This is a genomic window from Caldicellulosiruptoraceae bacterium PP1, assembly GCA_041320695.1.
Lineage (GTDB): Bacteria > Bacillota > Thermoanaerobacteria > Caldicellulosiruptorales > Caldicellulosiruptoraceae > JBGGOQ01.
Genome location: JBGGOQ010000008.1, coordinates 1 through 57,671, shown reverse-complemented (window position 1 = coordinate 57,671; position 57,671 = coordinate 1). Strand labels below are relative to the sequence as shown.

General features: G+C 28.5%; 55 protein-coding genes and 1 riboswitch (1 of these 56 running past the window's edge). Of the genes, 43 read left to right on the top strand and 12 right to left on the bottom strand.

All coding sequences use genetic code 11. The annotated features are described in order from the left end of the window. The 3 genes from ACAG39_09960 to ACAG39_09950 all read right to left on the bottom strand — a co-directional run. On the bottom strand, positions 1-274 hold the beginning of the coding sequence (locus ACAG39_09960) for an LL-diaminopimelate aminotransferase (GenBank protein ID MEZ0537555.1). Its footprint begins 962 nt before the window's first position; only the first 274 of its 1,236 coding nucleotides appear in the window; it begins with the start codon at positions 272-274; its stop codon lies beyond the left edge, outside the window. Positions 275-351: 77 nt separating this feature from the next. Continuing rightward, the gene (locus ACAG39_09955; GenBank protein MEZ0537554.1) at positions 352-1,146 is read right to left on the bottom strand and encodes an alpha/beta hydrolase; all 795 of its coding nucleotides are present in this window, start codon (positions 1,144-1,146) and stop codon (positions 352-354) included. Positions 1,147-1,172: 26 nt separating this feature from the next. Then, complete coding sequence (locus ACAG39_09950; protein ID MEZ0537553.1) at positions 1,173-1,805, bottom strand: TetR/AcrR family transcriptional regulator; 633 nt, start codon at positions 1,803-1,805, stop codon at positions 1,173-1,175. A gap of 130 nt (positions 1,806-1,935) precedes the next feature. Here ACAG39_09950 and ACAG39_09945 point away from each other — a divergent pair, with 130 nt between their 5' ends. The 12 genes from ACAG39_09945 to ACAG39_09890 all read left to right on the top strand — a co-directional run bounded on the left by ACAG39_09945 (position 1,936) and on the right by ACAG39_09890 (position 13,135). Continuing rightward, the gene (locus tag ACAG39_09945; GenBank protein ID MEZ0537552.1) at positions 1,936-2,229 is read left to right on the top strand and encodes an ArsR/SmtB family transcription factor; all 294 of its coding nucleotides are present in this window, start codon (positions 1,936-1,938) and stop codon (positions 2,227-2,229) included. A gap of 13 nt (positions 2,230-2,242) precedes the next feature. Then, positions 2,243-3,214 (top strand): permease, encoded by a 972-nt coding sequence (locus tag ACAG39_09940; GenBank protein ID MEZ0537551.1) that lies wholly within the window; start codon positions 2,243-2,245, stop codon positions 3,212-3,214. 17 nt (positions 3,215-3,231) lie between these two features. Beyond that, the gene (locus tag ACAG39_09935) at positions 3,232-4,266 is read left to right on the top strand and encodes a C4-dicarboxylate ABC transporter (GenBank protein MEZ0537550.1); all 1,035 of its coding nucleotides are present in this window, start codon (positions 3,232-3,234) and stop codon (positions 4,264-4,266) included. Between the two features lie 25 nt (positions 4,267-4,291). After that, positions 4,292-4,522, top strand: coding sequence for a thioredoxin family protein (locus tag ACAG39_09930; GenBank protein MEZ0537549.1), 231 nt, complete (start codon positions 4,292-4,294; stop codon positions 4,520-4,522). A 122-nt stretch (positions 4,523-4,644) separates the two neighbouring features. After that, positions 4,645-5,547: a UDP-N-acetylmuramate dehydrogenase gene (murB, locus tag ACAG39_09925; GenBank protein MEZ0537548.1), complete on the top strand. Its 903-nt coding sequence runs from the start codon at positions 4,645-4,647 to the stop codon at positions 5,545-5,547. Positions 5,548-5,570: 23 nt separating this feature from the next. Continuing rightward, the gene (gene rapZ / locus ACAG39_09920; GenBank protein ID MEZ0537547.1) at positions 5,571-6,437 is read left to right on the top strand and encodes an RNase adapter RapZ; all 867 of its coding nucleotides are present in this window, start codon (positions 5,571-5,573) and stop codon (positions 6,435-6,437) included. A gap of 18 nt (positions 6,438-6,455) precedes the next feature. Next, positions 6,456-7,763 carry a uridine diphosphate-N-acetylglucosamine-binding protein YvcK gene (yvcK, locus tag ACAG39_09915; GenBank protein ID MEZ0537546.1) on the top strand — a complete coding sequence of 436 codons (1,308 nt, stop codon included), beginning with the start codon at positions 6,456-6,458 and terminating at the stop codon, positions 7,761-7,763. 25 nt (positions 7,764-7,788) lie between these two features. Further along, positions 7,789-8,751, top strand: a complete 963-nt coding sequence (whiA, locus tag ACAG39_09910) for a DNA-binding protein WhiA (protein ID MEZ0537545.1) — start codon at positions 7,789-7,791, stop codon at positions 8,749-8,751. Further along, on the top strand, positions 8,741-9,028 hold the full coding sequence (locus ACAG39_09905; protein MEZ0537544.1) for an HPr family phosphocarrier protein: 288 nt from the start codon (positions 8,741-8,743) through the stop codon (positions 9,026-9,028). Before whiA ends, ACAG39_09905 begins: the two co-directional genes overlap by 11 nt. Positions 9,029-9,082: 54 nt before the next feature. Beyond that, positions 9,083-10,300, top strand: a complete 1,218-nt coding sequence (locus ACAG39_09900; GenBank protein MEZ0537543.1) for a homocysteine S-methyltransferase family protein — start codon at positions 9,083-9,085, stop codon at positions 10,298-10,300. 11 nt (positions 10,301-10,311) lie between these two features. Then, positions 10,312-12,123: a bifunctional homocysteine S-methyltransferase/methylenetetrahydrofolate reductase gene (locus tag ACAG39_09895; GenBank protein ID MEZ0537542.1), complete on the top strand. Its 1,812-nt coding sequence runs from the start codon at positions 10,312-10,314 to the stop codon at positions 12,121-12,123. Positions 12,124-12,184: 61 nt separating this feature from the next. Further along, the gene (locus ACAG39_09890) at positions 12,185-13,135 is read left to right on the top strand and encodes an ROK family protein (GenBank protein ID MEZ0537541.1); all 951 of its coding nucleotides are present in this window, start codon (positions 12,185-12,187) and stop codon (positions 13,133-13,135) included. A 178-nt stretch (positions 13,136-13,313) separates the two neighbouring features. Here the strand turns inward: ACAG39_09890 and ACAG39_09885 are convergent, their stop codons facing one another. Genes ACAG39_09885 through glgB form a run of 5 tightly spaced genes read right to left on the bottom strand, consistent with a single transcriptional unit; the run spans position 13,314 to position 21,462 of the window. Then, entirely contained in the window at positions 13,314-15,773 is a 2,460-nt protein-coding gene (locus tag ACAG39_09885) for a glycogen/starch/alpha-glucan phosphorylase (GenBank protein ID MEZ0537540.1), read from the bottom strand. 20 nt (positions 15,774-15,793) lie between these two features. Further along, entirely contained in the window at positions 15,794-17,227 is a 1,434-nt protein-coding gene (glgA, locus tag ACAG39_09880; protein ID MEZ0537539.1) for a glycogen synthase GlgA, read from the bottom strand. A gap of 11 nt (positions 17,228-17,238) precedes the next feature. Further along, the gene (glgD, locus tag ACAG39_09875; protein MEZ0537538.1) at positions 17,239-18,354 is read right to left on the bottom strand and encodes a glucose-1-phosphate adenylyltransferase subunit GlgD; all 1,116 of its coding nucleotides are present in this window, start codon (positions 18,352-18,354) and stop codon (positions 17,239-17,241) included. A gap of 17 nt (positions 18,355-18,371) precedes the next feature. Then, positions 18,372-19,541: a glucose-1-phosphate adenylyltransferase gene (locus tag ACAG39_09870; GenBank protein ID MEZ0537537.1), complete on the bottom strand. Its 1,170-nt coding sequence runs from the start codon at positions 19,539-19,541 to the stop codon at positions 18,372-18,374. Positions 19,542-19,551: 10 nt separating this feature from the next. Further along, positions 19,552-21,462, bottom strand: a complete 1,911-nt coding sequence (gene glgB, locus ACAG39_09865; protein MEZ0537536.1) for a 1,4-alpha-glucan branching protein GlgB — start codon at positions 21,460-21,462, stop codon at positions 19,552-19,554. A gap of 301 nt (positions 21,463-21,763) precedes the next feature. On the opposite strand from glgB, the gene ACAG39_09860 reads away from it, so the two are divergent. Both ACAG39_09860 and radC read left to right on the top strand, forming a co-directional pair. After that, complete coding sequence (locus ACAG39_09860; GenBank protein MEZ0537535.1) at positions 21,764-22,858, top strand: DUF362 domain-containing protein; 1,095 nt, start codon at positions 21,764-21,766, stop codon at positions 22,856-22,858. Between the two features lie 36 nt (positions 22,859-22,894). Then, entirely contained in the window at positions 22,895-23,584 is a 690-nt protein-coding gene (gene radC / locus ACAG39_09855) for a DNA repair protein RadC (protein ID MEZ0537534.1), read from the top strand. Between the two features lie 97 nt (positions 23,585-23,681). Here the strand turns inward: radC and ACAG39_09850 are convergent, their stop codons facing one another. Together ACAG39_09850 and ACAG39_09845 are read right to left on the bottom strand one after the other, a co-directional pair. Next, positions 23,682-25,208 (bottom strand): LysM peptidoglycan-binding domain-containing protein, encoded by a 1,527-nt coding sequence (locus tag ACAG39_09850; GenBank protein ID MEZ0537533.1) that lies wholly within the window; start codon positions 25,206-25,208, stop codon positions 23,682-23,684. 97 nt (positions 25,209-25,305) lie between these two features. Then, the gene (locus ACAG39_09845) at positions 25,306-25,734 is read right to left on the bottom strand and encodes a DMT family transporter (protein ID MEZ0537532.1); all 429 of its coding nucleotides are present in this window, start codon (positions 25,732-25,734) and stop codon (positions 25,306-25,308) included. Between the two features lie 182 nt (positions 25,735-25,916). On the opposite strand from ACAG39_09845, the gene ACAG39_09840 reads away from it, so the two are divergent. From ACAG39_09840 to ACAG39_09755, 18 genes are all read left to right on the top strand, one after another. Further along, on the top strand, positions 25,917-26,102 hold the full coding sequence (locus ACAG39_09840; protein MEZ0537531.1) for a hypothetical protein: 186 nt from the start codon (positions 25,917-25,919) through the stop codon (positions 26,100-26,102). A gap of 150 nt (positions 26,103-26,252) precedes the next feature. Next, positions 26,253-27,761 (top strand): xylulokinase, encoded by a 1,509-nt coding sequence (xylB, locus tag ACAG39_09835; protein MEZ0537530.1) that lies wholly within the window; start codon positions 26,253-26,255, stop codon positions 27,759-27,761. A gap of 81 nt (positions 27,762-27,842) precedes the next feature. Next, positions 27,843-29,336 carry an HD-GYP domain-containing protein gene (locus ACAG39_09830; GenBank protein MEZ0537529.1) on the top strand — a complete coding sequence of 498 codons (1,494 nt, stop codon included), beginning with the start codon at positions 27,843-27,845 and terminating at the stop codon, positions 29,334-29,336. A gap of 53 nt (positions 29,337-29,389) precedes the next feature. Continuing rightward, entirely contained in the window at positions 29,390-29,968 is a 579-nt protein-coding gene (locus tag ACAG39_09825; GenBank protein MEZ0537528.1) for an ANTAR domain-containing response regulator, read from the top strand. Between the two features lie 11 nt (positions 29,969-29,979). After that, positions 29,980-30,675 carry a gamma-glutamyl-gamma-aminobutyrate hydrolase family protein gene (locus ACAG39_09820; GenBank protein MEZ0537527.1) on the top strand — a complete coding sequence of 232 codons (696 nt, stop codon included), beginning with the start codon at positions 29,980-29,982 and terminating at the stop codon, positions 30,673-30,675. Beyond that, positions 30,668-31,447, top strand: coding sequence for a mechanosensitive ion channel family protein (locus ACAG39_09815; protein MEZ0537526.1), 780 nt, complete (start codon positions 30,668-30,670; stop codon positions 31,445-31,447). Before ACAG39_09820 ends, ACAG39_09815 begins: the two co-directional genes overlap by 8 nt. An 18-nt stretch (positions 31,448-31,465) precedes the next feature. Further along, positions 31,466-33,184, top strand: a complete 1,719-nt coding sequence (locus ACAG39_09810; GenBank protein ID MEZ0537525.1) for a proline--tRNA ligase — start codon at positions 31,466-31,468, stop codon at positions 33,182-33,184. Between the two features lie 89 nt (positions 33,185-33,273). After that, positions 33,274-33,900 (top strand): cyclase family protein, encoded by a 627-nt coding sequence (locus tag ACAG39_09805; GenBank protein ID MEZ0537524.1) that lies wholly within the window; start codon positions 33,274-33,276, stop codon positions 33,898-33,900. A gap of 80 nt (positions 33,901-33,980) precedes the next feature. After that, positions 33,981-34,505 carry a helix-turn-helix domain-containing protein gene (locus tag ACAG39_09800; GenBank protein MEZ0537523.1) on the top strand — a complete coding sequence of 175 codons (525 nt, stop codon included), beginning with the start codon at positions 33,981-33,983 and terminating at the stop codon, positions 34,503-34,505. A 14-nt stretch (positions 34,506-34,519) separates the two neighbouring features. Continuing rightward, positions 34,520-35,431, top strand: a complete 912-nt coding sequence (locus tag ACAG39_09795; protein ID MEZ0537522.1) for a quinate 5-dehydrogenase — start codon at positions 34,520-34,522, stop codon at positions 35,429-35,431. A 515-nt stretch (positions 35,432-35,946) separates the two neighbouring features. Then, positions 35,947-36,315, top strand: coding sequence for a hypothetical protein (locus tag ACAG39_09790; GenBank protein ID MEZ0537521.1), 369 nt, complete (start codon positions 35,947-35,949; stop codon positions 36,313-36,315). Positions 36,316-36,451: 136 nt separating this feature from the next. Beyond that, positions 36,452-37,318, top strand: coding sequence for a cation diffusion facilitator family transporter (locus ACAG39_09785; protein ID MEZ0537520.1), 867 nt, complete (start codon positions 36,452-36,454; stop codon positions 37,316-37,318). A gap of 141 nt (positions 37,319-37,459) precedes the next feature. Then, positions 37,460-37,951, top strand: coding sequence for a transcription elongation factor GreA (gene greA, locus ACAG39_09780; GenBank protein ID MEZ0537519.1), 492 nt, complete (start codon positions 37,460-37,462; stop codon positions 37,949-37,951). Between the two features lie 14 nt (positions 37,952-37,965). Continuing rightward, positions 37,966-39,450: a lysine--tRNA ligase gene (gene lysS, locus ACAG39_09775; GenBank protein MEZ0537518.1), complete on the top strand. Its 1,485-nt coding sequence runs from the start codon at positions 37,966-37,968 to the stop codon at positions 39,448-39,450. 88 nt (positions 39,451-39,538) lie between these two features. Next, complete coding sequence (locus tag ACAG39_09770; protein ID MEZ0537517.1) at positions 39,539-40,537, top strand: acyl-CoA dehydratase activase-related protein; 999 nt, start codon at positions 39,539-39,541, stop codon at positions 40,535-40,537. Beyond that, entirely contained in the window at positions 40,534-41,661 is a 1,128-nt protein-coding gene (locus tag ACAG39_09765) for a 2-hydroxyacyl-CoA dehydratase (GenBank protein MEZ0537516.1), read from the top strand. Before ACAG39_09770 ends, ACAG39_09765 begins: the two co-directional genes overlap by 4 nt. Then, positions 41,658-42,617, top strand: coding sequence for an acyl-CoA dehydratase activase (locus ACAG39_09760; GenBank protein MEZ0537515.1), 960 nt, complete (start codon positions 41,658-41,660; stop codon positions 42,615-42,617). The genes ACAG39_09765 and ACAG39_09760 overlap by 4 nt, the downstream gene beginning before the upstream one ends. A 153-nt stretch (positions 42,618-42,770) precedes the next feature. Beyond that, positions 42,771-43,484: a peptidase M42 gene (locus ACAG39_09755; protein MEZ0537514.1), complete on the top strand. Its 714-nt coding sequence runs from the start codon at positions 42,771-42,773 to the stop codon at positions 43,482-43,484. A gap of 165 nt (positions 43,485-43,649) precedes the next feature. Here ACAG39_09755 and ACAG39_09750 read toward each other — a convergent pair whose 3' ends face one another. Next, positions 43,650-44,144, bottom strand: a complete 495-nt coding sequence (locus tag ACAG39_09750) for a ferritin family protein (protein MEZ0537513.1) — start codon at positions 44,142-44,144, stop codon at positions 43,650-43,652. Between the two features lie 168 nt (positions 44,145-44,312). Between ACAG39_09750 and ilvE the strand changes: the two genes are divergently transcribed. From ilvE to ilvB, 3 genes are read left to right on the top strand one after another with little or no spacing between them, the layout of a single operon-like run. After that, positions 44,313-45,191, top strand: a complete 879-nt coding sequence (gene ilvE, locus ACAG39_09745) for a branched-chain-amino-acid transaminase (protein ID MEZ0537512.1) — start codon at positions 44,313-44,315, stop codon at positions 45,189-45,191. A 15-nt stretch (positions 45,192-45,206) separates the two neighbouring features. Next, positions 45,207-46,865: a dihydroxy-acid dehydratase gene (ilvD, locus tag ACAG39_09740; protein ID MEZ0537511.1), complete on the top strand. Its 1,659-nt coding sequence runs from the start codon at positions 45,207-45,209 to the stop codon at positions 46,863-46,865. Positions 46,866-46,888: 23 nt separating this feature from the next. Beyond that, positions 46,889-48,553: a biosynthetic-type acetolactate synthase large subunit gene (ilvB, locus tag ACAG39_09735; GenBank protein ID MEZ0537510.1), complete on the top strand. Its 1,665-nt coding sequence runs from the start codon at positions 46,889-46,891 to the stop codon at positions 48,551-48,553. 29 nt (positions 48,554-48,582) lie between these two features. Here ilvB and ACAG39_09730 read toward each other — a convergent pair whose 3' ends face one another. Next, a complete protein-coding gene (locus ACAG39_09730; protein MEZ0537509.1) occupies positions 48,583-49,527 on the bottom strand; it encodes a glycosidase in 945 nt (314 codons plus the stop codon). A 181-nt stretch (positions 49,528-49,708) separates the two neighbouring features. On the opposite strand from ACAG39_09730, the gene ACAG39_09725 reads away from it, so the two are divergent. The 8 genes from ACAG39_09725 (at position 49,709) to ACAG39_09690 (ending at position 57,661) form a co-directional block, all read left to right on the top strand. Further along, positions 49,709-50,125, top strand: coding sequence for a secondary thiamine-phosphate synthase enzyme YjbQ (locus ACAG39_09725; GenBank protein ID MEZ0537508.1), 417 nt, complete (start codon positions 49,709-49,711; stop codon positions 50,123-50,125). A 72-nt stretch (positions 50,126-50,197) separates the two neighbouring features. After that, complete coding sequence (locus tag ACAG39_09720) at positions 50,198-51,241, top strand: GntR family transcriptional regulator (protein ID MEZ0537507.1); 1,044 nt, start codon at positions 50,198-50,200, stop codon at positions 51,239-51,241. A 74-nt stretch (positions 51,242-51,315) separates the two neighbouring features. Further along, positions 51,316-51,424: riboswitch (SAM riboswitch) on the top strand. Between the two features lie 89 nt (positions 51,425-51,513). Continuing rightward, positions 51,514-52,710 (top strand): methionine adenosyltransferase, encoded by a 1,197-nt coding sequence (metK, locus tag ACAG39_09715; protein ID MEZ0537506.1) that lies wholly within the window; start codon positions 51,514-51,516, stop codon positions 52,708-52,710. A gap of 185 nt (positions 52,711-52,895) precedes the next feature. Beyond that, on the top strand, positions 52,896-53,186 hold the full coding sequence (locus ACAG39_09710; protein MEZ0537505.1) for a hypothetical protein: 291 nt from the start codon (positions 52,896-52,898) through the stop codon (positions 53,184-53,186). A gap of 92 nt (positions 53,187-53,278) precedes the next feature. After that, positions 53,279-53,866 (top strand): hypothetical protein, encoded by a 588-nt coding sequence (locus ACAG39_09705; protein MEZ0537504.1) that lies wholly within the window; start codon positions 53,279-53,281, stop codon positions 53,864-53,866. Between the two features lie 23 nt (positions 53,867-53,889). Beyond that, positions 53,890-56,310, top strand: a complete 2,421-nt coding sequence (gene recJ, locus ACAG39_09700; protein MEZ0537503.1) for a single-stranded-DNA-specific exonuclease RecJ — start codon at positions 53,890-53,892, stop codon at positions 56,308-56,310. Further along, on the top strand, positions 56,300-56,746 hold the full coding sequence (locus tag ACAG39_09695; GenBank protein ID MEZ0537502.1) for an NfeD family protein: 447 nt from the start codon (positions 56,300-56,302) through the stop codon (positions 56,744-56,746). The genes recJ and ACAG39_09695 overlap by 11 nt, the downstream gene beginning before the upstream one ends. After that, on the top strand, positions 56,747-57,661 hold the full coding sequence (locus ACAG39_09690) for an SPFH domain-containing protein (GenBank protein ID MEZ0537501.1): 915 nt from the start codon (positions 56,747-56,749) through the stop codon (positions 57,659-57,661). Positions 57,662-57,671 lie beyond the last annotated feature (10 nt).

The window sequence follows — 57,671 nt, the reverse complement described above, 5'->3', positions numbered from 1 at the left end:
TGGAAGCTGCCTCTTTAAATTCATATATTCCATTATCAGCATATCCTCTATTTTCGCTTTTTCCAGCTTCATATGCTAATGTACCAATAATACCCATATCTGCTTTTTCATCTGGTTCACCTACGCCCATATCAATAAGAGAAAGCTCTGGATGAAGCTGTTTTGCTTTAGCTTTTGCTCTTTTTATTTTTTCAAACTTATATAAAACAGTATCTTTTCCAAATTTGTTTCCACCAATTCTTTCAGCAAACATTTCTTGAATATAGCTTTCCATATAATTACCTCCTAATAAGATGATTATAATTATTATACAAGAATTATAAAAAATATGCTAAGATAAAATTGAAATTTTTATTCAATAAAATTAATTGCTTTTAACCAATTTGCACATAAAGAAGGCCAGTTTTCTACCTGTGGAACCCCTTTTGCAAGACCCAAACCATGATTACCATGTGGGAAAATATGCATTTCAAAAGTTACATTATTTTTTTTCAATGCCTCGGCAAACAAAAAACAATTCTCAACTGCAACGACGTTATCATCTAATGTATGCCATAAAAAAGTTGTTGGAGTTTTATCTGTTACCATGTTTTCATTAGATAATGTATAAGCGAGAATTGGATCAGGTTCACTTCCTAATAATGCATTTTTTGATCCACTATGTGTTGATTCATTCATTGTTATAACAGGATAACAAAGTACCATAGCATCTGGTCGGCAATGTATTTTTTCAACAGGATCAATTGATTTTTTGTTTCCTTCATCAAAATGAGTTCCTAAAGTTGATGCTAAATGACCGCCAGCAGAAAACCCTATCACACCAATTTTATTTGGGTTAATATTCCACTTTTTTGAATTAAATCTTACTAATCTAATTGCTCTTTTAGCATCTAATAAAGGATATGGATGCTTATAAGGATAAATTCTGTAATAAACTACAAAAGCAGAAATTCCTAATGAATTTAACCATAATGCTATATCATTCCCTTCATGTTGATCGGCTAAATGAGTGTAACCACCACCAGGAAAAATTATAAAAGCAGCGTGTTCTTTATTAGTATCAACTATGTATGATTTTATATATGGCTTAAATAAACTTAAAGATGAATTATAACCTGGAATATTATCTTCCCATAAAAAAATCATAGTATCCTCCTTTTATTTGCATAAATTTAAGCTTTTAATCCTTCTTTTAGTAATAATATTATTTCTTTTTGCCATTTTTCAACTTCTTCATGAGAAATTTCATTTATTTTTTTACCATTTTTCGTAAATATCTCGATGAAATTTTGCTTAAACCTAATTGATACTCCTTCAATAAAAAGTAAAATGGAATTACTTGAGATATCATTTCTTATATATCCATTTTCTTGATTTTGTTTTATTATATTACTCAAAATTATTCTTGACTCATTAAGGTATAAATTAAATATTTCATCAAGAAAAGGAGAATCAATATGATAAAATGCTCTTTCAAGTAAAGTATACGAATAAGGGTATTCTTTAATAAAATCCCATAGATAACTAAGTGATAATTCAATCATATCAAAAAAACTTATATTTGTATTTTTGAACCTTTCAATAATAGATAATGAATGCTGAAATGCTTGATCAACTGCATAAAAATACATATCTTTTTTATTTTTAAAATATTGATACATACTTCCTTTTGCTATTTTACATTCTTTAGCTATATCTGCAATGTCTACTTTTATATAAGGTAATAAGGAAAAATATTTAATTAAGGTATCAGTAATAATATTCTTTTTAAAATCAGGAAGATTATAAAATGTAGGTTTTGGCAATATAATCACCTCATAATTATTATGGCTTATGATGAAATTTATGTCAAACAAAAAAAGTTTACAAGATTGAGTAATAATATTATAATATAATTAAATAATTAAATAATAATATAATTAAGTGGTGATATTTATGATATTAGACGAACAAGTAGTAAAAATATTTAAAGCACTTGGACACCCAATTAGATTAAAAATAATTAAATCTTTATTAAATGAAACAAAATGTGTTTGTGAACTTAATAATAACATTGAATTTTCGCAGTCAAATCTTTCACAGCATTTAAAGATTCTAAAAGAGGCAGGTATAGTAAAATCAACAAAAGTAGGAACAAATATTCATTATACTATTGCTTGTGAAGCTATTGCAGAATTGTTAGATGTTACTGAAAATATAGCAACAGATTATTTTAAAAATTTAAAGTGAAGGGATGATTTTGTTGTTTATTTGGTTAGAAAAATTAGCAAATTATATTGTTTATTCTTTATTTAATATAGATAAAGGTACAAAATGGGGAAGTGCATTAGAGTTTTTTATTTTTGATACAATCAAGATATTTATTTTATTATTTATTATTATTTTTGTTATAACATACATACGAAGCTTTTTTCCACCTGAAAAAACAAGGAAAATTTTATCACAAAAAAAAGGCAGAACTTTTATTGGGAATATATTAGCTGCAATGTTAGGTATTGTAACACCTTTTTGCTCATGTTCTGCTGTACCATTATTTATAGGATTTGTTGAAGCCGGTATACCTCTTGGTGTTACTTTTTCATACTTAGTAGCTGCACCAATGGTTAATGAAGTGGCACTCGGAATGCTTTATGGCATGTTTGGTCTTAAGATTGCATTGATATATATATTATCTGGTGAGGTTATTGCAATCTTATCCGGAATTTTAATAGGGAAAATGAATTTAGAAAGATATGTTGAAGAATACGTTTTTAAAATTAAAGTTGGCGAAAATGATTTAGAAGAGAGTAAAATAACAATAAAACAAAGGATAAATGATAGTTTGAATTTCACCTTAGATCTTATAAAAAAGATTTGGATATATGTTTTAATTGGTATTAGTATAGGTGGATTTATGCATGGTTGGATACCAAGTGGAATTTTAGCTAAATATGCCGGACCAAATAATCCTTTTGCCGTTTTTGTGGCAGTTTTATTAGGTGTACCTTTATATTCAAATGCAGCAGGGATTATCCCGCTTGTAAAAGAATTAACACGAGCTGGAGTAGCTATAGGTACAGCATTATCTTTTATGATGGCTACAACTGCTTTAAGTATACCTGAGATGATATTACTTAGAAGGGTATTAAAGCCCAAGTTGCTTGCTATTTTTATAGCAATTGTTACTATTGGTATATTATTTACAGGATATCTATTTAATTTGTTAATAAAATAAAGATGAGGTGTTTATTCATGAAGAATATTATAAAGAATTTTTGGCCATCATGGTTTGTTGTAAATATGGGAACTGGTATTGTTATTAATTTATTCTCTGCATTAAAATTTTCAAGTATTAGTTATATTTTAACTATATTAAATATTAGTCTGTTTTTTTCGATATTTGTGATATGGATAATTAGATGGTTTGTTTTTTTCCAAGATGTAAAAAATGAATTTAAAAATTTATCTCTTTCAAACTTTTTTGTAACTATGCCTATTTCTTTAATGATATTAGGCTTAAACGTTCAAGCTAACAGTAATTATTTTGGTTCAAAATTTACAGTATATTTTTCTCTTATTTCATTTGTTTTAGGAATTTGCTTAATGTTAATATTTTCAGTAGCTATTACTGCTAATCAATTTATATCTGAGAATGTGAGCCATGAAATGTCAAACTTCTCTTGGTTTATGGCACCAGTTGGTAACTTAATTGTTTCAGTTCTTGGATATGAAATTGGTAATAAAATTGAGAATAATTATTTACGCGATTATATAATTTCAACATCATCTTTATTTTTTGGAATTGGATTATTTTTATTTTTTGTATATTTACCTATTTTGAAAAATTATTATATAATGAATTCTAAAATATATAATAAAGCTTTTCCAACAACTTTTATCCTTTTAGCACCTATAGGAGCAATAATTGTTGCATTTATTTCATTACTAAACAACATAAAAACAATAATTATTATAAACTTGTTAGATATTTTTAAATTTATTATTATTGGTATATGGGGTTTCGGATTCTGGATCCTTTTGCTATTGATTGTTTTGACCTTTTTTGCTTATAAAAAGAGTGTTCCTTTTAGCTTAACTTATTGGGCATATGTTTTTCCATTAGGAATATTTGCTTTAGCTACATTAAGGTTAAATAAGTTTTTATCATATGGTATTTTTAAAGAAATAGGCATTTTATTGTCAATTGTAACAATCTTTTTATGGCTAATTATTTTCATCTTAACTATTGTAAATGTTTTTAATAAAAAATTATTATATAGAAAATAAATATATCTTGAAAGGAGTAATAATAATGATTATTAAAGTACTTGGCGGAGGATGCGCTAACTGTAAAAAATTAAAAGAAAACACAAAAAAAGCATTAGATGAGTTGAATTTAGATGCAACAATATTAGAAGTAACAGATTATCAAAAAATTCTTGAATATGGTGTAATGAGAACACCAGCATTAGTTGTTGATGAAAAGGTTGTTTTGAGTGGAAGAGTTGCTTCTTCTAATGAAATCAAAAGATTTTTGCAATAATAAAACTATTAAAAAATCAAAATGAGGTTGTATTTTACAGCCTCATTTTTTATTTTAAAGTGATTTTTATTAAGAAATATAATATAATATCCATGAAGAATAATAAAAGGTGAGAATTAATGGTGAATTGTAGTGCTTTTTTTGAACAAAATGGTATTGAATTTTACAAAGACTTTAATATGAAAAATATAACTACTTTTAAGATTGGTGGAAAAGCTAAATATTTAGTTTACCCTGATAACATTGATAAATTAGTAAGTATAGTTGAATTTGCAGATGAGTCTAATACAAAATACGTTGTTTTAGGTAACTGCTCAAATATATTAGTTTCGGATTATGGTTTTGATGGCATTGTAATAATTACCTCAAAAATTAACAAATTTTTTATTGAGAATGATTATGTATATGCTGAATGTGGGGTATTATTGTCACAGCTATCACGAAAGGTTTGCGAATTAGGATTAACAGGCCTTGAGTTTGGGATGGGGATACCCGGGACTATTGGTGGAGCTGTATATATGAATGCTGGTGCGTATGGATATGAAATAAAAGATATATTAACTCATGTTGAAGTGTTAGATAATAGAGAAATAAAAAAATTATCAAATGAGGAGTTAAATTTTTCTTATAGACATAGTATATTACAAGATAATAATTTAATTTTATTAAAAGCATACTTTAAACTTAAGTTTTCGGAAGATCCGAATCTTCCATTAAAATTAGCAGGCCAAATGAATTTTAAAAGAAAAGAAAAGCAACCCTTGAACTTACCAAATGCTGGTAGTATTTTCAAGAGACCATCTGGTTATTATGCAGGTAAGCTGATTGAAGATGCAAATCTGAAGGGATTTAGAATTGGAGATGCTATGGTTTCTGAAAAACATGCAGGATTTATAGTAAATTGCGGAAGTGCAACCTCTACAGATGTTCTAAAATTAATAAAACATATTCAAAAAGTAGTTTTTGAAAATTATGGTGTGATCTTAGAACCTGAAATAAAATTAATAGGTAATTTTAATAATTAATATAAATTTTAAGGGTGATTATATTGAAAATAGTTATAATTAGCGGTATGTCTGGCGCAGGCAAGAGTTTAGCAATAAGAGCATTTGAAGATATGGGTTTTTTCTGTATTGACAACCTTCCGCCACAATTTTTAACCAAAATAACTGAATTAGCTTTTGCCTCTATGAGTAATATTAAAAAAATTGCTGCTGTTGTTGATATAAGAGGAGGTGAATTATTTTCTGATTTAATTAACGTTATTTCTGAAATGACTAATAATGGAATTGACTATGATATAGTGTTTTTAGATGCATCAGATGATGTATTAATTAAAAGATATAAAGAGAGCAGAAGGAAACATCCATTAATGGAAGAAAACGAAGGAAGGATTGCAGAGGCAATAAAACAAGAAAGAGAGCTTCTTAAAGATATCAAACAGCAAGCTACTTATATTATTGATACTTCTAATCTAAATCCAAAGGATTTTAAAGAAAAGCTAATAGAACTTTTCACAAATGGAAAAGAGATAGAAGAAACACTTTATATAAATGTGGCTTCTTTTGGTTTTAAATATGGATTGCCATTAGATTCTGATTTGGTTTTCGATGTAAGATTTTTGCCAAATCCATTTTATGTTGAAACATTAAAGCATAAAACTGGTGAAACAGATGAAGTAAAGGAATATGTACTGAAATGGGATGTAACTTCTCAATTTATTAATAAATTAAAAGATTTAATAATTTTTTTAATACCCAATTATATTGAAGAAGGAAAAACTCAACTTGTAATTTCTATAGGTTGCACTGGAGGTAAACATAGGTCTGTTGTAATAGCTAAAGAGATATATAATTTTATTAAAGAAAATGGCTACAAAGTTTCTATTTATCATAGAGATATAGCAAAGGATTAGAGTGAGAGGGGATATAATTTGGGAATAATACGAATTTTAAATAAACTGAAAAATGAGATAACCCTCTTAATTTTAGCATTTATATTCACAAATATTGCATTTTGTGTACGAATTTACTTAATAACTTCAATTAGAGTAGAAAGTTATATAAGAATTATTTCTTTAATATGTGGATTTCTTTTATTTATATATTCAATTTATTCATTACTGTTAAAATTGATTCAGTTTGTATTAAATAATGTGGATTATAAGATTGATAAGAAAGCTTTATTAAATACAATTTATAGAAAAAAGGTTTTAGAAAAAGGACCACATATTGTTGCAATAGGTGGAGGAACTGGTTTATCAACTATGCTAAGAGGCTTAAAAAATATTACTTCAAACATTACTGCTGTTGTTACTGTTGCTGATGATGGCGGAGGATCTGGTATTATTAGAGAAGATTTAGGGTTATTACCACCAGGTGATATTAGAAACTGCATTTTAGCATTAGCAAATACCGAAGAAATAATGCAAAAACTATTAAATTATCGGTTTAAAGATGGAAGATTAAAAGGACAGAATTTTGGTAATTTATTTTTGGCAGCAATGACGGGCGTTGCAGGAAGTTTTGAAAAAGCTGTTAAGTTAATGAGTGACGTTTTGGCTGTAAGAGGGAAAGTTCTGCCTGTTACATTAGATAATGTAAAACTTTGTGCTAAATTAGATGATAATTCAATTATTATTGGGGAATCGAAAATACCTGAAGAAGCTAAGAACAAAGCATGTAGAATTCAAAAAGTGTTTTTGTTGCCTGAAAATGCCAAGGTATTTAACGAAGTAATTGAAGAAATCAATAAAGCTGATGTTATTATTATTGGACCTGGTAGCTTATATACTAGTATTTTACCCAATCTTTTATTTAATGAAGTAGTTGATTCAATAAAGAAAAGCAAGGCTAAAAAAATATATATTGCAAATATAATGACACAACCAGGTGAAACTGATAACTATTCTTTAAGTGATCATATTAAAGCTATAGAAGGACACTGTGGAAAAATTTTTGATATTATTATTGCTAATAATGGAGAAATTCCATTTGACTTAAAAGAAAAGTATGAAAATGATGGCGCGATACCAGTAATAATAGATGATGATTTACAAAATGAATATATTGTTATATCAGAAAACATAGTTAGTACAAAAAATGGACTTATTAGACACAGTCCTAATAAACTATCAAGTACAATTAGTAAAGTAATTTTTGGTGAAGACATTATTGCAAAAAAAAGACTATATAGTATTAATAATTATTTAATAAAGAAATTACCAAAAAAGATAAAATAATATACATTTACGGGGGATATTTTAAATGTCTTTTTCTTCCAACGTGAAAAATGAAATTGCAAAAAAAATATCTCAAAAAAGTTGTTGCCGTCAAGCAGCAATTATGGCATTTTTAAAGTTTTCTGGGGATATTCAGATAATTAATAACTTTTTTAACATAAAAATTTCAACTGAAAATGCACAAACAGCCAAAGCATTTTTTTTATTAATGAAATCACAATTTAATAAACACTGTGAAGTTATGATAAGAAAAAACAGTAAACTTAATAAAAATTATTTGTATACAGTTATAGCTCCTGATAAAGGTGAGAATTTAAATATACTAAAAAAAATACAATTGGTCAAAAAACAAAAAAACCAATATATAATTAATGATAAAATATCAGAAGATTTAGTAAATAAAAAATGTTGTAAAAAAGCATTTTTACAAGCATTGTTCCTTTCATGCGGGTCAATTACAAATCCAGAAAAAATGTATCATTTAGAATTTGATATTAAAAATCACAATGATGCTTTTTTGGTAAAAAACTTATTGGAAATGTTTATTGGTGAAGCGAAAATGGTTGAAAGGAAATCCCATTATGTAGTATACTTAAAAGAAGGTGAACAGATAATTGATTTATTAAATATCTTAGGGGCACATATTGCACTTCTTGAATTAGAAAATATTAGAATTGTGAAAGAACTTAGAAATAATGTGAATAGATTAGTCAATTGCGAAACTGCAAATCTTGAGAAAACTATTAATGCTTCTGTAAGACAGATTGAAAATATAGAGTTTATTGATAAAACAATTGGTATTGATAATTTGCCTGAAAATTTACAGGAAATTGCGAAGCTTAGGCTTAAATTTCGTGAGGCATCATTAAAAGAATTAGGTACTATGCTTCAGACTCCATTAGGTAAATCTGGCGTTAATCATAGACTTAGGAAAATTGATAAAATCGCAGAAGATCTTAAAAAAGGAGGAGTTTTTTATGATAAATAAACAAATAGTAATCGAACATCCCATTGGAGTATATTCTAGACCGGCAGCATTACTTGTTCAGGTTGCGAGCAAATTTTCATCATATATTTGGATAGAGAAGAATGAAAAAAGAGCAAATGCAAAAAGTATAATGGGTTTGATGTCACTTGTTTTATGCGAAGGAGATAAAATTAATTTAATTGCTGACGGGACTGATGAAAATATTGCAATTGAAGCTATCGAAAAGTTAATAAATTCTAATTTTGATGAGAAGATGGTTGAGGAACTAACCAAATAATCTTCTTAGCTGCCAAAGAGCAGCTTTTTTTATATACAAAAAGGGGTGGATTGTATGAATTATGATAAGATAATGATTTTTGATGGGGCTATGGGTACTCAGCTAATGAATAAAGGCTTAACTGCTGATCAATGTCCTGATTATTGGTCAATTATCAAACCAGATATAATAAAGGAGATACATCAAAGCTATATAAATGCAGGGTCTGATGTAATTGAAACAAATACATTTGGTGCAAATAGGGTCAAATTAAAAAAGTTTAATCTTGATGATAAAGTTGAACAAATAAATATTGCAGCTGTTACTTTAGCAAAAGAAACTGCTAGCAATAATACCTTAGTTGCTCAATCAGTAGGACCAACAGGCGAAATATTAAAGCCAATAGGCGATTTTGATTTTGATACTGCTGTCGATGTATTTTATGAACAGATATTAGCGGGGCTTAAAGCAGGTGCTGATATTATATCATTAGAAACAATGTCTGATATTAGAGAAATGAAAGCAGCATTTTTAGGATACCTTTATGCAAAGCAAAAGTTAAACTCTAACGCTTTAGTTATAACATCATTTACGTTTGAACAGAATGGTAAAACCTTAATGGGTAATTCTCCTGAGGTAGTGTCATATACATTAAGTTTTATGGGGGCAGATATTGTAGGAGCTAATTGTTCTGGCGGACCTGATTTATTATTAAATGTAATAGAAAAAATGTATCAATTTTCATTGAAGCCTTTGAGTGTTAAGCCAAATGCAGGAATACCAAAAAGTATTGATGGGCAAACAGTATATGAAAATTGTGTACCTGACTTTTTAAGACTTGCTAATTCATTTATTAACAATGGAGTTAGATTATATGGTGGATGTTGCGGAACAACACCAGAATATATTTATGAGTTATCTAAAAATCTAAAAGGGAAAGAAATGCCTATTGCTATAAATGCAAAACCAAATTATATTACTTCATTAACAAGAATAGTTGATATTAATAATATCAACAAAATCGAACATTTAGAAATTGACAACAATTATTCTGAAGACATAATTTACGATTTAATAGGCGTAGAAGCTGATGCAATTGAGATAATTATAAAAGAAAACATATCTAATGATATTATTAAAGAATTTCTGATAAACTCTCAAAATATACTAAAAATACCATATATATTTAATTTAAAAGATAATACACATATTGATATAATTGATAAATACTATTGTGGAATATATGGCATTAAAAATAATATAAATTCTAAATTTGGAGTTAAAATCAATTAAATGGAGGGAAAATATTGAAAGATTTTAGCAGATTGTTTGAAAAGGGATATGTGCTTTTTGATGGTGCTATGGGCACACAATTAATTAATTATGGTTTTTCAACAGATTTACCTTTAGAATCAGCTAATATAAAAAATCCTGAGATAGTTGAAAAAATTCATAAAGAATATTTAGATGCAGGCTCAGATTGTATTGAAACCAACACATTTGGTGCAAACCTTTATAAATTAAAGAAATATGGAATTGAAAAATCATTTGAAGAAATAAATTATAAAGCTGTCCAAATAGCAAAAAAATGTGTTAATGATGATAAATTCGTTTTTGGTAGTATTGGCCCATTGGGGAAACCAGTAGGGGAAGGTTTTGATATAAGTGAAGATATCGCTAAAAACTATATTAAAAGGCAACTTGAAGTAATTTTACAATCTGGTGTTGATGGTATTATTTTTGAAACAATGCATTCAACTAAGGAAGCATATATTGCAATTAATTCACTTAGAGAGATAGATAGTAATATTCCTTATATCGTTCAATTTTCTTTTTCTAAAGATTTTAATACAATATATGGTGAGGATATTTATAATGTTGTTGAATTTTTAAAAAGTATTGATAGCCCTTATGTAGGATTAAATTGTGGGAATGGACCAATGCAGACATTAGAAGCTCTAAAAATCTTTGCATCTATTCTTAATGATAAGATTATATCAGTTCAGCCAAATGCTGGTTATCCTCAAATAGTTCAAGGCAGAATAGCGTACTCAATTGATGTAAATTATTATGCATCATTTGCTCAAGATTATTTAAAATATGGAGCAAAAATAATTGGAGGATGTTGTGGTACAACTCCAAATCATATTAAAGAAATAAAAAAAAGATTATCAGAAATTAGTGTAACTACAGAGATTGAAACAATAATAAGTAAAGAAGAAGTATTAATTACTAAGGATGAACCATCTGATTTAAGTAATAAATTAGGGAAAAAGTTTGTTTTTTCTGTTGAGATTAGTCCACCAAAAGGAATTGAACTTGAAAAATTAAAAGAAGGTGTAAAACTACTTAAACAAGCTGGTGCAGATACAGTAAATATAGCTGATTCTCCCATGGCAAGAGTTAGGATTTCGCCTATTGCATTAGCTCATATATTACGAGAAGAAATAAATATTGAATCAATTCTTCATTTTACTTGTAGGGATAGGAACATTATAAGTTTACAATCTGAACTTCTTGGAGCAGCAGCATTAGGTGTCAAAAATGTTTTAGCTTTAACAGGAGATCCACCTTCAATTGGAGATCACCCAAATGCTAAGCCGGTTTTTGATGTTAATTCTGAAGGACTTGTGCTAATTATGAATAAGTTAAACAATGGAACTGATTTTATGGGAAATAAGATTGGAAAAGCTACTAATTTTACAATAGGTGTGGCATTAAATCTTAATGCAGAAGATATTAAAAGTGAAATTAAAAAATTAAAAAATAAGATACAAAATGGAGCTAATTTTATTGAAACTCAACCAATTTATGATGTAAATATTATAAAAAGATTTTTTCAATATGTTGATTTTGATATTCCACCAATATTAGGTGGAATTTTGCCATTACGAAGTTATAGACATGCAGAATTTCTGCACAATGAAGTACCTGGGATTACTATACCAGATGAAATAAGACAAAGGATGAAGGAGGCTTCTGATCCTATTAAAGAAGGCATTGAAATTGCATATGAAATTGCTTTGTCAATAAAAAGCTTTGTTCAGGGAATTTATATTATGCCACCCTTTGAAAAGTATGAAATGGCTGCTGAAATAATTAAAAGGCTTATTTAAATGAATTTATTGCTATGTTATAATTAATATTAATTTTTAAAATTTAGAGGAGGAAGATTAAATGTATTATATAGGTATTGATTTAGGTGGTACAAATATTGCTGCAGGAATTGTTGATGAGAGTGGTAAAATACTTAAAAAAGGTTCTGTTCCAACAGGAGCTCAAAGACATTATACAGAGATCATGAAGGATATGGCAGAGCTTTCTTTAAATTTGATAAGAGAAGTCGGATTATCTGTTGATGACGTTCACTCAATCGGTATAGGAAGTCCTGGTACACCAGATAATATCAATGGCAAAATTCTATACAGTAATAATATTGCCTTTCTTGATGTTCCTATGAGAGAAGAAATTCAAAAATATATAAATAAACCTGTTAATATTGAAAATGATGCAAATTGTGCAGCTTTTGGAGAATACATAGCTGGTGGTGCTAAAGACAGTAAGATATCAGTAACTGTTACATTAGGTACTGGTATTGGTGGTGGAATTATTATTGAGGGGAGAATATTTACAGGCACCAACCATGCAGGTGCAGAACTTGGGCATACAGTTATCTGTGTAGATGGTGAACAATGCACTTGTGGTAGAAAAGGTTGTTGGGAAGCGTATGCTTCAGCTACTGCATTAATTAGAATGACAAGAGAATCAGCTGCAAGAAATATTAATGGCACAATAATGAAGTTAGTGAATGGGGATATTTCAAAAATTGATGCTAAAACTGCATTTGATGCAAAACGCTTAGGAGATGCAGAGGGTGAAAGGATTGTTGATTTATATACTAAATATTTAGCAGAAGGATTAAGCAATATATATAACATATTTGAACCTGAAGTAATATGCATTGGTGGGGGAGTTAGTAAAGAGGGTGACTACTTATTAGATCCTGTAAGAAAGATTGTGTATGATAGAATATATTGCAAACAATTGCCAAAACCAAGAATTATTCCAGCTGTTCTCGGGAATGATGCAGGAATAATTGGAGCTGCACTATTAGCAAAGCAAATATAAATATGTTATAAGATTTGAGATAATATTAATTTTGTTTAAGAGCAGTGAACAAATAAAAAAAGTTATATGAAAAATAAAAAATCAAAGGCTACCTATTAAACATATTCCATTAAGGTTATAAGTATTATAAAAGATACTATTAAATGGAATATATCGGAAATGGTAGCCTTTACTTTTTTTAATTTGGGATAACTATTTTTTTAATCTTCCATATATCATTAGCATATTTATTTATTGTATTATCACTTGAAAAAACCCCTGATGCAGCTATGTTATTAATCATCATTTTTCTCCATTTCCTCTGATCTTTATAAAAATTATCAATTAATAAATGTGCTTGATGGTATGAATCAAAGTCTTTCAAAACAAAATATTCATCATTGTATGTGATTAAGTGATGATAAATTTCAATAAATTCATCTTTTGGTACATCAAAAAAGTTACCTATTAATTGATCAATAATTTTTTTCAATCTTTGGTCTTTTTGATAAAGTTCAAAAGAACTATAACCACCGTTTTTATAATAATCAATTACTTCTTCAGCTCTTAGACCAAAGATTACTATATTTTCTTGCCCTACTGCTTCAAGTATTTCAATGTTAGCTCCATCTAATGTTCCAATAGTTATTGCACCATTCATCATAAATTTCATATTTCCAGTTCCTGAAGCTTCTTTAGAAGCTGTGGAGATCTGTTCACTTACATCTGCACAAGGAATAATCTTTTCAGCTAAAGAAACGTTATAATTCTCTAAAAAAACTACTTTTAGTTTGTTGTTTACATCAGGATCTTTATTAACTTTATCAGCTATAGTATTTATAAGTTTTATAATTTTTTTTGCTAAAAAATATCCAGGTGCGGCCTTTGCTGCAAAAATAAATGTTCGTGGATAGAAATCAAAATTAGGGTTTTCTTTAAATACATTGTATAAATACATTATATGAAGTGCATTTAATAACTGCCTTTTATATGCATGTAACCTTTTAGCTTGAATATCAAAAATAGAATTTGGATCAACATCAATGTTATATTTTCTTTTTATATAATTAGATAACATTACCTTGTTGTTAAACTTAATATTTGCAACTCTATCTTGAATATATAAATCATCTTCAAAATCTTTAAATTTCCTCATTTTTATAGGATTTTTAACCCAATCATAACCATTTAAAACCTCAACAAGAAGATCAGCTAATGGTGTATTTGCTTCTATGAGCCATCTTCGGTGTGTTATCCCATTTGTTTTATTATTAAATTTATAAGGATATATATCATAAAAATCTTTAAATATTTGTGTTTGCAGTATTTCAGTATGAATCTTTGCAACCCCATTTACAGACTTACTACCTATTACAGATAAGTGTGCCATATTTACATATCCATCTTGAATTATAGCCATTTTACAAGCCTTATTCCAATCCCCATTATATTTTTCCAAGACCCATGAACAGAATCTTCTATTTATTTCTTCAATAATTGTATATATTCTTGGCAAAAGAGATTTCAACAAATCAATAGGCCATTTTTCTAAAGCTTCAACCATTATTGTGTGGTTTGTATATGCAATTGTATTTGTGGTTATTTCCCATGCTATTTCCCATGATAGTCCTTCGTCGTCAATTAATATTCTCATCATCTCAGGTATAACAAGGGAAGGATGCGTATCATTTATTTGAATAACTACAAATTTCGGCAAATCATATATTGGTTTACCCTTCTTTTTAAAGGTTCTTATAATACTTTGTACACCAGCACTTACAAAGAAATATTCTTGTTTTAACCTTAAAATTCTATTCTGTTCATTAGTATCATCAGGATATAAAACTTGCGAAATTGATTGAACTAAATATTTATATTCAACAGCTTTAATATAATCGCCTGAAGAAAACGATGTAAAATCAAAGTCTCGCTCGACAGGTTCAGCACTCCATAATCTTAAAGTATTTACAGTATTACAGTTAAAGCCAATAACTGGAATATCGTATGGCACAGCCAAAACTGACTCATAATTTTCGTGAATGGCTTTTAGTTTACCATCAATAACCTCAAATCTTACATTACCTCCGTATCGAACAGTTATAGCCCTATCACTTCTTTTTACTTCCCAAACATATTCTTTTGATAGCCAATTATCAGGTACTTCAACTTGATATCCATTAACCAATTTTTGCTCAAAAAGACCATAGCTATATCTAATACCATTACCATGACCTGGGTATCCTAAAGCAGCCATTGAATCTAAAAAACAAGCTGCAAGACGTCCAAGTCCACCATTACCAAGTCCAGGTTCTTTTTCTGCCTCTTCAATTTCTTCAAGAGATATATTAAGCTCTTGTAGTGCTTCTTTACATACATCTCTAATACCAAGGTTTATTAAATTATTAACTAATAGCCTTCCAAGTAAAAATTCAATAGAAAAATAATAAACTTGTTTAACCTCATCTTTAATATATTTTTTATTTGTTTTCATCCATCTTTCAAATGTATATTCTTTGATAAGTTCTCCTAAAGCTAAATATTTTTGATCAAGTGTAGCTTCATTTATATCAACAGCAAACATTCTAATAACTTTATTTTCAAAATCTTCCTTGATCTTTTGCTTTAATGTATTTCTATCTAAGTCTTTGATGCTTTTCATCAAAAAGCCTCCTAAAATAATTATTTTAATATACTGCTATATAATCTTTTGTATTCCTGAGCTGAATGTTTCCAACTGTTATCTTGTGACATTGCTTGTTTAATTATTTGGTTCCATAATTGAGGATTTTTAAAAATTGATATTGCATATTTTATTGTGTTCAACAATTCAAATTCATTATAATTTGAAAATGAAAATCCCCATCCTTCTCCTGTATATTGATTATATGGTTTTACAGTATCTCGAAGTCCACCAGTTTCTCTAACAATCGGAATACTACCATATCTTAAAGCAATTAATTGAGATATTCCACATGGTTCAGTATGTGAAGGCATTAGGAACATATCAGAAGCAGCATATATCTTTCGAGACAAATCTTCACTATAACAAATATTTGCTGATACTTTCGATGGATATGACATTGCATAATATTTAAACATTTGTTCGTATTCAAAATCACCTGCTCCAAGTATTACAAGTTGTATATCAAATCTAAGTATATCTTCCATTATCTTTTGTACTAAATCAAAACCTTTTTGAGAGGTTAATCTTGAAACAATACCAATTAAAGGTATATCAGGACTTATAGGAAGATTTAATTCTCTTTGAAGCAATAATTTATTTTCTTTTTTATCATTAATACTATTTACATCATAATTTTTATATATATAACTATCTGTTTTTGGATTATATATCTCATAATCAATGCCATTAATTATTCCAACAAGTTTATCTCCTATCCCAGACAGTAACCCATGAAGACCTTCTCCATATGATAATGTTTTTATCTCATTTGAATATGTCTTAGAAACTGTAGTGACTTTATCTGAGAATATAATACCACCTTTTAAAAATGAAATACCTTCATAAAATTTAAGATTATCTTCGCTATAATAGCCATCATTTAATGACAATAAATCGCTTAAAACTTCTTTACCAAATATTCCTTGAAATTTAAGATTATGAATTGTCAATACAGTTTTTATTATTTTATGTTTTTGAGAATTTCTATAGTGTTCATTTAAAAGAACAGGTATTATGGCAGTATGCCAATCATTTACATGAATAATATCAGGTTTTAAATCATCTATGTGATTTATTGTTTCAAGAACTGCTCTACTAAAGAAAGAAAACCTTTCACCATCATCATAGTAACCATAGTAACCTGGTCTTTTGAAGTAATACTCATTATCGATAAAATATACTGGAATTCCATCTATTACAAGATATTCAATTCCGCAATATTGGTTACGCCAGCCAACAGGAACATTGAAATGAGTAATATGTTTCATTTTACTTAAAAAATCATAATTTATATCACTGTATTTAGGCATTATAATCCTTACATCAACATTTTCATTTCTCAGAGCTTTTGGCAAAGCATATGCAACATCAGCCAAACCTCCACTTTTTGCAAAAGGAAAACATTCTGATACTGAGAATAAGACTTGCATTTTATGACCTCCTACTTAATATTTACAAGGCTAACCTTTTCCATTACAATTGGGAATTTTTTGTCACCAACTAATGTAACATGTTCGTCAATTACAACATTTTTATCTAAAATTACATTTTTTAATAGAGCTCCACTCTTAACAACACATTTTGGGAAAATAATTGAGTCCTCAACAAATGCATCTTCCTCAATAACTACCCCTCTTGATAAAATACTATTTTTAACCTTACCTTTAATAATGCATCCATTAGAAATTAAAGAATTTGTAACTTCACTTGAACTAAAATATCTGGTTGGAGGAGAATCATTTGATTTAGTATATATAAGTCCATTTTTAAAAAATAGTTCATTTCTTATCTCAAGATTTAAAATATCCATTGATGTTTTATAGTATGAGGAAATAGAGTTTATGCGACTAAGATATCCTTTAAACTCAAAAGCATTAACATTTAATGTTGATACATTTTGATAAATGTAATTTTTAAATGAAGTACAATTTCCAAATTCTAAGCAATTTAGTATGCTCTTAATCAAGAAATCTTTACTTAAAATAAATGTATCCAAGGAAACATATGCAGTATTGGTTATACCCATATTTTTTCCTACTGAAATAACTCTTTCATTTGAAATATTTAACAAATCGCATTCATCAAACATTTCAGAATTCTGCCTAACTTTTTTATAAATTATTGTTACATCAGCACCACTTTCTTCATGAAATTTAGCAGCTTCTTCGAAATTAATATTATAAATCATCTGAGAAGTGCTAAAAATGACCTTATTTTTTTTACTTCTACATAGATATTCCATATTATTTTTCATTTGTTTCATATCACTTATATTAGTGTTATCTAATGAATGATTAAATATAAATAATCCATCAATTTTTCGATTTAAGTCCCATGGTTTACCTGTTCCTAAATGGTCATATAAAGATCGTGAATTCGAATGTGCAAAAATGGCAACGTTTGTTATACCTGAATTAACCAAATTGGATAAAATAAAATCAATAATTCTATATCGACCAAATATAGGTATAGAAGCTAAAGGTCGATGAATTGTTAAACTTTTTATTTTTATATCATCTTCATTTAAGCTAATTATACCCATGTAATCATTAAGCATTTTTATCAGCTCCTTTTTTACTCATTTACTGGGAAAGATCCATCTATTACTTTACCTTCTCCCACAACAGCTATACCATTAATATTTTTTATTATAGATCGGCTTTTAATCTTAGCTTTAGAACAAATAATTGCATTTTCAATAACACAATTATCTTCGATAGTAACATCACTTAATACGACAGAATTAATTATTTTTGAATTATTACCTACATATACACCATAAGATAAAACAGAGTTAATTACTTCACCTAAAATAACACAACCTTCTACAATCATAGAGCTTTTCACTACAGCATTTTCTCCAATATGCTGTGCTGGGTATGCAAGCTGAGAAGAATATATTTTCCAACTATCATCATATAGATTTAGGTTACAATCAAGGCTGCCAGTTTGACACTCTTCTTTTAGTAAGTCCATATTGGCTTCCCAATATGATTCAATTGTTCCAACATCCTTCCAATATCCACTAAATGGATAAGCATAAAGGTTTAGTCCTTTATTTAACATTGTTGGAATAATGTTTTTTCCAAAATCATGACTTGAAGTAGGATCTTTATGATCTTCTTTAAGAATGGATTTTAATTTATTCCAATTAAAAACATAAATACCCATTGAAGCAAGTGTACTTTTAGGTTTTTTAGGTTTTTCATCAAACTGATATATTTTATTATCTTCAGTAGTATTCATAATTCCAAATCTACTTGCTTCTTCTATAGGAACAGATATAACAGCTATTGTTGCGTCTGCTTTTTTTTCCTTATGATATTTAATCATATCTTGATAATTCATTTTATATATATGGTCTCCTGATAAAACTAGCAAATAGTCTGGATTAAAATAATCAACAAAATTTATATTTTGATATATAGCATCAGCAGTTCCATTGTACCAGTTACCACCAACGTCATTTGTATGTGGTGGAAGAAGCGATACTCCACCATGGACTCTATCTAAATCCCATGGAGTACCAATTCCAATATGTGAATGAAGTTTAAATGGTTGATACTGTGTAAGAACCCCCACAATATCAATAGAGGAATTAGAACAATTACTTAATGTAAAATCAATTATTCTATATTTAGCTCCAAATTCAACTGCTGGTTTTGCATTATTTTTTGTAAGATCTTTTAGCCTGCTACCTTGACCACCTGCTAAAATCATTGCTACAACTTCTTTATTTGGCATAATATCCCTCCTATTCTTGGTTATGCAAAATATTTATAGGTTTGATTAAAACGCATGATAAAGATGGCAGATTAATTTCTATGCATTGATTATAACCATGCCATGGTATATCAATTGTATCTAAAGGTTTATTATTGACATGGTTGCTTCCACCAAAAGCTTCATTATCAGTATTAAGAACCTCTAAATAACTACCACTAAAAGGAACACCTATTTTATAATTAGAATATTTGATATTTTCAAAATTACAAATAACAATAACAAAATCATTTTTATTTTTGGCATACCTTATAAATGATATTATGGACTGATGCCAATTATTCACATCTATCCAAGAAAATCCTTCGATACTTTTATCCATTTCCCATAAAGCAGGTGTATCCTTATAAAAATTGTTAAGACTCTTAACATATGTTTTTAGTTTACTATGCATGGGGTAATCTAAAAGTAGCCAATCTAATTCTGAATAAAATCTCCATTCAATAAATTGACCAAATTCACCTCCCATAAATAATAGTTTTTTTCCTGGATGGCAAATCATATAAGCGTATAATAATCTTAAATTTGCAAATTTCTCTTCGTAACTTCCTGGCATTTTATCAAGTAATGATTTTTTCCCATGAACTACTTCATCGTGAGAAAAAGGTAGAATAAAATTTTCTGAAAAAGCATACATGATAGAAAAGGTTAGTAAGTTATGATGATATTTACGCTCAAAAGGAAGATATTGCATGTATTTTAATGTATCATTCATCCAACCCATATTCCATTTATAATTAAATCCTAAACCGCCGGCATAAGTCGGATAGGTTACCAATGGCCATGCGGTTGATTCTTCAGCAATTATTAATACATTTGGAAATTTTTCAAAAACTGCTTTGTTCATTTTTTTAATAAATTCAACACCTTCAATATTTTCATGACCACCATAAATATTTTTTTGATTATTATTCATATAAATAATATTAGCTACAGCATCAACACGAACACCATCTATATGGAAGACATTAAACCAATACATAATACTTGAAATTAAGAAACTATGAACCTGTGGCTTACTAAAATCAAATGTTGCTGTTCCCCATGTATAGTTTTCTCTTAGTATTTCATCATTGTATTCATAAAGAAAAGTTCCATCGAATTTATAAAGTCCATGAGAATCTTTACAAAAGTGAGCAGGAACCCAATCAAGAATAATACCTATATTATTTTGATGAAACTTATCTACAAAGTACATAAAATCTTCTATTGTTCCGTATCTACTTGTTAATGAAAAATATCCTGTAGGTTGGTATCCCCATGACATATCAAGAGGGTGTTCAATTAATGGTAATAATTCAACATGTGTATAACCCATTTCTAAAACATAAGGTAAAAGCATATCGGCTATTTCTCTATAAGTGTATAAAGATCCATCATTCTTCTGTTTCCAAGATCCGAGATGAACTTCATAAATATTTATTGGTATGTCATATGGAGGTGTATTATTTCTATTCTGCATCCATTCATAATCATTCCAAGGAAAATATGGTATATTTTTAATTATTGAAGCTGTATTAGGTCTTACTTCTGAGTATATAGCATAAGGATCTGATTTTAATATTTTCTGTCCATCATAGGTTAATATTTCGTATTTATAAATTTCGCCTTCTTTTAAACCCTCAATAAATAACCACCAAAATCCACTGTTTAGAACGCGTAACATTTTATGATTAGTGCCTGTCCAGTTGTTAAAATCACCTACAACAGAAACTCTTTTAGCATTAGGAGCCCAAACACAAAAAACAGCCCCTTTCTCTCCTCTATAATTCAAATATCTACTTCCTAAAAATTTGTAACTCTCAAAGTGTGTTCCATTTTCATATTTATATATATCAGATATGTAAATTGTTGAAATGACTGTATTTAATTGTTCATTCATTAAAACACCACCTAAAATAAATTTTATGTTTTCATAGTAATTTATACCACAATAAAAATAAAAATAACTTATGAAATGACAAAATTATTAGTATAAAAATTATTATTAATAATTAATAATGATTATATACAATATTAGATGTTATGCACAAAAATTAATAAAATATTAAATATTAATTAAATATTATTAATGGTAATAGATGATAGTATCAAAAAAGTGGTACATTTTATATATAAAATACTATATAATATTATTTATGAAATTCTTGTAATTATAAAAAAATAAAAGGGGATGAAATGAAGTGAGTTCAAAGGTATATTTTGCATCTTCAGCATATGAAAGATATGATTCACGTGATACTTTACCAGCTAAATTTGAAAGATTATTGGATAAGATAGACAGAGAAATAAATCTAAAAGAAAAGTTTAATGGTAAATGGACAGCTATAAAGATGCACCTTGGAAGAAATATTGGTTATTCAACTATTCATCCATTATTTGTAAAAATACTTGTTGATAAACTGTTAAGTTATGGTGCTAAAGTATATATCACAGATCAAGAAATTGGAAATTCAAGAACAAGAGGGTATACAGAAGAATACCTTGGGGTTCCTATTGTACCAACATGTGGGCATATTGGAAAATACTATTATGAAAAATATGTAGACTTTAAAACATTTAAAAACGTTGATATTGGCGGTTACATACATGATGCAGAGGCGATGATTGTTCTATCACATGCTAAAGGTCATGGTGTTTGTGGATTTGGTGGAGCTTGTAAAAATATTGCAATGGGCTGTGTTACAGATAGAACAAGACGACAAATCCATGGTTTAGAGGCATGGATAAATTGGGACGAAAGTTTGTGTACACATTGTGAACTATGTATCAGAAGCTGTAATCATTTTGCAAATAGCTTTGATAGCAATGGTAAATATAAGGTTTTCTATCATCATTGTACTTTATGCCATCATTGTGCTAAAGTATGTCCTACTGGTGCTATTAGCTTGGATGCTAACAACTATGAAGATTTTCAAAAAGGAATGGCAATATGCACTAATGAAGTACTTAAAAATTTCAATAAGGATAATGTTTTTTATATAAATTTTCTAATAAATATAACAGCTCTTTGTGATTGCTGGGGGCTTACAACTCCTTCTTTAGTTCCGGATATTGGAATTATGGCATCTTCTGATATTGTATCAATAGAAAGGGCTTCGGTAGATGCAATTAAAATTGAAAACTTATTAGAAAATGGTATTCCAATAGGATATAAAATGGGAACAGAAGGTCATCTATTTGAAAGATTACATGGTAAAAATCCATATGTTCAAATTAATGAACTTGAAAATATTGGACTTGGGTCTCAAAATTATATTATTGAAGAAATTAAATGATTTAGCCCTTTAAATTTTATGAGGTAGGGAATTATAATGGAAAATGTCCATACTGGTCATAGAAAAAGATTAAAAGAAAGATTTATAAATGAAGGATTAGATAATTTTAATGACCACCAGGTTTTAGAATTATTATTATTTTTCAGCATTCCGAGAAAAGATACTAACAATCTTGCACATTTATTATTGAACAGATATGGATCGTTATCAGCAATTTTCGAACAAGATCCATTAGAATTAACTAAAATTGAAGGCATTGGAGAGAATTCAGCTATCTTACTCAGCTTAATTTCTCAAATTAGTAGAAGATATATTTTTGATAAGACAAAATCAAAGCAACAATTAAAAGATGTAGAGTCAGCAAAGGAATATATTAAAAGTTTATTTATTGGGAGAACAAATGAAGTATTTTATATTGTTAGCCTTGATACACAATTAAATGTTATTCAGCCATATTTGTTGTTTGAAGGAACAGTGAAAGAAGCAGCTGTTTATCCAAGAAAAGTGGTTGAAGTAGCTCTTAGGTTTAATGCCAGTAATGTAATAATTGCTCATAACCATCCAGCTGGTTCGCTTAAACCTTCACTTGAGGATATTAAAACAACTCAAAAAATAGTAAATGCTTTATCAGCTATATCAGTTAAGGTTTGTGACCATATAATTGTTGGGAACAATAATGCTTATAGTTTTGCACAAAATAGTATCTTACCAGAACCAGAGATATAAAAAATAATTAGCTAATCGGTTTTTATCAATAGGATTGCATATTTATACATATAAAATAAGAGGGTGCTCATTACTTGATTGAGCCACCCTCATTAATTTATCTTAATCCTGCTGCAATAGATACAGTCAGTTGATGAAGTGGGTCTATTAAATTATCCTTATGTCTTAAACCATTCAAGGTATAAACATCGAAATGTCCGTCCATTCCATTCTTAATAGTATCTAAGTTTGGGCCATATCCATAGTCGCCACTTCTATTTGATACGTAACTATTATATGGAGCACCATCTACACCTGCGTGAGGCATACCTGATATTGATACTGCTATTTTTCTTCCATTAATTTCAAGAATGAAGGGTCTTCTTGTCCATGTCCAATAACCACCAAATATCTCCTTCATAATTTGTGTATCAGTATATGTTAATGTCTCAACATCTGCATGTGTAGCTCCCATGGTCCTTTTTGCATAAAAACTTTTACCTGTTGCAATATCAGTGAACTTACCAACACTTCCGATCGGGAAAAGATAATTACCTTGTTTAAACCAATCCAACAATTCTAATCCATTATTTGCTGGTTTTAATGCAATACTATGAACTGGAATTTTTAATAACTGCCCAACATATATGATACTTGAAGCTGTTAGATTATTCACCTGCATAAGTTCGTTATCTGGAATACCATATTTTACAGATATCTTCCATATATCATCTCCAGATTGCACCTTATAAGAAGTATAGGTAACCGAATCTGAAGAGGTATCAACTGGTATATAATTAGTAAAATATTTGCTTGGAGTACTTGTATCATCAATATTTTGTATGACTTGTAAAGCCCATACTGATACATATCCAGGGCCTTTGGATGTTTGAATTTTATAGTAATCACCAATTTTACCTATTACAGAAACTACATTATTTTGAGGTATTGAAGTAATAATAGCTGAAGTTGTATCAGGCAAAGATCTTACTGAAACCCACCACTTTGTTGTTGCATTTACATTTGGGGGTAAAAACTTTATTTGTTTTACAGCTAAAATTTGTCCGACATAGATATTATTATCAGTAAGACTATTTAATTTTTTAATATCATCAATTAATGTATTAAAAGTTTGCGAAATTATCCATAAAGAATCTCCTGACATAACCTTATAATATATTGTATTATTACGAGGATAAAATAACATTTTAGTATTATTCTTAATATGTGTAAATTCATATATACCTAATGTAGATTTTAATGCCGAAACTGGAATAACAATTCTATTATCTACTATTCTCATTGGCTCTGTAATTGATAAATTTTTGCCGTTATAGTTAAATACGTTGCTATCTAATTTGAATGTAAGCTCATTTTCATCAACTAACATTTTAGATGTAAGAAAATTATAATCAGTTTGATTGAAAGTAAAAGAACCATTTAATATTTTTGAGAAATCATAAGCATAAATATAATTTTTATTATTAATATTTAATATTTCTAAAGTATTTTCATTTGTTCCATTCATAAATATTGCTTTATCTTTTGAGATTTCAGAAGCAAAGACATTGGTATTTAATTTGTTAGTAATTAAAAGAAAAGCAAAGAATAAAACAAAAAATAACTTAGCAATAAACCTAATCATAAAACAACCCCCTTGGTTTACATAAATAGTTTTGATATTATTATAAATAATTATTATCATATTTATCAAATGTAGATAATTCCAAGGGGATTTTATATTATTTTTTTATTAAATATGCACCTATAAGAAGAAATAATACTCCTATAATTCTGCTTATATCAATATTTTTCTTTGGTAATCCAAATAACCCTAAATAATCAATAAATAATGAAGATAATAACTGAGCTAATACTATAAAAGCAATAAAATTTGCTGCACCAATTTTAGGTATTGTAATAATTGATAAATAAACAATGGAGGCCCCAAGAAGACCACCAATTAAAAGAATTGGAGGGCTTTTAAATAGAGTAGGAAATTTGTATATTGAATTAGTTGTAATACCCAAAAAAACTAGTGCAGATAAACCGAGCAGATTATTCCATATTGCAGCTACTTTTGGATCAGTAACTTTGCCTAGTGCTGAGTTTATTGGAGACTGAAAACCAATAAAAATACCTACGATAATTGCAAATAAAAAATATCTCATTTATGACCTCCAAAAATTAAAATAATAAATTTAATTATAGCATAGAATTATTATTAAAATAATAATTTGAATAGATATGTAAAAAAAGTATAGTCTTTTTAAAAAAATTATTGACATTTTATTTAGTTAAAGTAATAATATAAAATAAAGATAATAAAATAAGTAGGGGTTTATAAGGGGTAATGGAAGAAAGACTTATTGTACAACTTAATACAAAGATAAACAATAGCATAAACAAATGCATAAATTTAATAAATTTAAATGAATTAAAAAGAGTTTGTAGCGAAAATGGAAGAGAGAAAAACCTTGATTTGACTACTCTTATTGAAAAATTAAAAACTGATTTGAATGAAAATTACAATAAATAACAGCTACTATACCTAAGTAGCTGTTATTTTTTTAAAATTATTATTTCATAGTTGTTCAAGCATTAGTGTCTGATATATAATATTAACAATTAATGAAACATTATAAAAATTCAATAATCTCAATTTTGTTAATCTTAGGGAGGTATTTTTATGTACTATATAGGTATTGATGTTGGAACTTCAGGTACAAAAACTATTTTAGTTGATGTAAAAGGGAAAATAATTTCAACTGCAACATATGAATATCCATTATATCAACCTAATATTGGCTGGGCAGAACAGAATCCAGATGATTGGTGGCAAGCCTCATTAAATGGAATTAATGAGGTATTAAGAAAATCAAATGTTAATCCACAATTAGTTAAAGGTATAGGTTTAACTGGACAAATGCATGGTTTAGTAATGCTAGATAAAAATTTAAATGTTATTAGACCATCAATTATTTGGTGTGATCAAAGGACAGCAAAAGAATGTGATGAAATAACTAGTAAAGTTGGTAAAGAAAGATTAATTGAAATAACTGCTAATCCAGCATTAACTGGCTTTACTGCATCTAAACTTCTATGGATAAAAAACAATGAACCTGAAAATTATCAAAAAATTTATAAGATATTACTTCCAAAGGATTATATTAGATTTAAATTAACTGGAGAATTTGCAACTGATGTATCAGATGCATCTGGTATGCAACTTTTAGATGTAAAGAATAGATGTTGGTCAAATGAAGTTCTTGAAAAATTAGAGATTGATAAACAAATTCTTGGCAAAGTATATGAATCACCTGAGATAACAGGAACAATAACTAATGAAGTATCTAAATTAACTGGTCTTTCTACATCAACTTTTGTTGTTGCTGGTGGTGGAGATCAGGCTGCAGGTGCAGTAGGTAATGGTATTGTTAGAAAAGGAGTAGTTTCTTCGACAATAGGCTCTTCTGGTGTTGTATTTGCACATATCGACGATATAAAAGTAGACCCACTTGGAAGAGTTCACACTTTTTGTCATGCTGTTCCAGGAAAATGGCATGTTATGGGTGTTACTCAAGGAGCAGGATTATCACTTAAATGGTTTAGAGATAATTTTGCTCATATAGAAATGAAGGCTTATGAATATATAAATTCAGACCCTTATATACTAATGGATAAAGAGGCGGAAATGGCAAATCCAGGTAGTGATGGACTTGTATTCTTGCCTTATTTGATGGGTGAAAGAACACCAATACTCGATCCATATGCAAGAGGAATATTTTTCGGAATAACAGCTAAGCATACAAGAAGAGAATTTATAAGATCGGTCATGGAAGGTGTTGTATATTCCCTCAAAGATTGTTTAGAGGTTATTAAAGGTATGGATGTGGAGATAAGTGAGATATATGTTTCTGGTGGTGGAGCTAAGAGTAAATTGTGGAAACAGATGCAGGCTGATATATTTGAAAATGAAGTATGGACATTAAATTCTAAAGAAGGTCCTGCATTTGGTGCAGCTATCCTTGCAGCAGTAGGTGCAAAAGAATTTAGTTCTGTTGAAGAAGCATGTGATCAAATGATAGTAAAAGTAGAAAAATGTGAACCAAACCAAAAGAATTATGATATTTATAGAAAATCATATAAGCTATATACATCTATTTATCCGAGGATAAAAGATCTTTACACTTTATAATATCATTTTATTAAATAAAGGATTTTTCTACAATTTGTCGAAAAGTATTATATATGAGTTTATACTTTTTGGAGGCAGCTAATGAATAACAGCAACGGTGATCAGTCAAAATACAAAAGAGAAATTATAGTTTTTTTTCTTCTCGCAATACCTTTTGTGATATCGGTAATAAGCTATTATTATAAAAATGGTTATTTTCCTCTTATAAATATAATTTCAACAGTTTTTCTAATTTCATATTGTATATATTTCTATTTTGCTTATTATGAGTCTTTATTAACAAGATATATTCGCAAAAGAAAAGAATTAATGGAAGTTATTGATAATCTAAAAAGTGAAAAAAGTGAAATGGAACTGTCAATGAACAATATGTCACAATTAAACAAAGAAATGACTGATGTTCTTGATAGATTACTTCAAAATCAAAATGAGTTAAAAGAAAAAAATGAACAGCTACTTTATCTTTTTAATATATCACATAAAATATCTTATCTTACAAATATTGATGAAATTGTTGGAGTTATAACAAAAGAATCTAATTATAAGATTGATTATCAAAGAATATGTTTTATGATATATAACTCAAAAAACTATTTTGATAACTATTATTTTTTTGGGAAACAAGATCAGGATGAAACAAATCTCATAAAACAAGCAAATAATGAAAGGAATATTGCTTTCAAAATGTTGCACCTTGAGGATTTTGATGTTCTCAAGGTTGCAATTCCTGTTTTATCAGGTCAAAGTATTGATGGTGTTATATATTTTAGATTAAAAACTACATATAAATATAATGAATCTATTGAGTACATATTATCATTGTTAAATTTGATAGTAATTGCTATAAATAACGCAAGAAATTATAAGAATGTTTTGCTTCAGAAAAATGAAATAGAAAAGCTTTATGAAGAAACAGAACTAATTAATGAAAAATTGAAAGAAACAATAATTCAATTGAATAACTCTAAGAAAGAATTAGAAATTAAGAATAAGCAACTAGAAGATTACTATTACGATACAATATTAGCACTTTCAAAAGCAATAGAATATAAAGATGAATATACAAAAGGACATTGTGAAAGAGTTATGAAAATTGCTGATAAAATTGCTGAGGAATTGAATCTTTCGCAACAAGATAGGAAAGATTTAAGAATTGCGTGTTTATTACATGACATAGGTAAGATTGGGATAGATGAAAACATATTGAACAAGAAAGAAAAACTGTCGATAGAGGAATTTAATGAAATTAAAAGGCATCCAGAATTAGGTTTTGATTTATTAAAGGATCTCGATTTTATGGAAAGGATAAAAAATATTGTTGTTCAACATCATGAAAGAGTGGATGGAAAGGGTTATCCAAGAGGTCTTAAAGATAATGAGATTAATGTTCTTGCTAAAATAATTTCTATTGCTGATGCATATGATGCAATGACTTCAGATAGACCGTATAGGCATGCCTTTTCTAAGGAACAAGCTTTAAATGAGATTGTAAAAAATGCAGGGAAACAATTTGATAAAACAATATGTGATGTATTTTCTACTATTATTAAGAAAGGATTTATAATGATTTTATAGAACATTGTTAATTTTTTTGATAAAATAATAAAAAAATGACGGAAGAGATAAACATGGTAAAGGTAATTGTAGGTATTAAAACTTCTAATCTTAATAATGTTATTAAAAAAGCTTTGCAAGAAAATGGCTATACTATAGTAGATAATGTTTTTGATCTTTCAGAATGTATCAGAAAAGTAAGGACTCTAAAACCACAATTATTGATTGTTGAATATGGTTTTTCTTCAGGAAGTCTTATTGAAATGATTGAGGTAATAAATAGTGATAAGATTTGTCCTGTAATAGTACTTGCAAATGAGTCACAAAAATCTCAAATGGAATCAGTTATATTTGAAAATGATATTTTTAATATATTCTTATATAAACCATTCAATAAAGCTTCGTTTATATCATATATTGATTTAATTATTAAAAACTATAATAAAATGAGAAAACTTGAACTCGAGATTGAGAAACTTAAAGATAGCCTTGAAACACGAAAAATCGTAGAAAAAGCTAAAGGTATTCTTATGAAAGAATTAAAGATTGATGAAAATACTGCTATGAAAAAATTGCAAAAACTAAGCATGGATAGCAAACTTCCACTGAAAGAAATAGCTTTAAAGATTTTGAGTATGAATTTTAAAAAATGAGGTGTGTTTTATTGAATGTATTAATATTTTGTGGTTATGATTTTGAAAAACATAGGTTATATTGTTCTATTGATTATTATGAGCCGCTACTAAAACTCAATTGTGATATTTCATTTTTTCCGAGTAGTAAAAATTCAATCAGTAAGTTAGAACAATATATTAAAAATGCTGATGCTCTTTTATTTTGTGGTGGTGAAGATGTTCATCCTCAGTTTTATAAAAGTCAACCACTAAAAGGGATTGGTAGAATTAATATATTGAGGGATAAGATAGAGATTGAAGCAATGAAGATAGCTGATAGATTAAATAAAAGAGTATTAGCTATATGTAGAGGTATTCAAATCATGAATGTTGCTTTTGGAGGTGATTTAATACAAGATATTAATTCAAGTAATTATCCTCTCTCTCATTGGCAAAATACTGAGGTCTGGATTGGTTATCATTCTATATTCATAGAAGGTAAAAAACTATATAATATATTTAAATCAAAAGAAACACTTGTAAATTCTTTTCATCATCAGGCTGTGAATAATATTGCATCAGGTTTTTCAATTGAAGCAAGATCTTCAGATGGAATAATTGAGGCTATTTCGAAAAATGATAAGGAATTCTTTATTGGGGTTCAGTGGCATCCAGAATCTATGTGGCAAAAAAATGAAAATCAATTTAAACTGTTTAAGGAATTTGTAGGTGTTAATGATGGTTAAAAAAATATTAGATGATTTATTTTTATATGGTGGTAATTTTATATACTCAATATTTATAGTTATTACTGGATTAATATTGATAAAATTAATAAATAATGCTATTGATAGATGGCAGAGTCGAGAAAAAAAAATTGTAATACCAATTAATCAAAAAAGGATTGATACAACAGCAGCGTTAATTAAGAGTGTTTTAAGATATTTTATTTATTTTATTATAATTGTATTAGTACTTGAAAAGTTTAATATACCTATAAAAACATTGTTAGCAGTTGCGGGAATTGGTGGAGTAGCTATTGGTTTTGGTGCTCAAAGCTTAATAAAAGACCTTATAGCAGGTCTTTTTTTGATTATTGAAGATCAATTAGCTGTTGGCGATTATATTACAATAGACTCAAAAAGCGGATATGTTATTGAAATGGGATTAAAAACAATAAAAATTCAGGACTTTAATGGTTCAATTCATATTATTCCAAATGGATCTATTGGAACAATTACAAATTGGTCTCGAACAAACTCTAAAGTTATTGTTGATATTAAAGTAAATATTAATTTAAAATATAATGATGTATGTCAAAATCTACAAAGTGTATTTGAAGAGATTAAAAATAAGTATATTGATGATTTGGTTGAAGAACCTAAGATTATAGGTATAATTGATACTAATTGGATAGAATATACAATTAGAATTATTGCATTATCTAAGCCACTAAAACATTGGGAAATAGAACGTGAAATGAAAAAAATTATAATTGAAAAATTATATTCGAAATAATTGAAAGGAGCAAGTAATATGAAAGTTTCGACATTATTTATGCCAACAATTAAAGAGATTCCATCTGAAGCAGAAATTGTTTCACATAAACTTATGCTAAAAAGTGGTTTTATGAGGCAATTATCTTCAGGAATATATATTTATTTACCTTTAGGTTATAGAGTATTGAGAAAAATAGAGAATATTGTTAGAGAAGAGATGGATAGATCCGGTGCACAAGAAGTTCATATGTCTGCTCTTATGCCCAAAGAACTTTGGGAGGAATCTGGAAGATGGTCTGTATTTGGTCCTGAGATGTTTAAAATTAAAGATAGAAATCAAAGAGAATATTGCCTTGGACCTACTCATGAAGAAGCATTTACCTATATTGCTGCAAGTGAGATTTCTTCATACAGAGAACTCCCTAAAACACTTTATCAAATACAAACAAAATATAGAGATGAAAGAAGACCAAGATTTGGTGTAATGAGATGCCGAGAATTTACAATGAAGGATGCCTACTCTTTTGATAAAGATGAAAAAGGTTTAGATGAATCATACAAAAAAATGTTTGATGCCTATGTTAGAATTTTTAAAAGATGTGGATTAGATGTTAAGGTTGTTGAAGCAGACACTGGTGCAATGGGCGGATCTAACTCACACGAATTTATGGTTCCATCCTCTGTTGGTGAAGCTGAAATTGCGTATTGTCCAAAATGTGGATATGCTGCAAATGTAGAAAAAGCAAAATGTATTGTCAATGAAATTGAGCTAAATGAAAATATTGAAGAAATACAAAAGATTTATACTCCTAATGTAAGAACAATTGACGAACTGGCTAATTTTTTAGGAATAACTGATAAAAAGTTTGTCAAGACAATGATTTATTCTATTGATGATAAAATTGTAGCAGCATTAGTTAGGGGTGATAGAGAGATTAATGAAACCAAGCTTAAAAATCTATTTAAAGCAAATGAAGCTGAATTAGCATCTGCTGAGATTGTAGAAAAAATTACAAAATCAAAGGTTGGCTTTGCAGGGCCAATTGGTCTTGATATTGAGATTATTGCTGATAATGAGATAAAATATATGAAAAATTTTGTAGTGGGAGCAAATGAAACTGATTATCATTTAGTAAATGTCAATTTAAAAGATTTTAATGTTTCTAGATTTGAAGATATTAGAAATATTACAGAAAATGATATATGTCCAATCTGTCAAGAAACTAACGTAAAAGTTGAAAAAGGTATAGAGATAGGGCATATTTTTAAACTTGGAACTAAGTATTCAAAGGCCTTTAATTGCGTATATACCGATGAAAATGGTGAACAAAAATTAATGATTATGGGTTGCTATGGAATTGGAATTAATAGAACTGCGGCAGCAGTTATTGAACAATCACATGATGATGATGGTATTATTTGGCCAATTTCAATAGCTCCTTTTCATGCAATAGTTGTTCCTGTTAATGCTAAAGATAAAAATCAAATGCAAGAGGCTGAGAGAATATACAATGAATTATTAAACAAGGGATTAGAAGTATTAATAGATGATAGAGAAGAAAGAGCAGGAGTGAAATTTAAAGATGCAGATTTAATAGGAATTCCTTTGAGGATTACCATTGGTAAAAAAATAAATGAAGGAATTGTTGAATTAAGAGATAGAAAAACAAAAGAGGTTATTGAAATAAAAAAAGAAGAAGCAGTACAATTCATTTTGGAATATATTGAAAAATTAAAATCACAATTAGCACTTTAGTGTATTTGAATAAGGGCCATTAAGTAGGAAAGAGGGGCAAAGCTTATTGCACCCTCTTTATAATTTATAAATATTAAGGAGGTAAATTTATGTATATTGATATAACAATGACATTATCTAAAGATATACCTGTATTTCCTAATGATACACAATTTCATATTCAAGAAATATCACAAATAAAAAAAGGAAATGTAGCAAATGTTTCATTTATTGAAATGGGCAGTCATTCAGCTACTCATATTGATGCACCAAAACATTTTATTGATAATGGTAAAAGTATAGATAACATTGATTTAAATCTTTTGATTGGTACAGCAAAGGTATTTGAAATTAAGAACAAGAACAAAATTTCAAAAGAGGATCTGTTAAATTTTGATATTAATGAAAATGACATTATTCTTTTAAAAACAGATAATAACGATAAGTTATTAAATAATGAGTTTTATAAAGATTTTGTATATATTGATAATAGTGCAGCAGATTATTTGGTTGAAAAAAGAATAAAGGCAATTGGTATTGATTATTTATCAATTGAGTATTTTTACTCAAAAGATTATTATGTCCATAAGAGATTATTGAGCAATAATATAATAATAATCGAAGGGCTTCTTTTACATAATGTAAAGCAAGGAGTTTACAAAATATATGCATTACCACTTAAAATTTCAAATTGTGATGGTGCACCAGCAAGAGTAATTTTAGAAGATATTGTCTGATGATATTTGTGCACAAATTTGTTAACATTAATATTATATTATGATATTATTATAGTAATAATAAAAATTAGGTGATAAAAGTGGATTTTTATAGAATAAATGATAAAATTATTAGCCTACAAAAAATAAGTGATAAAATAAAAAAAATTTTGGATTTAAGATCTAAAGGATTATCACAAGCTGAAGTAGCTGATATTGTAAGTGTTGATAGGTCATTTATATCACGTATTGAGGGTATAGGTGAAGTTAGGAAAGGAAGGAACATTGCTGTAATAGGTTTTCCAATAAAAAATAAGCAAGAGGTTGAAGAAGTTTTAGAACAATATGGTATTGGCTTTTATCTTCTAATGACAGAACATGAAAGAAATAATTTTATTAATTCGATGAGTGCAGCCGAACTTTTGGAGGTGTTTAGCAGATACTTGGAGAAATTTAAAATGTATGATGTGGTTATTGCAATGGGGTCAGATTTTAGATTAAATTGGTTTAAAGCATTTTTAGATAATGAAGTAATAAGTATACCACTTGGAAAATCTCCGCTGAAAAATGATGTTTATGTTGATATTGATAGTCTTAAAAAAATTTTGTCAAATATAATATCTTAAAAGAGGCTGATAATATGAAGAGGGTAGTTAGTGTTAGCATTGGGTCATCAAAAAGAAACCATAGGGTAAAAACAATTATTTTAGGACAAGAATTTGAAATTGAAAGGATAGGAACAGATGGTGATATAAAGAAGGCAGTTGAAATTATTAAGGATTTAGATGGTAAAGTTGATGCCTTTGGAATGGGTGGTATTGATATAGTTTTATATGGTGGCGGAAAGAATTATGTTATTCGTGATGCTCTTCCTATAAAAGAAGCTGCAAAAAAGACGCCATTAGTAGATGGAACAGGGATAAAAAATACATTCGAAAAATGGGTTATTAAGTATTTGAGCCAACATAAAATAATTGATTTCAGAGGGAAAAAAGCATTAATTGTTTCTGCTTTAGATAGATATAAATTAGCAGAGGGTCTTTATGAAGAAGGATGTCAATTATTAATTGGAGATGCATTATTTGCATTGGGTATTAATCTTATTATAAAAAACTTGAAAACTATATATTATTTAGCTTCTTTTTTAATGCCGCTAATTGTCAAACTTCCTTTTAGTTTGTTATATCCAAGCGACAGCGAAAATATTAAAGATTTTAAAAAATTGAAAAAGTACAAAAAATATTATGATATGGCAGACATTATAGCAGGTGATTATAAGTACATTGAAAAATATATGCCTGAAAGCCTAAAGGATAAAATAATTATTACAAATACAATAACTAAAGACGACATTGCAAATTTAAAAAATCGTGGTATTAAGATGTTAGTTACAACAACACCTGAATTTGATGGACGTTCATTTGGAACAAATGTCTTAGAAGCAATTATTGTGGCATTAACAAACAAAAGGCTTGAAGATATGACCAAAAAAGAATTCGAAGAATTATTAAAAAATATTGATTTTAAGCCAAGAATTGAAATATTCTATTAATAGAGTGTTTTACAAAAGGGTGATTTATAATTAGGTATTTTTCTTTTTTCATTTATAGTCAGGATTTTGATATATTTCTTAAAGGAATAAAAAAGTATTTACCTAGATATATTAAAAATATTTTAATTAAAAATTCAATCCCACAATACGAGGAGTATATTCGATATATTAACGAGACAGAATACAAATTAGAATTTTTTATATTTCCAGACATAGAAAATAATTCAAGAAAGATTAAGAAAATAATACAAACAATTGAATACTATCGAAATAATAACATTATTAAAATATCAAAAAGTGTTAATACTAATAAATACATTTTACTATATATTACATATTATATATTAAGGCAAATACTAAAAAAATTTGGAGTAAAAATAAATAAGCTTAATGTTGGAATAATTGGGATTGAAGAGTCGCAAAGAAATGGTATATTATATCAACTATCAAATAACGTAAATGTTATATATACAATTAAGGAATCTAATAAATTTGAAAAGATTTCAGAGGAATTATTGAGAGAATTTGGGGTTATACTAGTTGATACTGAAAATCAAAGTAATTTACAAAAAATATGTGATATTGTTTTTGATTTTCAAAGTGTGTGTTTTGTTAATTCAAATTCAATTATTTGTGACCTTCTAAATGGAAATATTCATGATAATTTATATACAAAAAAACTAATTAGCACTGATGAAGTAAAGTTTAACTTTAATATTTTAAAAGATATATTAATAAATAATAATTATGTTTTTTGTGATTTAGATATTAAGGATATTTCAGAAATTTGCGAAAAGTTCTTGTATAGAAGCATTGATAATTATCTTGATGCTTATGAGATATTTACAAAAGATTATTTTGATGTTAAAATACCGTTATTATAATTTTATTTGAAATGGACAGAGAAAAGTTAAACTTTTCTCGGGCTTGATATCAAGCAGCAGCTAAGCCTGCGGGACCATGATTTATATCATGATTCTCGTAGGCTTTTTTAATTATGTTAAGGAGGTTTTTTCTTTTATGGATAAGCAGAAAGCTGCATTATTATCTGTTATATCTAACATAAGCCTTGTAATATTTAAGTTAATAGCAGGAATAATGATGAATTCTGTTGCAGTATTATCAGAGGCTGTACATTCAGGAATTGATTTAATTGCAAGTTTTGTTGCTTTTTTTTCAATAAAAAAAGCAAGATTACCTGCAGATGAAGACCATCCTTATGGGCATGGAAAGTATGAAAATGTTTCTGGTGCATTTGAAGCTATTCTAATTCTATTTGCAGCAATAATTATAATATATGAATCAATAAAAAAGATTATCTTTAAGGCTGAAATAGAAAATCTTAATTCTGGCATCATAGTAATGTTAATTTCAGCAATAGTAAATTTATTTATTTCATCAAAACTTTTTAGAATAGCCAAAAAGACAGATTCTGTTGCACTAGAAGCTGATGCTATGCATCTCTTTACAGATGTATTTACTTCTGCGGGAGTATTTATTGGATTAATAATGATTAAAGTTACTGGGCAGTATATTCTTGATCCTATTTTTGCACTTATAGTAGCTGTACTTATAATAAAAGCAGCATATGATCTTACAGCAAAATCAATAAAAGACCTTGTTGATATTAGTTTGCCACAGGAAGAAATTAGTGAAATTTATAATATAATAAGACAATATCCACAAATTACAAGCTATCATAAATTAAGAACAAGAAAAAGTGGAGATAGAAGGGAAATAGATATACATCTTAGAATGAATAAGGAGACAACACTTAATGAAGCTCATGAACTATGTAACATTATTGAAAATGATATCAAAAAATCTTTTCCGAATTCTTATGTAACTATTCATATGGAACCTGAAAAAAGCTTTGATGAAAATTAATATTTTGCTTTCTTGACAGATATTAAACTTTAGTTTATAATTGACAAAAGTTAAAAATGTTAGAGCATAGTTTTTAAGTTATGTAATAAAATTAAAAACAAAGGGATATTTATATTTTTTATGCTAAAAGGGGAGGAAAATATGGCAAGAGAACTTGAACATATCAAAGTTCAAAAAATATCACGTGAAGCATATGAGAAATATCAAAAAGAATTAGAGTTATTAAAAACAGTAAAAAGGAAAGAAGTTGCAGAAAAAATTAAGATAGCTCGTTCATTTGGTGATTTATCAGAAAATTCAGAATACGATGAAGCAAAAGAAGAACAAGCTAAACTTGAAGAAAGAATTCTATACTTAGAGAAACTATTAAAAAGTGTTGAAATAATAGATAAAGATGAAATATCAACTGATTTCGTAGGTATTGGAACAAAGGTAAAAATACTTGATCTTGAGACTGAAGAAACATTGGAGTATGAAATAGTTAGCTCAAAGGAAGCCAATCCTTTTGAAAATAAAATTTCAGATGAATCTCCGGTTGGGAAAGCATTAGTTGGCAAAAAAGCAGGAGAAGAAGTAGAAATTAGTGTACCTGCAGGTAAATTTAGATACAAAATTTTAGAAATTACAAAATAGATGGAGTGAAGTTTATGTCAGAGTTTGAATTTACCCAAGAAGAATTAAATGAACAAATACAAAATAGAATAAATAAATTAAGACAATTGCAAGAATACAATCAAAATCCTTACAACAAAGTAAAATACGATATCAAGGATTATGCAACAAAAATAAAAGAAAACTTTGAGAGCTTTGAAGGGAAAGAAGTGTCTGTTGCAGGTAGACTCATGTCAAAAAGAGGTCATGGCAAAGCTACTTTTGCTGATCTACTTGATACTACTGGTAGAATACAAATCTATGTTAAGATTGATGAAGTTGGTGAAGAAACCTATAAGCAATTTTTGGATTTTGATTTAGGTGATATAATAGGTGTTAAAGGTGATGTATTTAAAACTCATAAAGGTGAAATTTCAATTAAAGTTAAATATATTGAATTATTATCAAAATGTATAAGACCGTTACCAGAAAAATGGCATGGATTAAAAGATGTTGATACACGTTATAGAAAAAGATATCTTGATTTAATTGTTAATCCTAATGTGAAAGAAACTTTTATTAAGAGAAGCTTAATAATTAGAAACATTAGGAGATACTTAGATGAAAATGGTTTTTTGGAGGTAGAAACCCCTGTTTTAAATACTATAGCAGGAGGAGCTGCAGCAAGGCCATTTATTACTCATCATAATGCACTTGATATTGATCTATATTTAAGAATTGCAACAGAGCTTCATTTAAAACGTTTAATTGTTGGTGGTTATGATAAAGTTTATGAACTTGGAAGGGTATTCAGAAATGAAGGGATCTCTATAAAACATAATCCAGAATTTACAACTATTGAAATTTATCAAGCTTATGCAGATTACAAAGATATGATGGATTTAACAGAAAACTTAATTGTTAATGCTGCTAAAGAAGTTTTAGGGACTTTAAAGATAAACTATCAAGGACAAGAAATTGATTTAACTCCTCCATGGGATAGGCTGACAATGGTAGATGCAATTAAGAAATATACAAACGTAGATTTTTCAAATGTAACTTCTTTAGAACAAGCAAGAAATTTAGCTAATGAATTAGGTGTTGAGATAGAAGAAAGGTATTCAATTGGACATATAATAAATGAGGTTTTTGAACAGAAGGTTGAAGAACATTTAGTTCAACCAACATTTATTATGGATTATCCAGTTGAAGTGTCACCGCTTGCAAAAAGAAAGCAAGATAATAACAACTTTACTGAGAGATTTGAATTATTTATTACATGTCGAGAGCTTGCAAATGCATTTTCAGAGTTAAATGATCCTTTTGATCAAAAAGAAAGATTTTTAGAACAGCTTAAAGAAAGGCAAAAAGGTAACCAAGAAGCTCATATGATGGATGAGGACTTTATAGAGGCATTAGAATATGGAATGCCACCAACAGGAGGCCTTGGAATTGGAATTGATAGGCTTGTAATGCTATTAACTGATTCTTATTCTATACGTGATGTTTTATTATTTCCAACAATGAAGCCACGAGAATGAAAAATAGCTGCTGACAAATCAGCAGCTATTTTTGTTAAAATTATGATATAATATATTAGGCTGATTTTTATAAAAAGGGGTCAGAATTATGAAAATTGGAATACCACAAGCATTATTGTATTATTACTACCTTCCTTTTTGGGAGAGACTTTTTACAGAACTTGGTTTTGAGGTTTATGAAAGTGGCCTTACAACAAAAGATATTCTTGATAATGGTTCAAAAGCTGCTGTTGCTGATATCTGTGCTCCTATAAAGATATACACAGGACATGTTATAGATTGTTTGAATAATTCAGATTTTGTCTTTATTCCTAGATTTTCGAGTATTCAGAAAAATGAATACTTTTGTCCTAAATTTATGGGACTACCCGATATAATTGTAGGGACTGTTGAAAATTCAGAAAAGAAAATAATTAGCCCTATAATTAATGATATATCAGAAGATATATGTGATCCAAGAAGCTATGATATACTTATAGATAAATTTGGATTTTCATATCGTGAGCTTAATAATGCTCTTAAAAAAGCTAATAAAGTTTTTACTAGATTTAAAAAGCTTTTACATAATGGACTAAGTTTAGATAAAGCATTGTTTTCATATAAACAAAACTTTTGGGAGGAATACCTTTATAGTATAAAGAAAAACGGTGAAATAAATATTGCCGTTTTAGGATATGTTTATAACCTTTATGATCCTTTCATAAGTCTTGATGTTGTTAAAAAGTTAGAAGAATTAAATGTAAATATTTTTACGTTTGAGATGGTAAATCATGATGACGCATACAAACAGTTATCTAAGTATCGTAAGAAACTTTTTTGGACATTCAGTAATAGGGTATTAGGTGCTGGACTTTATTACTTAAATAATAATATCATTGATGGTATGATCCACGTAACAGCTTTTGGCTGTGGTCCAGATGCAATTGTTGGTAAATTTCTTCAATATGAATGTGATGAAAGATCAATTCCTTTTACAACTTTAAGGATAGATGAACATACCGGAGAAGGACATTTAGTTACAAGAATTGAAGCTTTTACTGATATGATTAAAAGAAAAAAAGCCCAAACTTTGGAGGTTAAATTATGAGAATTTCTTTTCCATATATGGGTTCAACAATTGTATACAAGAAATTATTTGAATTTTTAGGACATGAAGTGATAATGCCACCAAAACCAACGCAAAAAACAATGGATTTAGGTGTGAAATATTCTCCTGAATTTGCATGTATTCCTCTAAAAATGGTAATGGGCAGTTACATTGAAGCAATCAATATGGGGGCTGAAGTATTAGTTACATCAGGTGGACATGGCCCTTGTAGAGCGGGATTTTATGGAGATACTCATAAACTAATTTTAAAAAATTTGGGTTATGATAATGTAGAATTAATTATTCTTGATGCTCCACAGGACAATTGGAAAGCTTTTTTGCAAAACATTAATAAATTAAGGAATAGATTGCCATGGTTTAAAGTAATTAATAGAGTAATTACGCTATATAAATTCATTCAAAAACTTGATGAATTAGAAAAATTAAGTCAAAAAATAAGACCATACGAAATACAAAAAGGGCAAACAACTAAAGTATGGAATGAAATATTAAACAGATTTGATAAAATTAAAACTAAAAAAGAATTAGAAAATACATATTTAGAGTGTAAAAGAATGCTTGAAGAAATTCCTATAAAAAAAGTTAATGAAAATGAAAAAATTAGAATTGGTATTGTTGGGGAAATCTATGTTGTTATGGAGAGTTCTATAAATTTTGGTATTGAAGAATTACTTGGGAATTTAGGCGTTGAGGTTGAAAGGGCTTTATATCTTTCTGAATGGGTTAGAGATAACCTAGTCCCGTGGTCTTTAAGGCCTAAAAGATTTAAAGATTTAATTAAGAAGGGGCAGAAATACATAAAAATACTAATTGGCGGTCATGCTGTTGAAACAGTTGGTCATATAATAGATTATAAAGAAAGAGGTTTTGATGGAATTATACATTTAATGCCTTTTGCATGTTTGCCAGAATTAGTAACTCAAAGCTTAATACACAAAATTTCGAAAGAAGAGGATATTCCTATTTTATCATTGCCTATTGATGAACAGACTGGTAAAGCGAATACACAAACAAGAATAGAAGCATTTATTGACTTATTGAAAAATAGGAAAAAAGGCATAAAAAAACAACTAGATAAAAATGAAAGGGTTGTAGTAGCATGAGAGAAATATATATTGGTATTGATGTAGGTTCTGTCTCAACAAATGTTATTGCAATAGATAAAGATGTAAATGTTCTATTTAAAACATATATAAGGACAAATGGACAACCAATTGACTCTGTAAAAGAAGGTCTAAAGCAATTAGAAGATACTTTAGGACAAATAAATGTTATTGGTGTAGGAACAACTGGTAGTGGACGACAGCTTGCAGGAGCAATTGTTGGTGCTGATGTAATAAAAAATGAGATAACGGCACACGCAACAGCTACTATTAATTTTGTACCCGATGTCAGAACTATTTTTGAAATTGGTGGCCAAGATTCAAAAATTATTATTATTAGAGACCAAATGGTTGTTGACTTTGCAATGAATACTGTTTGTGCAGCTGGAACTGGTTCATTTTTGGATCACCAAAGTGAAAGATTAAAAATCCCTATAGAACAATTTGGTGAAATGGCTCTATTAGCAAAAACTCCAGTAAGAATTGCAGGTAGATGTACTGTTTTTGCTGAATCTGATATGATTGCCAAACAACAGTTTGGTTTTTCTAAAGCTGAAATAATTAGAGGACTTTGTGATGCCTTGGTAAGAAATTATTTGAATAATGTAGGCAGAGGGAAAAAACTGGAAAAACCTTTTGTTTTTCAAGGTGGGGTTGCTGCAAATCATGGAATTAAAGCTGCTTTTGAAAGGGAACTTGGTGAGGAGATAATTATTCCAGAACATTTCAATGTAATGGGAGCTATTGGTGCTGCAATTCTTGCGAGAGATTATATAAGAAATACAAATAGGAAGACAAATTTTAGAGGATTTAATGCAAAAGATATTGACTTTAAAACATCTTCATTTGAATGTAAAGGGTGCTCAAATAGATGTGAAGTAGTGAAGGTAATAATGGAAGATAAAGTTATTGCAATGTGGGGAGATAGATGTGGTAAATGGACAAATTCAATATGATTAAAGGCTTTGCATTTTGCAGAGCCTTTTTTAAAATATTTTATTAATATTTGATAAAAAATAGTATAATAAAAATATAAATATTTTATGGAGAACGATTTTTATGTCTGAGGGGTAAGGGATTATATTAAATCTCAATTAATTAAGATGTGTATGATTGAATCATTTCCAGGAAGAGAACAGGAACTCAAATATTATGTTGAGGATGAACTTAGTTCAATTAATGTTTTTTATGATGATGACAAAATTGGAAATACATTTGGAGAAAGAGGTAAAAATCCTTGCATTGTATTTAATGCTCACTATGATTCAATTGGAAAAGAAAATGTAGGTAAGAATTGGATGTTTGAGATTAATTATGACCACAAAAAAGACATAATAAAAAGCAATGGAATTAGACCTATTGGTGGTGATGATAGATGCGGAATTGCAATTATTCTAGCACTTTTGAGATTTACAGATTTTCCATTTAAATTTATTATTACAACATATTGTGAAGATGAACATCAAGGAATTAAATACTTTTTGCAAAACCAACAAAAGTTTTTTAATGGAACAAAATTATGTATAGGTCTTGATAGAAAAGGTTACGGAGATATTATTGTTAGTTATGCAGGCAAAGATATCTGTGTAAAAGAAGAGTATATTGATAAGGTTAAAAATGCTGCAAAATCTATTGGTATATACACAAAGAGAGAGAAAAGCCCTAATATTGCTGATGTAAGAATTATTTATGATAAATTAGGTATTAATTGCTTAAATCTTTCTGTTGGCTATTATAATGCTCACAGTGAATCTGAGTATATTATTTTAGATAATGTTGTAAAAACATACTATTGGGTATGTCAGATTTTAGAACAATGTTAAACTAATTAAATTATAAGGCTGTCCAAAAACATATTATTCTTTTATATTTAGTGCTTTATATAACAGATAAATACTAAATACCGACAATATGTAAAACATAAGAGGGTGCTCAATTATCTTTTGAGACACCCTCTTATAATAATTCTAATAATATGTTATTTTTTATTAAAAGATATCTAAATCTTCCCACGCTTTTTTTATTTGTTCTGTATACCTGTTTTTAAATAGATTTTCATGTTCTTCTTCCCATTTTGCAAGCTCAAGTAAAAATTCTTTTACATCTTGTTGATCAACCTTTTCAGCTGCATTCTTATAAAATGATGCAAAATCACTTTCAATTAAATATGCTAATCTTAAAATTGCAATGTCTGAAAGAGGTAATTTAGTTAATTCAGAGTTATCTGCTAGTATATGAGGATCTACCATTTTATTTTGAATATCTACAACCCACGAAATTTCTTGAGGAGGTGTTGGCACATCTAACTTATCATATTTACTTTTTAAAAATTTAAAATGTTCTTCTTCTATTTTTATTAATTCATTAAATAATGCTTTTAATGATTCATCTTCAAGCGAATTTGCATAAAAAGAATAAAAATCCTTTGCATTTTTCTCCATTTTCATTCCAAATTCTAGTATTTTAGCAATTTTTGTTTTCATTTGAATTCTCTCCTTATTAAAAAATTTATTTTATAAATTTATACCCAGAAATCTTTTGCAAAAATCATTAAAAATAAAGTTTTTTTAATAAAAAAAGTATCGACATAATTCCCCTAAATATTATAAAATTAATAATTAATTTAATAAACTTAATAGGAGGAAATTAAAATGGAAGAGAAACTAGTCTATATAGATGGAGAGTTATATAAAAAATCAGAAGCAAAAATATCTGTATTTGATCATGGTTTTCTATATGGTGATGGTGTTTTTGAAGGAATTAGGGCATATAATGGGAAGATTTTTAAATGTAAAGAACATATAGACAGATTATACGCTGCAGCAAAAGCAATTTATATGGAAATTCCAATTTCTAAAGAAGATATGACACAAGCACTAATTAAAACTTGCCGTGCTAACAATATAAAAGATGGATATATTAGGTTAGTAGTTTCTCGTGGTTCAGGCGATTTAGGACTATCGCCAACTAAATGTCCAAAACCAACAATAGTAATAATTGCCGATTCGATAGTTTTATATCCTCAAGAAATGTACGAAAAAGGAATGAAGGTTATAACTGCTTCAACAAGACGTAATAGTCCACAATGCGTAGATCCACAAATCAAATCACTCAATTATCTTAACAATATTTTGGCAAAAATAGAAGCTAATCGTGCAGGAGTTCCAGAAGCAATAATGCTTACACAAGATGGATTTGTAACAGAATGTACCGGTGATAATATATTTATAGTTAAAGACGGAGAGTTAATAACTCCACCAGTTTATCTTGGTGCATTAGATGGCATAACAAGAAAAACAGTAATTAAATTAGCTTCTGATTTAGAATATAAAGTATCTGAAAAAGTGTTTACATTATTTAATTTATATAATGCTGACGAGTGTTTCTTTACTGGTACAGCTGCAGAAGTTATTGCAGTTACTGAAGTTGATGGAAGAAAAATCGGGAATGGTGAAGTTGGTCCTATTACTAAAAAGTTAATGGAAGAATTCAAAAAAATTACTCAAATTGATGGTGTTGATATATATTAGATAGGAGATGATATTATGAGAAGTGACACTGTAAAAAAAGGATTTGCAAAAGCTCCACAAAGGTCACTATTTAAAGCAATGGGATATACTGATGAAGAACTACAAAGACCTTTAGTAGCAGTTGTAAACTCATGGAATGAGATAATTCCTGGACATGTTCACTTAGATAAAATAGCAGAGGCAGTAAAAGCGGGAATAAGACTTGCTGGTGCAACACCTATTGAATTTAATGTAATTGGTGTTTGCGATGGTATTGCTATGGGGCATATTGGAATGAAATATTCTTTAGTAACAAGAGAATTAATTGCTGATTCAGTTGAATCAATGGTTATGGCACATCAGTTTGATGGAATGGTTTTAATACCCAATTGCGATAAAATAGTTCCTGGAATGCTTATGGCACTTGCAAGAGTTAATATTCCAGCAATTGTTGTTAGTGGTGGCCCTATGCAAGCAGGAAGGGTAAAAAATAAAGTTGTTGATTTAAATAGTGTATTTGAAGGTGTAGGAGAATTTACAACCAATAAAATAACCGAAGAAGAATTATTAGAGCTTGAAAATTATGCTTGTCCAGGTTGTGGGTCATGTTCAGGAATGTTTACAGCAAATTCAATGAATTGTCTTACAGAGGTTCTTGGTTTAGGGTTACCTGGAAACGGAACTATTTTAGCTAATTCGGCTGAACGAATTAGACTTGCAAAACAAGCTGGTATGAAAATAGTAGAGCTAATTGAAAAAGATATAAAACCTTCTGATATTTTAAGCATAAAATCATTTGAAAATGCTTTAACAGTAGATATGGCTTTGGGCTGTTCTACAAATACTGTTCTACACCTTTTAGCAATTGCTCATGAACTAGGTATTAATATAGATTTAGATTTAATCAATTCAATAAGTGATAGAACCCCTAACTTATGCAAATTAGCACCGGCAGGACAACATCATATAGAAGATTTATATTATGCTGGTGGAATACAGGCCTTAATGAATGAACTTTCAAAACTTAATTTAATTAATACTGATCTTTTAACAGTAAATCTTAAAACTATTGCAGAGAATATAAATAATGTCAAAGTGAAAGATTACAATGTTATTAAACCAATTGATTGTCCATATTCTAAGACAGGTGGACTAGTTATTGTAAAAGGGAATCTTGCACCTGACGGTTCTGTTATAAAGAAGAGTGCAGTACCTCAAAGTATGTTAAAGCATAGAGGCCCAGCTAAAGTTTTTGAAAATGGTGAAGATGTTTTTGATGCAATTATTAATGGTAAAATACAAAAAGGCGATGTCATTGTGATAAGATATGAAGGTCCAAAAGGTGGCCCCGGAATGAGAGAAATGCTTTCACCAACATCAGCTCTTGCAGGGGTTGGTCTTATTGAACATGTAGCATTAATTACTGATGGGAGATTTTCTGGAGCAACACGAGGTGCGTGCTTTGGACATGTTTCTCCTGAAGCTGCTGAAAAAGGACCTATTGCCATAGTTCAAGATGGCGATATTATCTCATATGATATCGAAAATAAAACTTTAAATATTGAATTAACTCAAGATGAAATTGAAAGAAGATTAAAAGAGTTACCGGAATTTGAACCAAAAATAAAAACAGGATATTTAAGAAGATATTCAAAACTAGTTAAATCTGCTTCAACTGGTGCTATTTTAGATTAATAAGTGAGAATGGAGGGTTTTTATTGAAGTTAACAGGTTCTGAAATAATAATAGAATGTTTAAAAGAACAAGGTGTGAAAGAAATTTTTGGTTATCCAGGAGGAGCAGCATTAAATATATATGATTCATTATATAAACATCAAGATGAAATAATACATTATTTAACGTCACATGAACAACATGCTTCTCATGCAGCAGATGGATATGCAAGAGCTTCAGGAAAAGTTGGTGTTGTTTTTACAACTTCGGGTCCAGGAGCAACTAATATTGTTACTGGGTTAGCTACGGCTTATATGGATTCCGTACCTGTTGTTGCAATAACTGGTCAGGTTGCAACATCACTTCTTGGAAAAGATTCATTCCAAGAAGTTGATATAACTGGTATAACAATGCCAATTACAAAACATAATTTTATTGTTAAAGATGTAAATAATTTAGCAAATACAATAAGAAAAGCTTTTGATATAGCACGTTCAGGACGTCCTGGTCCTGTTTTGGTAGATGTTTGTAAAGATGTAACATCTGCATTAGTCGATTATGATAAAATTGAAATTGATACAAATAAAAAGCAAGAGATAATAATTAGTTCTAAAGAAGATATTGAAGAAGCAATAGAAATTATAAATGAATCTCAAAGGCCATTTATTTGTGCAGGAGGGGGAGTAATCTCTTCTGAAGCTTCTGAAGAACTATTGAAATTTGTTGAAACTATAAATGCACCTATTGCAACTACTTTGATGGGGTTAGGAGGGATGCCGTCGCTGCATCCTAATTATACAGGTTTAGTTGGCATGCATGGTTCAAGGACATCGAACTATGCTGTTTTGAATTGTGATTTACTTATTGCAGTAGGAGCAAGATTCTCTGATAGAGTAATAAGTAGAGTTGATAAATTTGCTCCTAAAGCAAAAATTATCCATATTGATATAGATCCTGCAGAAATAGATAAAAATGTTGGTTCTGATATTGCTTTGGTTGGTGATGTAAAAAATATTCTAAAAATTTTAAATGAAAGTTTAAATAAAAAAACAAACAGTGAATGGATTAATAAAATAAGAGAATGGAAAAAAGAGTATCCATTATCCTACCCCAATGATGGTAAACTTCATCCACAATATATAATTGAAAGAATTTCTGCACTTACTAATAACGATGCTATTATAACAACAGAAGTTGGACAAAATCAAATATGGGCTGCACAATTTTATAAATACCAAAGGCCTAGACAATTCATATCATCAGGTGGGCTTGGCACAATGGGTTATGGTTTTGGAGCAGCTATTGGTGCTAAAATAGCAAAAAAAGATAAAATAGTAATTGATGTTGCAGGAGACGGTTCATTTAGAATGAATAGTGGTGAGCTTTCAACAGCAGTTCATTATAATATTCCAGTTATAATTGCACTTATGAATAATGGTGTTTTAGGGATGGTAAGACAATGGCAAGATTTATTTTATGAAAAGAGATTCTCTCAAACCACATTGAATAGACCACCAGATTTTGTAAAACTTGCTGAAGCCTATGGTGCTTTAGGAATAAGAGTTAAAACACCAGAAGAGGTAGACACTGCAATAATAAAGGCAATTGAATCAGGACGACCAACCATTATTGACTTTGTTTTAGATATGGATGAAAAAGCCTTTCCAATTGTTCCACCCGGAGCTCCTATTGACGAAATAATAGACTAAGAGAAGCTGTCCTTTAAAGGACAGCTTTTTTACTTTGAATCACCTTTTATTAAAATTGAAAGGATTTTATTAATTTCTGCAAATGCTAATGCAATACATGAATCAGCAGCACCATAATAAAGATAAATAGTATTTCCATCTTCAACAGTCCCACAAGTGAATACTACATTATTAACATCGCCAATTCGTTCATAAACCTCTTGTGGAGACAATAGCCATTCTGGGCATCTTTTTCTGACCTTTGAAGGGTTTTCTATATCCAACAATGCAGCACCTAGTCTATAAATAGGACCACTTGCCATCATTTTAACCCCATGATATATTACAAGCCATCCCTCATTTGTTTTAATAGGAACTGATCCAGCACCTACTTTAAAACCATCCCACCATGGGCCACCTTTTTCAACAAGAACTACTTCATGTCCTCCCCATTTTATTAAGTCATCAGAATATGCTATCCATATATGTTCTATATCACCAGCTACTGGTCTATGAAGTAATACGTACTTTCCATTAACCTTCTCTGGGAATAAAACAGCGTCTTTGTTATTGGGTGGAAAAATTATACCTAATTTCTCAGCCTTCTTAAAATTTTTTGTTCTTGCAAGAGCAACCGAAGGTCCATACCTTGAATATGCAGTATAAGTTATATAATAATACCCATCTTCAGATATATAGGTAACTCTTGGATCTTCACAGCCAAATTCTTCATAGACATTTATTGAAGGTTGTGGATAAATAAATGGGGTTTTATCAATCTTCCAATTTGTTTTGCCATCACTACTTCTTGCAACAGTAAGATGCGATTTTCCTTGTCTATCTTCAACACGTAAAAGCAAAAGAACTTCATTATTAAATCTTGTAGCACCAGCATTAAAAACAGCATTTGCAGAATACGGAATATCAAATACAGTGATAATTGGATTCCCGGAGTATCTAACAAAAATATCTTTTTTATTAAAAACTCTTCTCATTAAAATCACCTCAAAAAAGCCTTCTACAATTCAATATGCCACATTTAATGTATTTTGATTAAAATTTTTATAATTGTGTTTGGTTTTATTATATTAAAATTTATAATTTTTTAATTTGCTTTGTAATTTGTTAAAATGTAATATAATTAATTATTATCAAATTTAGAGGAGGGAATTTAAATTGAAAAGTTATAGAAAAGAACTATTTTTTAATATTCCTACTAGGAGAGCTTTTGTAAATATAACTGAAACTTTAGAAAAATGTGTTGAAGAAAGTGGGATAAAAGAAGGATTATTGTTATGTAATGCAATGCATATTACTGCGAGTATATTTATAAATGATGATGAAAATGGTCTTCATAAAGATTTTGAAATATGGCTCGAAAAGTTAGCACCAGAAAAGCCTTATAGTCAATATTTTCATAATGGATTTGAGGATAACGCTGATGCACATTTAAAAAGAACAATAATGGGGAGGGAGGTTGTTATTGCCATAACAAACGGTAAATTGGATTTAGGTACCTGGGAACAGGTGTTTTATGGTGAGTTTGATGGAAAAAGAAAAAAAAGAGTATTAGTAAAAATTATTGGTGAATAACTAACAATCATTGATAAATGTATGCATTTAATGCTATAATTATTTAAAATACTTGTATGCACAGGTAATAAAATGGATACAAAATATAAAATTATAATTGATTTTATTAAGGAAAGCATTCAATCTGGTAAATTCAAAGAAGGACAGCCAATTTATTCTGAAAATATGTTAGCAAAAAAGTTTAATGCGTCTCGTCATACAGTAAGACGTGCTATTATGGAGCTTACATTTGAAGGAGTCTTGGTTTCAATTAAAGGAAAAGGTACATTTGTTGCAAATGGCTATAATGATACCGCACGTTATATTGCAGTGCTTACCACCTATATTTCCGATTATATTTTTCCTTCGATAATTAGAGGAATTGAAAAAATAATGACAAAAGAAGGTTTTGGTCTTATTTTATTATCAACTGATAATAATTACGAAATTGAAAAGTACCATTTGAATAATATATTGCAAAACGATAAAATAATTGGAGTTATAATAGAACCTACAAAAAGTGCATTTAAATCACCAAATAGCATGATTTATAATGCCTTAGATCAAAAAGGTATTCCTACAATATTTATTAATACTATTTTAGAAAGTATATCAAAAAACTATATTATTACCAATGATACTGTAGCAGTATTTAAATTGGTTGATAAACTATGTAAATTGCATAGCAATTTGTTAGGAATTTTTAAGAAAGATGATTTACAAGGCTTAAAGAGATATGAAGGATTTAAGAATGCCTGTGAAAAAAATAATGTTGCTTATGATATTTTGTGGTTTGAAACTGATGAATATTCAACTATACAGTTTGAAGCATTGAAAAAAGTTAATAAAGAAAAGTTTGATTGTATAGTTTGTTATAATGATAAAATAGCTCTTTCCATGTGCATTACTTTGAAAGAAAAAGGATACAAAATTCCACAAGATATTTCAGTTGCTGGTTTTGATAATTCTTTTTTATCAACCTTATCTGAAATAAAGTTAACTTCTATTAATCATCCAAAAGAAAAATTAGGTGAATTAGCTGCTAAAATGATAATAAATATGATAAGAGGAAAGATTAATGAAGTAAAACAAGAGATCGATTGCGAAATTATTTTTAGAAATTCAACAAAAATTTAAATATTTTTTTTAAATTATTGACAATAGAAAATTATTCTGCTAATATATATTAGGCTTTAAAAGTAAATATCTTCTCCTTATCAAGAGAGGTGGAGGGAAAAGGCCCTATGAAGCCCGGCAACCAGCAATTTTGCAATGGTGCCAACTCCTTCAGAATGCAATATGTATTCTGAGAGATGAGGAAAAACATAAAAAGTTTTGCCTCTTCTAATCAGAAGAGGCATTAATTATATTATTTTATTTTGGTAATAATATTTTTAGGAGGTTAAAAAATGAGAAAACTATTTACTTCTGAATCTGTTACTGAAGGTCATCCAGATAAAATATGTGACCAAATATCTGATTCAGTACTTGATGCAATATTAGAAAAGGACCCTAATGCTAGAGTTGCTTGTGAGGTTTCAGTTACAACTGGCCTAGTTCTTGTTATGGGTGAAATTACTACTTCATGTTATGTTGATATACCAAAGATTGCAAGAGACACAATTAGAGAAATAGGTTACACAAGAGCTAAATTTGGTTTTGATGCTGATACTTGTGCTGTTCTAACAGCGATTGATGAACAATCACCTGATATTGCAATGGGTGTTGATAAAGCATTAGAAGCAAAAACAGGTGAAATGACTGACGAAGAGATAGAAGCAATTGGTGCTGGAGATCAAGGTATGATGTTTGGCTTTGCATGTGATGAAACGCCTGAACTTATGCCAATGCCAATTTCACTTGCTCATAAATTATCAAGAAGATTATCAGAGGTTAGAAAGAATGGTACTTTACCATATTTAAGACCAGATGGAAAAACACAAGTGACTATTGAGTATGAAGATGATAAACCAATTAGAGTTGATACAATTGTTGTTTCTACACAACATAGTCCAGAAGTTTCACATGCTACTATAGAAGCTGATATTTTAAAACATGTTATAAAACCAATAGTTCCAGAATCAATGATTGACCAAAATACAAGAATATATGTTAATCCTACAGGTAGATTTGTAATTGGTGGACCTCAAGGAGATTCTGGACTAACAGGAAGGAAGATAATAGTTGACACATACGGTGGTTATGCGAGACATGGTGGTGGAGCTTTTTCAGGAAAAGATCCTACAAAGGTTGATAGATCAGCTTCTTATGCTGCAAGGTATGTTGCAAAGAATATAGTTGCAGCAGGATTAGCTAAGAAATGTGAAGTTCAAATTGCTTATGCAATTGGTGTTGCAAAACCATTATCAGTAAGAATTGATACCTTTGGGACAGGGAAAATTGATGATGAAAAATTAGCTCAAATTGCTACAAAAGTATTTGATTTAAGACCTGCTGCAATAATTCGTGATTTAAATTTAAGAAGACCAATTTATAAAAATGTTGCTGCTTATGGGCACTTTGGAAGAACCGACTTAGATTTACCATGGGAGAAAACAGACAGAATTGAAAAATTATTAGAAGAAGCAAAAAAATTAGGTCTATAAATAAGAGTTCTAAAAAATTGTTTAGGTTAATAAATTTTATTGAGAGCAAAATTTATTGATAATTTTGAATGAAGAAAAAGGTTAAGAATAGTAACTTTTGGAATTTTTTTTGGATATATGTTAAAAGTCTATTTATGTCATGTTTATTAATATTGGTTATATCAATTTTTGTGATATTTTTTTCTATGAATGAACGTATTGCAAAAATCCTTAGCTTTTTATCAATGCTATTAGGCTGTGCCTATTTAGGATTTGAGACAGCTGAGTTTTCTGAACAGTACAATAAAAGAAATGCTTTTATTTCATCATTATTATTAGCATTAACCTTTATTATTATAGGTTTTATTATAAAGAGGAGCTTTGAATTTACTAAGTATTACTGGTATTTAGTAATTATAGGGCCTATATTAGGATTAATATTAGCTTCAATGAGTTTAAGTAAGAAAAAAACACAAAATAAAAAGAAAAGAATTTAAGAGGTTATCATAATAAGATAGCCTCTTTTTTTGTATTTAACAAATTATATAATATAATTAATATATCAAATTGTTATTAGGAGATGATTTTTATGAAAAAGAAAATTGCTTATATAGTAAGTGTAATTTTTACAGTTCCTTTTGTAGCATTTTTCGTTTTTACAATTATGTGGGTTGATAACCCAAATAAAAATTATAATAATAACTTTTATTACTATATAAACTCGTTATTATTTTTTTCATTAATACCTTATGTTACATATATATTGACACGTTTTACTAAAAAGTATAAACAAAAAGGAAGAGAATTTGAAAGAAAATTGGCATTTATATTTAGTTTTTTGGGATATTTTTTAGGTATTTTAAGTTTACTATTTTTATCAAAACCAACTAAGTCAATGATAACATTATATTTATCATATTTTATATCTGCTATAATATTAACTATTACTAATAAAGTATTTCATTTTAAAGCAAGTGGACATTCATGTGGAATAACTGGACCTATAATTGCTTTAAATTTTTATTCAGGTATAAAAACAGTATGGATGTTGATATTTATTCCAATTGTTATTTGGTCAAGAATAGAAATTAAAAGACATGATTTAAAGCAATCAATTGTTGGAGCATTAACTTCTTTTTTTGTAACAATAACTTTAATATTATCATTATATTATTAAATTCAGGAGGATAATGACATTAAATGATATTTCAGAGAAAACGCTGGATTGTGAAAGAATATAAGAGTATTGAAATCAATCCAATAGAAATTAACTATATTAAAATAAAGCCACAAATAATAAAAATATTGCAAAATAGAGGATATAATAGCAAAGAGGCAATTGAAAAATTTTTATTTCCTTCGTTAAATGATTTTCATGATCCTTTTAAGCTACCAGATATGGACAAAGCAGTTTCTTTAATAAAAAAAGCTTACGAAAAAAAACAAAAAGTATTAATTTATGGAGACTATGATTGTGATGGAATAGCAAGTACTTATTTATTATTTGATAATTTAAAAAATTATATTTCTAATTTGAGCTATTATATTCCGAATAGATTTAATGATGGATATGGGCTTAATATTGACGTACTAAAAAAGTTTATTGATCAATTTGATTTATTAATAACAGTGGATTGTGGTATTTCTGCAATTGATGAAGTTGTGTTTTTAAAAAATAGTGGGAAAACTGTAATTATAACAGACCATCATGAACCTAAAGATTCTTTACCAAATGCTGATGCAATAGTTAATCCTAAAAGAAAGGATTCTGAATATAATTTTAGAGAATTAGCAGGTGTTGGTGTTACATTTAAACTTCTTCAAGCATTGGCCATGAAGGGTTTTAGTTTTGATGTTAATAATTACCTAGATATTGTTGCTATCGGAACAATTGTTGATATTATGCCATTAATTGACGAGAACAGAATAATTACTAAGTTTGGATTGGAAAAACTAAGAAATACAAGCAATATAGGATTGAAAAAATTAATAGAAGTAGCTGGGATATCTAACAAAAGTGAATTAAAAACAAACGATGTTTCTTTTATATTAGGCCCAAGACTAAATGCAGCAGGTAGGATTTCGGATGCATCATTAGCACTAAGACTTTTGTTAAGCAATAATGAAGAAGAAGCACTTAAACTTGCAAAGATTATTGACGAGGAAAACAGGAAAAGACAATTAATAGAAGAAAACACCATAAAAGATGCATTTAAAAAGATTTCATTAAATAAAAATAATCTTAGGAAAAAGGTTTTTGTAATTGGAGATAAAGATTGGCACCAAGGTGTTGTTGGGATAGCATCTTCGAAAATTACTGAAAAATACTATAGACCGACAATACTTTATACATATGAAGATTTTGATATTGCAAAAGCTTCAGCAAGAAGTATAAAAGGGTTTAACTTGTATGATGCATTAACAAAATGTAGAGATGCTTTAATTAAGTATGGTGGCCATGAACATGCAGCAGGTTTATCATTAAAAATAGATAATATTGAACAATTAGAAAAAATGCTTAATGAAATTGCGAATGATTGTAATTTTATGATATTTAAGCCATATATTGAAGTTGATATAAAATTGCAGCAAAATGAAATAGATGATGAATTAGTTGATCAACTATCTTTACTTGAACCTTATGGAATAGGTAATAATGAACCAATTTTTATGCTTCAAAACCTTAAGGTAAGTTCAGTTAAATTTTTTGGTGATCAAAATCAATATTATAAGATAATGTTTAATAACAATTCAAACCTTGAAGCAATTTCATTTTCAATAAATTACGAAATGGATGAACTCAATGAAATAAAAAAAATAGATGTTATTGGGAAACTAAATAAAAATGTATTTAATGGTATTAGGAAAAATCAGATATATATTATAGACTTATATGAGAATTTAATAAGTGGTATTTATAAGGATTTATTTTATAACTTTAAAATATTATCTCAAATTGATGTTTCAAATAAAACTATATATAAAGAAGATGTAATATTTGAAAATAATCTTGATAAACACATTTTGTTTGGTTGTTTTTATCCAGATACAATGAAAAAAATTATTAATTTTTTAAAAGGTGATAAATTTAATGAAGAGATTTTCAATTTTTTCAATCAGAATAAAAGAGTGTTGATTCATCAAAGTTCATTAAGTGATGCTTATTATAATGATGTATTAGTAACAAGATTTGATAAGATTGCATCTATAGAAAAAGATTTTGACATAGCTGTTGCATTAGATGTTCCTTCATATATAATAATGAAAAATATTTTAAAGCAACCAGTTTATTTGTATAAAATGAGTAGCCATTTTGATAAAATTGATCTTGAAATAAACATTGAATTTATAGAAGTTTACAAACAATTAAGAAATATTGGGTTTATATCTTATGATTTTTTGGGTATAAATGAAATGGAGCCATTAAAGAAGATATTAAAATTATTAGCAATTATTAGTATATTTGAAGAACTAAATTTAATAAAAATCTCTTGGGGATTAGAAGGAATTACTGCTATTGGATTTTCAAAAACAAAAGAAAAAATTGATTTAAAAAAATCTAATCTTTTTATATCTATTCAGAAAATTAAAGAAATGGAAGGTGGGTCTTATGAGTGTTAATGCAACAGATTTTTTATGGTTATTAGTGGCACTTGGATTTTTAGCTGTAGATGCTTTTGCCGGCTTTGTCCTCTTTCCAATATATATTTCTGCAGCAATTGTATTTATAGTTAATTTATTTATTGATAATTTAATAATAGAACTTTTGCTATTTATCATTTTAACAACTGTATTATTTTTGGTTTTTAGACCAAAAATCAAAAAGTTCATGAAAGATATGCCCAAAATTGAAAATAAGAGTTTTGTATCAATTGGAGAGCAATTTAAAGTGGAAGAAGTGGACACAAGCGGATTTTCTGGTAAAATAAAAAAAGATGGTATTTTTTATAATATATACAGCCATCAAAAACTTAATCCTAATGATTGGGTTAAGGCTATAAAAATAGATGGATTAAAAGTATTTGTTGAAAAAATTAATAAGGAAGGGGAGAATTAAATGTCAGGTGCATTTGGTTGGGTTGTTTTTATTGTTATTATCTTTTTGATATTCTTCTTATCAAGTATTAAGGTTGTAAGAACTAAACACTGCTATGTTATTGAACGAATTGGCCAGTTTCATAGGGTTTTAGAGCCAGGTATACACATCATAATACCTTTTATTGATAATGTAAGATCAAAGGTTAATATGCAAGAAAGAATTTTAGATGTTCCACCCCAAGATGTTATAACAAAAGATAATGTTAGAATTAAAGTTGATTCCATTGTTTTTTTTGAAGTTTTTGATGCAAAGATGTGTACTTATAATATTCAAAATTATCAAGCTGCAATAATGTATTCTGTGTTAACAAATTTAAGAGATGTTATAGGCAATATGTCACTAGATGAGGTCTTTTCTTCAAGAGAAACAATAAATTCAAAGTTAACATCAGTATTGGATAATATTACAGATAATTATGGTGTAAAAGTAAAAAGGGTTGAGATAAAAGATATTATTCCACCAGCTGAGATAACACAAGCTATGGAAAAACAGATGAAAGCAGAAAGAGATAAAAGAGCTGTTATTTTAGAAGCTGAAGGTATCAGAGAAAGTGAAATTGCAAAAGCTGAAGGATATAAACAAGCAATGATAAAGCGAGCTGAAGGTGAGAAGCAACAAGAAATATTAAAAGCAGAAGGGCAAGCAAAAGCAATAGAAATGGTTGCTCAAGCACAAGCTAATGCAATAGCTTATGTAAATGCTGCAATTAAAAATAGCGGAACTGATTCTGTTATATTAGCTATGAGGCAAATAGAAGCATCTATTGAAATTGCAAAGAATCCTGCTAATAAGGTTTATATCCCTACAGATGCTTTTAAAAATTTAGGAACTTTAATTGGAGCGTCAGAGTTAATAAAATCAAATGAAAAATAAAACAAATAAT

Excerpts from the sequence above, each read along its gene's own strand:
- ACAG39_09955 (MEZ0537554.1), bottom strand. The coding sequence starts at position 1,146 with ATGATTTTTTTATGGGAAGATAATATTCCAGGTTATAATTCATCTTTA.
- ACAG39_09945 (MEZ0537552.1), top strand. The coding sequence starts at position 1,936 with ATGATATTAGACGAACAAGTAGTAAAAATATTTAAAGCACTTGGACAC.
- ACAG39_09935 (MEZ0537550.1), top strand. The coding sequence starts at position 3,232 with ATGAAGAATATTATAAAGAATTTTTGGCCATCATGGTTTGTTGTAAAT.
- ACAG39_09930 (MEZ0537549.1), top strand. The coding sequence starts at position 4,292 with ATGATTATTAAAGTACTTGGCGGAGGATGCGCTAACTGTAAAAAATTA.
- whiA (MEZ0537545.1), top strand. The coding sequence starts at position 7,789 with ATGTCTTTTTCTTCCAACGTGAAAAATGAAATTGCAAAAAAAATATCT.
- ACAG39_09905 (MEZ0537544.1), top strand. The coding sequence starts at position 8,741 with ATGATAAATAAACAAATAGTAATCGAACATCCCATTGGAGTATATTCT.
- ACAG39_09900 (MEZ0537543.1), top strand. The coding sequence starts at position 9,083 with ATGAATTATGATAAGATAATGATTTTTGATGGGGCTATGGGTACTCAG.
- ACAG39_09890 (MEZ0537541.1), top strand. The coding sequence starts at position 12,185 with ATGTATTATATAGGTATTGATTTAGGTGGTACAAATATTGCTGCAGGA.
- ACAG39_09885 (MEZ0537540.1), bottom strand. The coding sequence starts at position 15,773 with ATGAAAAGCATCAAAGACTTAGATAGAAATACATTAAAGCAAAAGATC.
- glgA (MEZ0537539.1), bottom strand. The coding sequence starts at position 17,227 with ATGCAAGTCTTATTCTCAGTATCAGAATGTTTTCCTTTTGCAAAAAGT.
- glgD (MEZ0537538.1), bottom strand. The coding sequence starts at position 18,354 with ATGCTTAATGATTACATGGGTATAATTAGCTTAAATGAAGATGATATA.
- ACAG39_09870 (MEZ0537537.1), bottom strand. The coding sequence starts at position 19,541 with ATGCCAAATAAAGAAGTTGTAGCAATGATTTTAGCAGGTGGTCAAGGT.
- glgB (MEZ0537536.1), bottom strand. The coding sequence starts at position 21,462 with ATGAATGAACAATTAAATACAGTCATTTCAACAATTTACATATCTGAT.
- radC (MEZ0537534.1), top strand. The coding sequence starts at position 22,895 with ATGGAAAATGTCCATACTGGTCATAGAAAAAGATTAAAAGAAAGATTT.
- ACAG39_09850 (MEZ0537533.1), bottom strand. The coding sequence starts at position 25,208 with ATGATTAGGTTTATTGCTAAGTTATTTTTTGTTTTATTCTTTGCTTTT.
- ACAG39_09845 (MEZ0537532.1), bottom strand. The coding sequence starts at position 25,734 with ATGAGATATTTTTTATTTGCAATTATCGTAGGTATTTTTATTGGTTTT.
- ACAG39_09840 (MEZ0537531.1), top strand. The coding sequence starts at position 25,917 with ATGGAAGAAAGACTTATTGTACAACTTAATACAAAGATAAACAATAGC.
- xylB (MEZ0537530.1), top strand. The coding sequence starts at position 26,253 with ATGTACTATATAGGTATTGATGTTGGAACTTCAGGTACAAAAACTATT.
- ACAG39_09830 (MEZ0537529.1), top strand. The coding sequence starts at position 27,843 with ATGAATAACAGCAACGGTGATCAGTCAAAATACAAAAGAGAAATTATA.
- ACAG39_09825 (MEZ0537528.1), top strand. The coding sequence starts at position 29,390 with ATGGTAAAGGTAATTGTAGGTATTAAAACTTCTAATCTTAATAATGTT.
- ACAG39_09815 (MEZ0537526.1), top strand. The coding sequence starts at position 30,668 with ATGGTTAAAAAAATATTAGATGATTTATTTTTATATGGTGGTAATTTT.
- ACAG39_09810 (MEZ0537525.1), top strand. The coding sequence starts at position 31,466 with ATGAAAGTTTCGACATTATTTATGCCAACAATTAAAGAGATTCCATCT.
- ACAG39_09805 (MEZ0537524.1), top strand. The coding sequence starts at position 33,274 with ATGTATATTGATATAACAATGACATTATCTAAAGATATACCTGTATTT.
- ACAG39_09795 (MEZ0537522.1), top strand. The coding sequence starts at position 34,520 with ATGAAGAGGGTAGTTAGTGTTAGCATTGGGTCATCAAAAAGAAACCAT.
- ACAG39_09785 (MEZ0537520.1), top strand. The coding sequence starts at position 36,452 with ATGGATAAGCAGAAAGCTGCATTATTATCTGTTATATCTAACATAAGC.
- greA (MEZ0537519.1), top strand. The coding sequence starts at position 37,460 with ATGGCAAGAGAACTTGAACATATCAAAGTTCAAAAAATATCACGTGAA.
- lysS (MEZ0537518.1), top strand. The coding sequence starts at position 37,966 with ATGTCAGAGTTTGAATTTACCCAAGAAGAATTAAATGAACAAATACAA.
- ACAG39_09770 (MEZ0537517.1), top strand. The coding sequence starts at position 39,539 with ATGAAAATTGGAATACCACAAGCATTATTGTATTATTACTACCTTCCT.
- ACAG39_09765 (MEZ0537516.1), top strand. The coding sequence starts at position 40,534 with ATGAGAATTTCTTTTCCATATATGGGTTCAACAATTGTATACAAGAAA.
- ACAG39_09760 (MEZ0537515.1), top strand. The coding sequence starts at position 41,658 with ATGAGAGAAATATATATTGGTATTGATGTAGGTTCTGTCTCAACAAAT.
- ACAG39_09755 (MEZ0537514.1), top strand. The coding sequence starts at position 42,771 with ATGATTGAATCATTTCCAGGAAGAGAACAGGAACTCAAATATTATGTT.
- ACAG39_09750 (MEZ0537513.1), bottom strand. The coding sequence starts at position 44,144 with ATGAAAACAAAAATTGCTAAAATACTAGAATTTGGAATGAAAATGGAG.
- ilvE (MEZ0537512.1), top strand. The coding sequence starts at position 44,313 with ATGGAAGAGAAACTAGTCTATATAGATGGAGAGTTATATAAAAAATCA.
- ilvD (MEZ0537511.1), top strand. The coding sequence starts at position 45,207 with ATGAGAAGTGACACTGTAAAAAAAGGATTTGCAAAAGCTCCACAAAGG.
- ACAG39_09730 (MEZ0537509.1), bottom strand. The coding sequence starts at position 49,527 with ATGAGAAGAGTTTTTAATAAAAAAGATATTTTTGTTAGATACTCCGGG.
- ACAG39_09720 (MEZ0537507.1), top strand. The coding sequence starts at position 50,198 with ATGGATACAAAATATAAAATTATAATTGATTTTATTAAGGAAAGCATT.
- metK (MEZ0537506.1), top strand. The coding sequence starts at position 51,514 with ATGAGAAAACTATTTACTTCTGAATCTGTTACTGAAGGTCATCCAGAT.
- ACAG39_09710 (MEZ0537505.1), top strand. The coding sequence starts at position 52,896 with ATGAATGAACGTATTGCAAAAATCCTTAGCTTTTTATCAATGCTATTA.
- ACAG39_09705 (MEZ0537504.1), top strand. The coding sequence starts at position 53,279 with ATGAAAAAGAAAATTGCTTATATAGTAAGTGTAATTTTTACAGTTCCT.
- recJ (MEZ0537503.1), top strand. The coding sequence starts at position 53,890 with ATGATATTTCAGAGAAAACGCTGGATTGTGAAAGAATATAAGAGTATT.
- ACAG39_09695 (MEZ0537502.1), top strand. The coding sequence starts at position 56,300 with ATGAGTGTTAATGCAACAGATTTTTTATGGTTATTAGTGGCACTTGGA.
- ACAG39_09690 (MEZ0537501.1), top strand. The coding sequence starts at position 56,747 with ATGTCAGGTGCATTTGGTTGGGTTGTTTTTATTGTTATTATCTTTTTG.